Origin of the sequence: Clostridium sp. Marseille-P299 (genome assembly GCF_900078195.1) — a bacterium.
GTDB lineage: Bacteria > Bacillota > Clostridia > Lachnospirales > Lachnospiraceae > Lachnoclostridium.
The window spans coordinates 460,001-514,299 of sequence record NZ_FJVE01000005.1 but is presented as its reverse complement, the minus strand read 5'-3'; the positions used below and the strand labels follow the sequence as shown (position 1 = coordinate 514,299).

Annotated in this window: 42 protein-coding genes, 7 tRNA genes, 2 rRNA genes and 1 other annotated feature (1 of these 52 cut by a window edge); of the genes, 7 read left to right on the top strand and 44 right to left on the bottom strand. The window is 32.3% G+C overall.

Annotated elements, in window-relative coordinates; translation table 11 throughout:
* The 5 genes from BN4220_RS04105 to BN4220_RS04085 form a co-directional block, all read right to left on the bottom strand.
* Nucleotides 1-79 (bottom strand): 16S ribosomal RNA (locus tag BN4220_RS04105); the annotation flags it as partial.
* Nucleotides 80-691: 612 nt separating this feature from the next.
* Complete coding sequence (locus BN4220_RS04100; RefSeq protein ID WP_066713975.1) at nucleotides 692-1,651, bottom strand: bifunctional 4-hydroxy-2-oxoglutarate aldolase/2-dehydro-3-deoxy-phosphogluconate aldolase; 960 nt, start codon at nucleotides 1,649-1,651, stop codon at nucleotides 692-694.
* Between the two features lie 336 nt (nucleotides 1,652-1,987).
* Nucleotides 1,988-2,683, bottom strand: coding sequence for a CvpA family protein (locus BN4220_RS04095; RefSeq protein ID WP_066713972.1), 696 nt, complete (start codon nucleotides 2,681-2,683; stop codon nucleotides 1,988-1,990).
* 1 nt (nucleotide 2,684) lies between these two features.
* The gene (locus tag BN4220_RS04090; RefSeq protein ID WP_066713968.1) at nucleotides 2,685-3,878 is read right to left on the bottom strand and encodes a DUF5711 family protein; all 1,194 of its coding nucleotides are present in this window, start codon (nucleotides 3,876-3,878) and stop codon (nucleotides 2,685-2,687) included.
* A gap of 123 nt (nucleotides 3,879-4,001) precedes the next feature.
* Complete coding sequence (locus BN4220_RS04085) at nucleotides 4,002-5,450, bottom strand: LysM peptidoglycan-binding domain-containing protein (protein WP_066713961.1); 1,449 nt, start codon at nucleotides 5,448-5,450, stop codon at nucleotides 4,002-4,004.
* Nucleotides 5,451-5,800: 350 nt separating this feature from the next.
* Between BN4220_RS04085 and yyaC the strand changes: the two genes are divergently transcribed.
* Nucleotides 5,801-6,370 (top strand): spore protease YyaC, encoded by a 570-nt coding sequence (gene yyaC, locus BN4220_RS04080; RefSeq protein WP_066713958.1) that lies wholly within the window; start codon nucleotides 5,801-5,803, stop codon nucleotides 6,368-6,370.
* Nucleotides 6,371-6,632: 262 nt separating this feature from the next.
* On the opposite strand, the gene BN4220_RS04075 is transcribed toward yyaC, so the two are convergent.
* From BN4220_RS04075 to BN4220_RS03975, 21 genes are all read right to left on the bottom strand, one after another.
* Entirely contained in the window at nucleotides 6,633-7,745 is a 1,113-nt protein-coding gene (locus BN4220_RS04075; RefSeq protein ID WP_066713956.1) for a hypothetical protein, read from the bottom strand.
* A gap of 17 nt (nucleotides 7,746-7,762) precedes the next feature.
* Nucleotides 7,763-8,359 (bottom strand): recombination mediator RecR, encoded by a 597-nt coding sequence (recR, locus tag BN4220_RS04070; RefSeq protein ID WP_066713954.1) that lies wholly within the window; start codon nucleotides 8,357-8,359, stop codon nucleotides 7,763-7,765.
* Between the two features lie 281 nt (nucleotides 8,360-8,640).
* The gene (locus BN4220_RS04065) at nucleotides 8,641-8,997 is read right to left on the bottom strand and encodes a YbaB/EbfC family nucleoid-associated protein (RefSeq protein ID WP_066713952.1); all 357 of its coding nucleotides are present in this window, start codon (nucleotides 8,995-8,997) and stop codon (nucleotides 8,641-8,643) included.
* 24 nt (nucleotides 8,998-9,021) lie between these two features.
* Nucleotides 9,022-10,572, bottom strand: a complete 1,551-nt coding sequence (dnaX, locus tag BN4220_RS04060; RefSeq protein WP_066713949.1) for a DNA polymerase III subunit gamma/tau — start codon at nucleotides 10,570-10,572, stop codon at nucleotides 9,022-9,024.
* 117 nt (nucleotides 10,573-10,689) lie between these two features.
* Nucleotides 10,690-11,730, bottom strand: coding sequence for a M15 family metallopeptidase (locus tag BN4220_RS20410; RefSeq protein WP_242867733.1), 1,041 nt, complete (start codon nucleotides 11,728-11,730; stop codon nucleotides 10,690-10,692).
* Between the two features lie 239 nt (nucleotides 11,731-11,969).
* A complete protein-coding gene (locus BN4220_RS04050) occupies nucleotides 11,970-12,239 on the bottom strand; it encodes a hypothetical protein (protein WP_066713946.1) in 270 nt (89 codons plus the stop codon).
* A gap of 80 nt (nucleotides 12,240-12,319) precedes the next feature.
* Complete coding sequence (locus BN4220_RS04045) at nucleotides 12,320-13,324, bottom strand: SCP2 sterol-binding domain-containing protein (protein ID WP_066713943.1); 1,005 nt, start codon at nucleotides 13,322-13,324, stop codon at nucleotides 12,320-12,322.
* Nucleotides 13,325-14,464, bottom strand: coding sequence for a rhomboid family intramembrane serine protease (locus tag BN4220_RS20405; protein ID WP_066713940.1), 1,140 nt, complete (start codon nucleotides 14,462-14,464; stop codon nucleotides 13,325-13,327).
* A gap of 4 nt (nucleotides 14,465-14,468) precedes the next feature.
* Complete coding sequence (gene glpK, locus BN4220_RS04035; protein WP_066713937.1) at nucleotides 14,469-15,965, bottom strand: glycerol kinase GlpK; 1,497 nt, start codon at nucleotides 15,963-15,965, stop codon at nucleotides 14,469-14,471.
* A gap of 231 nt (nucleotides 15,966-16,196) precedes the next feature.
* Nucleotides 16,197-17,741, bottom strand: coding sequence for a DUF6382 domain-containing protein (locus tag BN4220_RS04030; protein ID WP_066713934.1), 1,545 nt, complete (start codon nucleotides 17,739-17,741; stop codon nucleotides 16,197-16,199).
* A gap of 32 nt (nucleotides 17,742-17,773) precedes the next feature.
* On the bottom strand, nucleotides 17,774-18,370 hold the full coding sequence (locus tag BN4220_RS04025; RefSeq protein ID WP_066713931.1) for a hypothetical protein: 597 nt from the start codon (nucleotides 18,368-18,370) through the stop codon (nucleotides 17,774-17,776).
* The gene (locus BN4220_RS04020; protein ID WP_066713929.1) at nucleotides 18,370-18,834 is read right to left on the bottom strand and encodes a prepilin peptidase; all 465 of its coding nucleotides are present in this window, start codon (nucleotides 18,832-18,834) and stop codon (nucleotides 18,370-18,372) included. Before BN4220_RS04020 ends, BN4220_RS04025 begins: the two co-directional genes overlap by 1 nt.
* Nucleotides 18,831-19,808, bottom strand: a complete 978-nt coding sequence (locus BN4220_RS04015) for a pilus assembly protein (protein ID WP_148401683.1) — start codon at nucleotides 19,806-19,808, stop codon at nucleotides 18,831-18,833. Before BN4220_RS04015 ends, BN4220_RS04020 begins: the two co-directional genes overlap by 4 nt.
* Nucleotides 19,809-19,962: 154 nt before the next feature.
* On the bottom strand, nucleotides 19,963-22,392 hold the full coding sequence (locus BN4220_RS04010) for a DUF5702 domain-containing protein (RefSeq protein WP_066713925.1): 2,430 nt from the start codon (nucleotides 22,390-22,392) through the stop codon (nucleotides 19,963-19,965).
* Between the two features lie 45 nt (nucleotides 22,393-22,437).
* A complete protein-coding gene (locus BN4220_RS04005; RefSeq protein ID WP_066713923.1) occupies nucleotides 22,438-22,617 on the bottom strand; it encodes a Flp1 family type IVb pilin in 180 nt (59 codons plus the stop codon).
* A gap of 83 nt (nucleotides 22,618-22,700) precedes the next feature.
* The gene (locus BN4220_RS04000) at nucleotides 22,701-24,110 is read right to left on the bottom strand and encodes a type II secretion system F family protein (protein WP_197467885.1); all 1,410 of its coding nucleotides are present in this window, start codon (nucleotides 24,108-24,110) and stop codon (nucleotides 22,701-22,703) included.
* 97 nt (nucleotides 24,111-24,207) lie between these two features.
* A complete protein-coding gene (locus tag BN4220_RS03995; RefSeq protein ID WP_066713917.1) occupies nucleotides 24,208-24,951 on the bottom strand; it encodes a type II secretion system F family protein in 744 nt (247 codons plus the stop codon).
* Between the two features lie 29 nt (nucleotides 24,952-24,980).
* Nucleotides 24,981-26,159 (bottom strand): CpaF family protein, encoded by a 1,179-nt coding sequence (locus BN4220_RS03990; RefSeq protein WP_066714041.1) that lies wholly within the window; start codon nucleotides 26,157-26,159, stop codon nucleotides 24,981-24,983.
* Between the two features lie 22 nt (nucleotides 26,160-26,181).
* A complete protein-coding gene (locus tag BN4220_RS03985; protein ID WP_066713914.1) occupies nucleotides 26,182-27,201 on the bottom strand; it encodes a hypothetical protein in 1,020 nt (339 codons plus the stop codon).
* Nucleotides 27,198-27,716: an A24 family peptidase gene (locus BN4220_RS03980; protein ID WP_066713911.1), complete on the bottom strand. Its 519-nt coding sequence runs from the start codon at nucleotides 27,714-27,716 to the stop codon at nucleotides 27,198-27,200. Before BN4220_RS03980 ends, BN4220_RS03985 begins: the two co-directional genes overlap by 4 nt.
* A gap of 784 nt (nucleotides 27,717-28,500) precedes the next feature.
* A complete protein-coding gene (locus tag BN4220_RS03975; protein ID WP_066713908.1) occupies nucleotides 28,501-28,770 on the bottom strand; it encodes a pro-sigmaK processing inhibitor BofA family protein in 270 nt (89 codons plus the stop codon).
* Nucleotides 28,771-29,019: 249 nt separating this feature from the next.
* On the opposite strand from BN4220_RS03975, the gene BN4220_RS03970 reads away from it, so the two are divergent.
* On the top strand, nucleotides 29,020-29,241 hold the full coding sequence (locus tag BN4220_RS03970; protein ID WP_066713905.1) for a YaaL family protein: 222 nt from the start codon (nucleotides 29,020-29,022) through the stop codon (nucleotides 29,239-29,241).
* 144 nt (nucleotides 29,242-29,385) lie between these two features.
* Here the strand turns inward: BN4220_RS03970 and BN4220_RS03965 are convergent, their stop codons facing one another.
* Nucleotides 29,386-31,728, bottom strand: coding sequence for a glycogen/starch/alpha-glucan phosphorylase (locus tag BN4220_RS03965; RefSeq protein ID WP_066713902.1), 2,343 nt, complete (start codon nucleotides 31,726-31,728; stop codon nucleotides 29,386-29,388).
* 260 nt (nucleotides 31,729-31,988) lie between these two features.
* On the opposite strand from BN4220_RS03965, the gene BN4220_RS03960 reads away from it, so the two are divergent.
* Complete coding sequence (locus BN4220_RS03960) at nucleotides 31,989-32,984, top strand: LacI family DNA-binding transcriptional regulator (RefSeq protein WP_066713898.1); 996 nt, start codon at nucleotides 31,989-31,991, stop codon at nucleotides 32,982-32,984.
* A gap of 269 nt (nucleotides 32,985-33,253) precedes the next feature.
* On the opposite strand, the gene metG is transcribed toward BN4220_RS03960, so the two are convergent.
* Both metG and BN4220_RS03950 read right to left on the bottom strand, forming a co-directional pair.
* Complete coding sequence (gene metG / locus BN4220_RS03955) at nucleotides 33,254-35,245, bottom strand: methionine--tRNA ligase (protein WP_066713895.1); 1,992 nt, start codon at nucleotides 35,243-35,245, stop codon at nucleotides 33,254-33,256.
* A 301-nt stretch (nucleotides 35,246-35,546) separates the two neighbouring features.
* Nucleotides 35,547-35,804 (bottom strand) — a binding site (T-box leader).
* Nucleotides 35,805-36,328: 524 nt separating this feature from the next.
* The gene (locus BN4220_RS03950; RefSeq protein WP_066713892.1) at nucleotides 36,329-37,630 is read right to left on the bottom strand and encodes a M18 family aminopeptidase; all 1,302 of its coding nucleotides are present in this window, start codon (nucleotides 37,628-37,630) and stop codon (nucleotides 36,329-36,331) included.
* A 205-nt stretch (nucleotides 37,631-37,835) separates the two neighbouring features.
* Between BN4220_RS03950 and BN4220_RS03945 the strand changes: the two genes are divergently transcribed.
* A complete protein-coding gene (locus tag BN4220_RS03945; protein WP_066713886.1) occupies nucleotides 37,836-38,576 on the top strand; it encodes a hypothetical protein in 741 nt (246 codons plus the stop codon).
* On the opposite strand, the gene BN4220_RS03940 is transcribed toward BN4220_RS03945, so the two are convergent.
* Entirely contained in the window at nucleotides 38,571-39,272 is a 702-nt protein-coding gene (locus BN4220_RS03940; RefSeq protein WP_066713883.1) for an NUDIX domain-containing protein, read from the bottom strand. The two genes, BN4220_RS03945 and BN4220_RS03940, sit on opposite strands and share 6 nt — an antisense overlap.
* A 209-nt stretch (nucleotides 39,273-39,481) precedes the next feature.
* Here BN4220_RS03940 and BN4220_RS03935 point away from each other — a divergent pair, with 209 nt between their 5' ends.
* The gene (locus BN4220_RS03935; protein WP_082812031.1) at nucleotides 39,482-40,432 is read left to right on the top strand and encodes a S1 RNA-binding domain-containing protein; all 951 of its coding nucleotides are present in this window, start codon (nucleotides 39,482-39,484) and stop codon (nucleotides 40,430-40,432) included.
* A 181-nt stretch (nucleotides 40,433-40,613) separates the two neighbouring features.
* Here the strand turns inward: BN4220_RS03935 and BN4220_RS20665 are convergent, their stop codons facing one another.
* Nucleotides 40,614-41,627 (bottom strand): GTP pyrophosphokinase family protein, encoded by a 1,014-nt coding sequence (locus BN4220_RS20665; RefSeq protein ID WP_082812028.1) that lies wholly within the window; start codon nucleotides 41,625-41,627, stop codon nucleotides 40,614-40,616.
* Between the two features lie 728 nt (nucleotides 41,628-42,355).
* On the opposite strand from BN4220_RS20665, the gene BN4220_RS03925 reads away from it, so the two are divergent.
* Together BN4220_RS03925 and BN4220_RS03920 are read left to right on the top strand one after the other, a co-directional pair.
* Nucleotides 42,356-44,110, top strand: a complete 1,755-nt coding sequence (locus BN4220_RS03925) for an ABC transporter ATP-binding protein (RefSeq protein ID WP_066713880.1) — start codon at nucleotides 42,356-42,358, stop codon at nucleotides 44,108-44,110.
* A 20-nt stretch (nucleotides 44,111-44,130) separates the two neighbouring features.
* A complete protein-coding gene (locus tag BN4220_RS03920; protein ID WP_066713878.1) occupies nucleotides 44,131-45,909 on the top strand; it encodes an ABC transporter ATP-binding protein in 1,779 nt (592 codons plus the stop codon).
* 275 nt (nucleotides 45,910-46,184) lie between these two features.
* On the opposite strand, the gene BN4220_RS03915 is transcribed toward BN4220_RS03920, so the two are convergent.
* The 13 genes from BN4220_RS03915 to BN4220_RS03855 form a co-directional block, all read right to left on the bottom strand.
* Complete coding sequence (locus tag BN4220_RS03915) at nucleotides 46,185-47,618, bottom strand: HAMP domain-containing sensor histidine kinase (protein ID WP_066713874.1); 1,434 nt, start codon at nucleotides 47,616-47,618, stop codon at nucleotides 46,185-46,187.
* Nucleotides 47,608-48,294, bottom strand: coding sequence for a response regulator transcription factor (locus BN4220_RS03910; RefSeq protein WP_066713871.1), 687 nt, complete (start codon nucleotides 48,292-48,294; stop codon nucleotides 47,608-47,610). The genes BN4220_RS03915 and BN4220_RS03910 overlap by 11 nt, the downstream gene beginning before the upstream one ends.
* A gap of 291 nt (nucleotides 48,295-48,585) precedes the next feature.
* Entirely contained in the window at nucleotides 48,586-50,568 is a 1,983-nt protein-coding gene (tkt, locus tag BN4220_RS03905) for a transketolase (RefSeq protein ID WP_066713868.1), read from the bottom strand.
* Nucleotides 50,569-50,836: 268 nt separating this feature from the next.
* Entirely contained in the window at nucleotides 50,837-51,490 is a 654-nt protein-coding gene (fsa, locus tag BN4220_RS03900; protein ID WP_066713866.1) for a fructose-6-phosphate aldolase, read from the bottom strand.
* A 283-nt stretch (nucleotides 51,491-51,773) separates the two neighbouring features.
* Nucleotides 51,774-52,484 (bottom strand): NAD-dependent protein deacylase, encoded by a 711-nt coding sequence (locus BN4220_RS03895; RefSeq protein WP_066713862.1) that lies wholly within the window; start codon nucleotides 52,482-52,484, stop codon nucleotides 51,774-51,776.
* 265 nt (nucleotides 52,485-52,749) lie between these two features.
* Nucleotides 52,750-52,822: transfer RNA gene (locus tag BN4220_RS03890), tRNA-Lys, on the bottom strand.
* A gap of 57 nt (nucleotides 52,823-52,879) precedes the next feature.
* Nucleotides 52,880-52,952 (bottom strand) — tRNA-Phe (locus BN4220_RS03885).
* A 29-nt stretch (nucleotides 52,953-52,981) separates the two neighbouring features.
* A tRNA-Met gene (locus BN4220_RS03880) sits at nucleotides 52,982-53,055 on the bottom strand.
* Between the two features lie 50 nt (nucleotides 53,056-53,105).
* Nucleotides 53,106-53,187 (bottom strand) — tRNA-Tyr (locus BN4220_RS03875).
* Nucleotides 53,188-53,196: 9 nt separating this feature from the next.
* Nucleotides 53,197-53,269: transfer RNA gene (locus tag BN4220_RS03870), tRNA-Thr, on the bottom strand.
* Nucleotides 53,270-53,328: 59 nt separating this feature from the next.
* Nucleotides 53,329-53,401: transfer RNA gene (locus BN4220_RS03865), tRNA-Val, on the bottom strand.
* A 38-nt stretch (nucleotides 53,402-53,439) separates the two neighbouring features.
* A tRNA-Asp gene (locus BN4220_RS03860) sits at nucleotides 53,440-53,513 on the bottom strand.
* A gap of 130 nt (nucleotides 53,514-53,643) precedes the next feature.
* Nucleotides 53,644-54,299, bottom strand: a 23S ribosomal RNA gene (locus BN4220_RS03855) (it continues 2,242 nt past the right edge of the window).

Here is a 54,299-nt window from a genome sequence, read left to right as displayed (position 1 = left end):
CTTAAGTGCTTCGTTCGACTTGCATGTGTTAAGCACGCCGCCAGCGTTCATCCTGAGCCAGGATCAAACTCTCAAAAAAAGTTTAATCTTTAATTCAGAACAAGGCTGACTTTTTTACTAAAAAGTTTAGCTTATCTTGTTTCCGTTACTGATTTTAGGGTTGTGTCAGATCTTACGATCTTTCACAGTTCTATACCAAACATTTCTGTCTGGATTTTTATTCTCAACGAATTTCAAGGTTGTTTCACTGTTCAGTTATCAATGTTCTTACATTACTAAAGCGCTTTATTTTAAACACTTTAGAACTCTTTGCTGTTGGGCTGTTTGTTTCAGTGCCGCATCAGCAAAATTGATTATAGCACTACTCAAAGAGTATGTCAACACTTTTTTTAAACTTTTTTATCATTTTTTTTAAATTCCATGCATATACGCTTAAATACTGCTTTTATAACACCCTGACAAGGCTAATTTTTTATAGTATTTGATAAAAAGATAAAATTATTTATGAACTGATTAATTTATCTTTTTTTACTCTAAAGATATAAATTATCTTCTGAGTAAAAAAAGGATAGAAACTATTTTAAAATAAAAAAGTGTAGGATGAAAATATCTTTGGAAATACCATTTCCAAGGATATTTTTATCCATACACCTTTTCATTATAACTCTACTACTCTATATAATTAAAATTCTTATTTCTGAACTAAATGTACAGCAAAACCGCCAATTTCACCTTTTAGGTAAATTGCAACCATCTTGCCATTCTTATATTTTGCAGTTTCTTTATCAAATTCAAAACCTTGAAGTTCCATATGGTAAACTGCTCTTTCAATATAGTTTGTTTGAATAGCAATATGACCATTAGCTCCAAGATATGGTTGTTTCATTACTTCAACTGCACTACCAGCAAAGATAGAGCTGTTTCCTACGTTTTTAGCAAAACCAAATAATTTTTCGAAAGATGTAGCTACACTATCTGCTTCATCTTCGCTCTTAGCATTGATTCCAACGTGTTTTAATTCGAATCCAAGCATTGTGTTAACTGCTTCTCTAGTTAATCTCTTAATTTCATCAAATTCACCAGCATTGATTAGGGCATCGCTTACCATCCAGCTACCACCACAAGCTAAAATTTTAGGGAAATCAAGGTAGGAAATTAAATTCTTTTGATTGATTCCACCTGTTGGCATAAACATCATGTTTACATATGGAGCTGCCATAGCTTTAATCTTAGCAAGACCACCAGATGCTTCTGCTGGGAAGAATTTTACTGCTTCTAATCCTAATTCGATTGCTTGTTCGATATCTGTTGGGCTAGATGTACCAGGTGTAATAGGAACCCCTTTTTCTACACAGTATTTAACAATTTTAGGATTTAAACCAGGACTAACGATGAATTTTGCTCCTGCTGCAACTGCTCTATCAACCTGCTCAGTTGTTAATACAGTACCTGCACCAACAAACATATCTGGGCATGCTTCTACCATTAAACGGATTGCTTCTTCTGCTGCTTCTGTACGGAATGTTACTTCAGCTACTGGAAGACCACCTTCGCATAATGCTTTTGCTAAAGGTGCTGCATCTTTTGCATTATCAATTTTTACTACTGGGATAATTCCTAATTTCTGAAAACGCTCTAAAACTTCGTTCATATCTATTACTCCTTTACGTTATGTTTATTCATGACAACAATCTTTATTGGATTGTTGCAGCAACCAGACCTCTCTACTTGCTTATTACATTCCTACTTTAAGGTTAATAAGAATGTAAGTGCTTACACGGCCAGTATACTCCAATCTTAAAAGAATTTCAAGTTTTAGTTAAATGCTTTTTTGTTAATCTTAGTAAAAGAATAAGATGTCCCAAATTAGCTTATATATAATATGGATTTTATGTTTCTTTGCAAATATTTGCAATAAAACAACTAAAATCACAAATTAAAAACACTCTCTTGAGACATCTTTAAAATTTTATATTCCTATTATTTATTAAAATAATACCTTAGATATATTGGTAATGAAGTTTAATATTATATTATTATTGTAAATATAAGACAAAAATGCACTTTCATTTATCATTGCAAAGGCTTTTTGACCAATCTCCGTACTTGTAAGTGCAGTTAATAATACAAACAGGATCCAAACAAGGATCATTCCATGTATAATTCCCACAAAAAGTCCTGATAATTTATTGATTTGATGCAATATTGGCAGCTTACTAATAATATCCAATACCATACAAATTACACGTAAAAGTATAGATATGATAAGATACGTAACTACAAAGGTAATTGCATTTATTATAATAGCTGCTATTGAATGACTAATATAAGATGAAAAATTATCTACTGCTAATGCAACATAAGTATCCGTATTATTATTTTCAATAATCGTTGTCTTTAATGATGCTGGTAAAGGTAAGTTATCAATAAAATTCATCTGATCACTAATTTTTGTACCTATTTCCTCAGTAGGAATTGCCTTTTCAACCTTTTGAGTAAAATAGTCAAATATTGCATCGTTGGATTGTACCATTTTACTTATCATTGGGCTTAGCCATAAAGTTAAAACCAATGCAATAATCATTGAAAAAATTGAGAAAACAGTCTTTATAAGTCCAGTCTTCATCCCTCTATAAGCACTAATAACCAGAATAATTAATACGATAGCCACTAATAAATTCATCTTACTCCTCCTTCGTCCCGTTTAATTTTATTCGCTCCATTGCTGTATCACTAACATACAGTAAATAGTTTGACTTATCCGTTGGAAAGATATAGTTTACATTTTTAGAAAATGTACTAGAAAACAAATGCTTTCCTTTTAAGTTATAAAGATCACTTGTTAATGGGCTATAAAATACGATTAAATCTTCCGTCATTGTAACTTTATCATAAGAGACTTGAATTTCTTGTTCTAACTGCTTTTTCCCTGAATAATCATATAGAACCAATTTTTTGCTATTATCAGACTCTGTTCCACGCACTACAAATCCTATAAAACTGCTATTTGTAAATGTACTCTCAATTTCCCCATTTATATCCTGAATATCAACTACTTCGGGTAATTCCTTCATTGAGTATAAAATAAAGCCATTATCCTTATAAATACAAATTAGATCATTTGTAAGGAATTTTATTTCCGGAATAATATTCTCAAATGAAACTGAACCAGCGGTATTATCCGATAAGTTTTCTCCATAATCTGTAAAGCTATAAAAAGTCACCCAATTTTTAATAGCATCTCCATCTGTAGCAATATAGGAGGTTATGAGTTTTGTACCATCCATAGATAATGCTATATCTACAGGAAATCCGTGTTTATTTGTATTCGTATTCATATTTACTAAACTACTTTGGCTATCAAAGCTATAAAGATCGATATAATTTTCCTGTGAGTCGCTCGTTAACACCGCTGTTACTCCTTGTAAAGCAACCTCAACTTGTTCTATGGAATACAATGTTGTAATTGTATTGGCTTCTCCATGCCCATTAATAATTATTAGGGTTGTCCCTCCACGGTCTGCAACTGCTACATAGTTTCCACATACGGCAGCAATAGGATCTTTCATATTGTAGCTAACATTCCATAATGCTTTACCTTCTGAATTCATTGCTTCTATGCCATCTCTTGATATTTTTACTACGCCCGTTTTATAGGATAAATAAGAGCTTCCTGTAGTATTACTAAGTTCTGTTGTACCTGCTACCTCATATCCACTATAGGATTTAAACTTGCTATTATAAACAACTATGCCCATTATTAAAACACATACAGCGATCAGAGCTATTACAACTGTAAGGCTAATTTTTTTTCTTTTTTGCTTCTTTTGCTTATTCAGCTCATCTGCTCTTAAATTTCCCCTCTTGATTTTTTCCATTGTAACCTCTCAATTTTGTTCTTTATGTTTATTTTCGATTATACTCTATTTTTCCAAAATAATCACTATTCTTTTTCTTAATTTACGTAATACTTAAGCTTTATAGAACAAATTGAATTTTTACTAAGGTATAAGTAATACTTGTCCCTCAAATATTTTATTCTCATCAACAAGCTGGTTTAACTCTTTAATTGTTTTCATATTTCCATAATCACCATAGAGTTTCATACAAATACCAGCAATTGTATCGCCTGATTTTACTGTATATTTTCTTAATTTAGATGGGTCCATTGCACTTGTTTCTGTGGATTCTTTCGAAGTTTCTGTAGATTCTTTGGCAGTTTCTGAATCTATAACTTCATCTGCTTTCTTATTTGGATCAGCAACCTCTTTATTATCATTTGAATCTACTTCTTCCTTGTTCGGTGCTTGTGTCACTTGTGTATTTGAACTAATATCCGATGGCGTTGGACTTATTTGTTGATTTTCATTATTGGTTGATGTGCCATTATCTGCATTACCATCTGGTTGATTATTTTCATCATTATCATTATTAGACTCCGTATCATCTAACGCTTTGGTTACTTTTGCTTGTGTATTATTATCATCTTGATTATTAGATGGGTTGTCCTCTTTATTCCCATTTGTATTAGACGCTGGGAGAGTCTCTTCTTCATCTATGTCAAATATATTTCCTACATCTTCATTGTTGTTGCTATTCTTATCATTATCTTGAGCTGTCAGCCGATTGCTTATTGTATCCAAGGCCTGTTCAAGGGTTTTCATTTTCTCGCTATTATTCATAATTGTAACTATCACAACAACTGCAACTACCATGATTAAAGTACCTGCAGCATAAGTAAGTCTTAGAACAGCTTTTTGATCTTTCTCATTCATAGGTAGTGGCTGCTTCTCTTGAATTTTTGTCCGAATTTCTTTTATTGCCCGATCCTCCACAAGCAATTCTTCTTGTTTTACCTTCTTATGATCCACCATATAGTTTTGCATTTCTTCATTTCTTTCGTAATATATGTAATAACCCGGTTGCAAAACCATGCTGCCATTCTCATATAAATAAAAATTATCTTCTCTCTCTAAAATATCATAAGTAAGTAGTACTTTATCTCCTCCGCCAAAGTTATCAATATGGACTTGTTGTAATCGCTTGGTTTCTTCTAGCCCAAAACTTGTCCCTCCAAAGTACCATCCTACAATTTCACCATCTGGAAAGTATTGTTTAATCACCTCATATATATTGGTCCAGACCCCTTCACTAAACTCAATTTTTTCATCTTTATAGGCATTGCTCGTCCCTATTGCGCCATAAATAAAGACATCCTTTATACCATCCATTACTCGATATTCCCCAATTAAAATTGCAATACACCTCTCAGAATAGTCACCTTCTGCAAGCTGCCTTGTATATGTTTTTACATAATCTTCAACATAAATTTGAAAGGAATCTCCGATTTTTCCAATTTGTCTAACATTCTTTGGTGTTTTAATTTTTGTGTTTGATTTTCCAGTATGCGAATTTTTTGTTGTATCGCCACTATATATATTTTCTATCATAGTAACACCATCCTCCTAGTTTGAGCTTTTATTCTATATTTAAATGCATCCTAACATAACAAATGTGCTGTTTTTGTCAAAATTAACTACCTATTTTGTAACAACTCTTCGTTTTGTTTCTATAGATTTCACCATACCTAAAAATTATTCTTACTATTTCTCTCTTTTTTTTATCGATTTACACTCTAATTTGTCAAAAATACGAATATTTCATCTTACTGTTTTATGTCTATTATCTCCATGGTTGGAAATACTTTGTAAAAGATATGAAATTTCTGACTGAAAATATTAAGAGTGTATAACTTTTTTTACTTACGCTTATATAAAAACCTAGGAAAGGTGGATTTAATTTGAAACAATATCTTGAAAAAGACAGAAAAATTTTTTATTTTAATTCCAAAGAACATCATTCTATATTTGAATTTAGTAGCACTTTACTTAATTTGTTAGAAAATAATTCTTACACAACTAAGACCCTTATTTTTTTATGTATCGGCTCTGACAGGGCAACTGGTGATTGTCTTGGCCCATTACTTGGTTACAAACTATCCGTTTTAAATTCAAAAAATTATATTGTTTATGGAACTTTAGAAAACCCAGTTCATGCAAAAAATTTAAAAGAAACCGTTGATAAAATAAACAAAGAACATAAAAATCCATTAATTATTGCCATTGATGCATCCCTTGGAAGAGCTTCTCATGTTGGTTATTTTACTTTGGGTGAAGGTCCTTTAAAACCTGGTGCAGGCGTGGATAAGGATCTTCCTTACGTGGGTGATTTATTTGTAACCGGAATTGTTAATTTATCTGGTTTATTTGATCAAATGCTCTTACAGACTACTAGATTAGGAATTGTTATGTCGTTAGTGGATAATATTTATCATGGCATTCGTCATTGCATGCGCCAACTTGAATTTTAATTAACTGTGTCCTTTCGCAGACACTTTTTGCTTTACCTACAACGGATTTCATAAATTTATTTACTCACATAAATAGAAAAAAGCTTCAATAAATGCATATGCATAATTTCTTACGCATACCAAATATTGAAGCTTTTTTATGATAATAATTTTTTATTTTTTCTTACATGCTTAAGGGACGTAGTAATAATATTGACTCTGTATTGTAATTATAATTCCAATCCGAAACAATCGATTCCTACATCGCTATGATAAATAGACTTTACTGATTTTCTGTTATATTATTTTCATTTTTGTTGACAGCTATTGCATCAGAAACCTTTGACACTTCTCCTGACTCAATTAATGCTATTAAACGCTCAATTTTTACAATAGACATATTTTCTTTTCCAACGAATGATTCATATTTTCTTGAAATGTCCAAAGAATACTTTGTCACTTTCTCTTCCGCATTACGTTGTTCTTCATATACCCTATCATAATTTCTTTTTAACTCTTCTAATTCAGCTTTTTGACGATTCTTAATTTCCTCTGCAATAATTAATTTTGTGTTCGTTTCAAAATTTACTAACGCAGCTTTTTTCTCTTCTGTGATACTAACTACCTCAGACTCTAATTGTTCGATCTCATTATTGTACTTGTCAAGTCCATACGCACTTTCGTCTTTGTCCTTACGTATAGCCTTCTCAACAGCCTTTATTCTTCGAGCATTTTCTACTAACTTTCTTCTACTACTTCGTAATTGTCTTGCTCCCTCTTGATGCTTTTCCTTTGTTACATGATTTATTCTAAAATATAACGCACCAAATACAATTACCGTTACAAAATACGTAATGACGATCCATAAAAAGCTTTGTGGTAAAAAGAAATGATAAATTCCAACTGGTATTAGTAAAAAGCAAACTAGAATTGTGATTAGTATTATGAATAAATCTTTTATTCCTTGTGGCATAAAAAGGGCATAAAAAAGGCGATTATTATACGCTCTGGAGATGTGATTTAATCGAAATATAGATTTTACCTCTTCGTTTAATTGCCTTCTTTCTTCTACTAAATCAGAAGTTTCAATTTTGATACGTTCCGAAATCTTAGAGTCTTTCAGCTTGTCCTTTTTAGATTTTACTTTCTTAAGTCGTGCCCTTGTCTTACTTATCTGTTCTTCAAAGGACTCTTCAATTTCATCTTTTCTTTTTTTAGTAACTTCCGCGATTTCTTCTGAAATTGCCTTTTCCTTTGCTAAGATGGCCTTCTCTAGTCGTTCTTCTTCTTTTGCTAATTCTAAACTTTTCTCTTTATAACCCTCAAGCTCAAGTAAATTTTCCTTCATAGTATAAAGAGTATCAATTCCACCGGCTAAAACATTTTCGTCTGCCATATTTGCCTCCTCTAAACCTATAGCTCCACTCTTCCATCTAGTGCTCTTAGTAAGGTCACTTCATCAATATACTCAAGGTCTCCGCCCACTGGTACTCCGCTTGCAATTCTACTTACCTTTATTCCTGCAGGTTTAACTAGTTTACTAATATACATTGCTGTTGCTTCTCCTTCTAAACTAGAATTCGTAGCAATAATAACTTCATCTACATCTCCTTGAAGTCTTAACATTAATTCCTTAAGCTTAATATCGGCTGGCCCAACTCCTAGCATTGGTGATATTGCCCCATGTAAAACATGATATACACCATCATATTTTCCTGTTTTTTCATAGGCCGCTAAGTCTCTTGTATTTTCTACAACCATAATTGTTTTATGGTTGCGCTTTTCACTGGCACATATTGGGCAAAGTTCTTTATCGGTTAGCGTTTGACATTCCTTGCAATAACGTACATTCATTTTTGCATCTACAATTGTCTGGGATAATCGTTTCACTTGATCCTCTGGCATATTAATTATGTGAAATGCCAATCGCTGTGCGGATTTTGATCCTATGCCTGGAAGCCGCCCTAATTCTTCTATTAGTTTACTGATTTGACTACTATAATAATTCACGCGATTACCTCTAATAATTTATTTCAACCTAATTCTCTTTCTTAATGATACTTTAAATACCTATAATTTTCAAGTGATACTTAGGTTCTGACTTTTGCTCTATTCAAAATATATAAACTAGATTAAAATGTATCTTACAATTCCACATAGTATTAAAACTAACAAGTGATGGAATAAAAATACTTTGATTATTCTCACCCTATTGTACCTAAAATATCAATTAAAAAAGAGCTATTGTAGTACATATCTACAACAGCCCAAAACGAACGAATATTTTTCTATTAGAATAAGCCTCCAAGGCCTCCGAAGTTTCCAAGACCTCCAGCTATACTATTCATTGCTTGAGATGATTCTTCATCCATCTTTCTTAATGCTTCATTTGTTGCCGCAACGATTAAATCTTCTAACATTTCAACATCATCTGGGTCAACTACTTCTTTTGAAAGTTTTACGGAAACAACTTCTTTTTTACCAGATACTTTAACAGTAACGGCACCACCACCAGCACTTGCTTCCCATTCTTTTTCTTCCATCTCTTTTGTCTTTTCTTCCATCTGTTTCTGCATCTTTTGCGCTTGCTTCATCAGATTATTCATGTTTCCAGGCATTCCTCCTGGAAATCCTCCTCTTTTTGCCATAAAAAAGCTCCTTCCTATCTCCAATTAATCCACATATTCAATTGGGATATTCTTTATTATTTTTGTTAGATCCGGAAAATCATCCATGGATTCTCCTTCACTTACTAGCTTCGTTTGTATTTCAACTTCTTTTCCAGTTACCTCAGCAATTGCCTTTTGTATATCTTTGATATGCTCATCTGCATCAATAATATCCTTATCTATTTCATTGTTAAATAGTAACATAAGTCTATTATCCTCAAGAGGTGTTGGCTTTGCACTAACTAATACTACCCTGACTAATGGGGGCATTTTCATTAAAATAGATTTCCATTCTTTCGCAATTGCCTTCAAATCTTCAGTTAATGCTTTTTGCAATACCACTGGTTTCTCTTCTGTTTTTACCTCTTCTGTTACAACTTTTGGAGGTCCAGTATAAACACCTTGCTCTAATTGTTCCTCAATCTTTTTTAAACGATTCACTATGGAGTCGTAATTTGTCTCCATTGCAGGCTTACATAACTTAATTAATGCAACTTCAATTAAAACTCTTTTTTGCGTCGCATATTTTATTTGATTTGATAATTCAGAAAAAATCCTGATAAACCTGATTAAGGTTTCTGCATCAACGCTATCCGCTTCTTGCTTTAAAAGCATCAGTTGGTCCGTTGATACTTCTAATATATCCTCCAAATCATCGGAAGTTTTAGCAAGTAATAAATTTCTTAAGTACCATGTAAAATCAACGGTAAACTGTGTTAACTCTCGCCCAGTAACTATTAATTCCTCTAACATAGCAATACAATCTGCTACTGAGCCCTTTCGTATATAACGAAGTAATGTTGCAAATACCTCAACGTCTACCGTTCCAAGTACTTCTAACACATTATCATATGTTAGGGTCTTACCTAAGTAAAAAGCGATACATTGATCTAATAAACTAAGTGCATCACGTAAAGAGCCGTCTGCTGCTCTTGCAACATATCGAATTGCTTTCTCTTCAGTTTTAACACCTTCTTTTTGGGTAAGCTCATTTAGACGTAAACTAATTTCATCTACCGATATTCTCTTAAAATCGTATCTTTGACAACGGGATAAGATTGTAATCGGTATTTTATGAACCTCCGTTGTTGCTAATATAAAGATAACATACGCAGGCGGCTCTTCTAACGTCTTAAGTAATGCATTAAATGCACCTGCAGAAAGCATATGAACCTCATCAATAATGTATACCTTAAATCTACCTTCCGTTGGGGAATATCTAACTTCCTCTACAATTTCTCTAATGTTATCAACACCATTATTGGAAGCAGCATCGATTTCTATTACATTCATTGATGTTTGCGATTTTATTGCTTTACACATAGCACATTCATTGCATGGATTACCATCTACTGGATGCTCACAATTTACTGCTTTTGCAAGTATTTTTGCAATCGTCGTTTTACCAGTACCTCTCGTACCGCAAAATAAGTACGCGTGCCCGATGCGATCGGCCTTTATTTGATTTTTCAATGTTGTTACTATATGATCCTGTCCCTTAACATCATTAAAATCATCAGGACGAAACTTTCTATAAAGTGCTGTGTATGACATAAGTTACACCATACCTTTCTTGGTGTTTATTACTTTAGAGAGCTTATATTATAGCATGTCATATGCTTTAAAAGCAACTAACAATACTTGTTGGTCTTTTAAGTATCCCTATTATCTTTATTCAAATACCTTTTGAAAATGATGATAATCTTTTGAGTTTTCCCATTCTCCACCCCAAGTAAATCCTCGTCTTGTAAATGCTTTATAACAAACATCATCTTTTTGTATATAATAAGGATTCTCTTGTGTACGATCTGCGTACTCTTCACTGCTTTCAGGGGAAATAACTTCCTTACCATCAATGGTACGAACATGTGGATTATATTTTGGATTTATATCAATTGCTAATCCATATGCATGCTTAGATAAAGTTGATGTTCCTTCAACAACACGATAATTAAAAGAAGACGTATTATTTGCTTCCATACTTAAATTATCATCTGCATCGTATTCGTCAACAAGGACCATCTGCTCAATTGGATATCCCTCATCAAATAATTCTTTAAATATTGCAACAATATCTTTCGCTATTAATTTATTAACAACCATTTCTCCAATGTAAATTTCACCATCAAAGCCAAAATGTAATACACGAACATACTGTAAATTATCAATTCCAATCGTGCATGCTTCGCTATAAGATTTATTTTCCATTCTTAAATAGGTTTCAGGTGAAATATCCTCATAATAAAAGCATGCGGCTAATGTAGCTGCATTTACGGAATTAAATTTCACTTTTGAAGCAGCTGGCATTGCCATTACAGAATCCACAATGGTTTGAAGTACTTTCTCATCTTTAGAAGGTTTTCTAATACTTCCAACACTATCTAAAAATACTTGTATTAAATCCTCAGCCTCACTAGTACTCTCGCTTGCAGTCTCAAGGTTCTGGGCTTCAACATCCCCATCATCTGTTTCCTCACTAAGAGACTCCTCATCCTTTTGTGAATATAAAATACTTAAGTCTTGTTTTTGTTCTTCTATTGCTTTTTCATCAATAGGAACTGAAGTTACATCTGGATCAATTGTCTTAACTACAAAATTCGATGCTGTATTCTCACCAGAATCGCTTGATTCCTTCCTACAGGCACCTAAAGTGAACATAAATAGCATCCCCAATACTATTAACTCACCTTGAAAAAATAAAGTTTTCTTCATGTAAAATTCCTTTCCCTTACAAAACAATAAACTGCTACATTTCCCCGATAATATAGCTTATCAGAAGTGATTTTTACTTCTGATAAAAGGTGCGCTTTTTGCACCGTCAATCTGATTATAGGAACATCTTTTGGTTCCTATAATATAGCTTATCAGAAGTTGCTTTTTAACTTCTGATAAAAGGTGCGCCCTTTGCACCGTCAATCTGATTATAGGAACATCTTTTGGTTCCTACCACATTAATCTTCCTCGATTACATGTATCTCTAAATAGTCGAATTCAATTGTATCAATAAAATTATCCCTTGTAAATCTTGTCTTATCATGTCTTTTAAAATCTGCTATTGTTGCATCCAACCATATCGGCTTTGAAAGATCAAACGTATAACAAATTTCGTCGATTGCAGCAAAAACTTTCTGCGTTCTTGTCATATCTTCTTTATCATTACAAACAACCATATCCCGTAGCATACGATTATCCTTAAAAATCTTAGCCCAAAGTCGAAACATTTTTTCTCCCATCTGTCAGTTATCCCATATGGCTTTAACTTATATTAAATCTACTAAAAAATTTTATACTCCGTTACCTTTTAAGATAATACATTAAATTGAAATAGTTGATCAAAGGTACGTAGGGTCTTAAAATTGCCTTTCGCACTTAATTCTCCGGACATAAATGCTCCTTGGAACGTTGTTCGTCCATTCACTAATTTATTCATAACCTCAATTGTAGTTTTTGCAGTAACCTGGGCATCTGCCTTTTCGCCATAGTAACAATTTAAATTGTTATTAATAACCTCAATAATTAAGGTTTTATTTAGATCTGTTATATCAATTGCAAAAGAAGCAGCAAAGTCATTCCCTTGTGGTTTATAATTATCCTTAAGGTTTTTAATGTACATATCTTTTGAATCTTCATTGTTATTATTCAACATTCCCTTAAACAATAACGCCAATTCTTCTATGTCTTCCTTTTGCTTTTTAACATAAGTATCATCCGAGACATACTTCGATAATTGTTCGCTCTCTTGTGGCGTTAATTTTAATGTGGATGTATTTTGTACTTTATTAATCATAGCATTGTTACTATTAGGTAATATCACTGCTTTTTGATTAATCATACGATATAAATTTTCAGCTTTACGTTCAATTACTTTTGCATATTCAGAATTTGTCTCAAACTCTGCTGGACTTTCTACATATGCACTGATTCCCTCACACGCAATTCCACCTAAAAGCTCCCATGATTTTTTAAGTGCATGCTCTGCTTCTTTTTCGCCAAAAGTATTCGCTATAACTAAAGGAAACATATATAAGCTCTTTATTTTTTCTTTATCACCATACAACCAACATGCATCAAGAAACTGTTGCATATATCCGCCAATTCCAAACCACTCTACATTAACTGCAAGCACCACTCCATCTGCATCTTTTAAAGAATTTGGCATCATTGCAATTCCATTCTTTTGTTCAAATAAATTAAACCTTGTTACCTCTACGCGAAGTTCCTCTAGTACTTCCGTTATTTTATTCATGACATAAATGGTTGAATCTTCTATTAAACCTCTGCCACCATAGTATATATGAATTTTCAATTATATTATCCCCCTCTTTTTTTGGAATAGATATAATACAGCCGATATTAATACTCCAGCTATTAATCCTCCAATATGAGCAGCATTATCAATACCTTGACTACTCAAACCACCATATAAACTTAATGCTACAAATATAAAAATCTGTCTTGTACTAATATCTTTTAGCCTTCCCTTATTGACGATAACTAAAAAAGCAACTGCACCAACGACACCAAAGATAGCTCCCGAAGCACCTACACTTTGCACAAGTGCACCTTTTCCCATATTATAACTCATAGAAACAAACCCTGCAATGATTCCAGAAGCAAAATATATGATTAAATACTTAATTTTTCCAACAGTTCTTTCTAAAGTATCACCAATAAACAAAAGAACTAACATATTGTTGAACAAATGATCCATTGAACCATGAATAAACATGCTGGTTAATAGACGATAATACTCATTAGCATATTCAATACTTGGCCAGTACAATGCTCCATAAGTATACACTTTATCTTCTAAATGAAATAAATCCATGCTTAAAAATATTACAACATTTATTGCAATTAAAATAAGCGTAGTTATTTCAAATGGCAGTTTTTTATTTCTTCTCAATGGGTGATTGCGAGATTTTTCCCACTCATGATTGCTTTCAAATCCCTGATAACCTTGATAATTACTATCGAAAGATTTACCACCCCTATTAGGATCAGTAGTATAGGAGCTTGTATTCCTTGAATCTGTATTATTTGAATTAAAAATATCCTTGCTTATTACTCTTTCTAGCTCTTTATACAGCGTTGAGAAATCATTTACTTGATTTTCATATCTAATAATTCGCCGATAATTTAGATCTATAATCCAAGTATCCATGCCCTCTTCACAAAACAAACGTACTTTGTTTATCTCAGGCGTAGCAATTAAACTAATCAAATGAATGCTTTGATACATCCCATTATTAAAACGAGAGTAAATCTGCCTTAATATATTTTGATATTGATCTTTTGTGAACTCTGATCCAGTTGACATATGAAGAAGAACAGCAACGTTTACTCCCTGCTCTTTGTTTAAATAATAAATATTAATATTTTCAATATTTACAGAAATGGATCGATATCCTTTTTCTAAGAAATAAGTTCTTATATCTTGAATCAAATTATCATCCTTCCTCAGCCCATGCAAGTGCACATTTAATTGCTCGTTTCCATCCCTTTAATAGTTCTTCTCTCTTTTCATCTACCATACTAGGTAAGAATTGCCCTCCCAATGTCCAATTCTCTTTAATTTCTTTTTTATCTTTCCAGTAACCAGTAGAAAGACCTGCAAGATATGCAGCACCTAATGCTGTTGTTTCAATGCATTTTGGTCTATGAACTTCTGAGTCTAGTATATCTGCTTGAAACTGTATTAAAAAGTTATTAGCACTTGCTCCTCCATCCACCTTTAATATTCTAAGAGCTAAATCTGAATCCTTTTCCATAGCCTTTAAAACATCATAGGTTTGGTAAGCTAAAGACTCTAATGTTGCGCGAATCAAATGTTCCTTATTAAACCCTCTTGTAATTCCAACAATAGTACCTCTTGTATACGGATTCCAATAAGGTGCACCAAGTCCAGTAAAAGCTGGCACAACATATGCCCCATTCGTATCCTCAACGTCAACTGCATACTCCTCAGATTGTTCGGCGTTCTTAATCATTCTTAACTCATCTCGAAGCCATTGTACTGCTGCCCCAGCAACAAAAACGCTACCTTCTAGTGCATATTCTACACTATTTTCGCAACTTGCTGCAATTGTAGTAAGTAACCCATGCTTTGATTCAATTGCATTTGTACCAGTATTCATTAGTAAAAAGCAGCCTGTCCCATAAGTATTTTTAACCTCTCCTGGCTCAAAACAACATTGACCAAATAATGCGGCTTGCTGGTCACCAGCAACTCCACCAATTTGAATTTCTCCACCTAGTAGTCCCGGTGCAGTGTAACCAAATAATGAACTTGATGCTTGTACTTTTGGAAGCATTGATTTTGGAATATCTAATATAGATAAGATTTCATCATCCCAACATAAATTTCTAATATCAAATAGCATTGTTCTTGATGCATTGGTATAGTCTGTTACATGCTCTTTTCCTTTTGTTAAGTTCCATATCAACCATGAGTCTACGGTTCCAAATAATAAATTACCTTTTAAAGCCTCTTCTCTTGCACCTTTTACATGATCTAGAATCCACTTAATCTTTGTTCCGGAAAAATAAGCATCAGGAATTAATCCTGTCTTTTTATGTATAATTTTGTCGTATCCTTGTTTCTTTAAATCCTCTATCATGTCTGCTGTTCTATGACATTGCCATACAATTGCATTGTAGATTGGCTCGCCTGTAATACGGTTCCATACAACTGTTGTCTCTCTTTGATTTGTAATTCCAATTGCATAAATATCCTCAGATTTTGCACCAATAGATGCCATTGCTTCTGCTGCAACGCTAATTTGAGATGACCATATTTCCATAGGATTATGCTCAACCCAACCCGTTTTAGGATATATTTGAGTTATCTCTTTTTGTGCTACTCCACAGACATTTCCTTGCTTGTCAAATAAGATACAACGTGAGCTTGTAGTTCCTTGATCTAATGCCATAATATATTTTTTCATTCGAAATCCTCCAACAAACATAATATCTTTTAAGCTCATCAATTAACGAATATTATACTATGCAGTGCTATATTTTACAACTTTCGTATAAAGACTCTTAATTTAATATGTTTTTTACCGAAAGTATTTGCATTCTTTTTTATTTTATCCATAGTTTTGGTTCTTTATAAATACAAAGGGACTTAATCAAAATAGTGTCTAAACTTAACCTATTTTGTAAAGTCCCTTTCTTTACATACAATTAAATATATAATTTATATTAGCAAAAGCAATTTCATTCCCATGTTCTATTTTTCTTTTTTCATTTCCCTTCACTATCTCTCCATTGACATATGTACCATTGGTTGAGTTTAAATCCGCTATAAAATAGTCACTATCTTCCTTAATAATTTTTGCATGAAATCTGCTAATAGTAGGACTTGGTATGTGAACATCTATATGAGTTTTTAATTTACCGACAAAGAAGGGAAACTCTTCAATCTGGATTACATCATATGTATCTTTATCAACAGGAATGAGTTTAACTAGACTTTGCATTGAAAAATTTGTTAGCATAACAGTTCTTTCTTCCTCATCCATCTCATCCTTTTGTTGTGGATCTTGATTCCATGAAGCATTAAGGGAATGTAAACGAAAAGGCTCAAGATTTGTAGACTTTTTTAAAACCGTACTGTCCTCTGTATTAACAATTGTAGTTAATGATGGTTGTAAATAATCAATTTTAGGTACCATTTTACTTACTTTATGTTTTTTATCAAATATCTTAATGGATACATATACGATAATAACAGCTAAAACAATTAATAAAGAAATACTTTTCACAGGATCAATACTTGGCCTTAATTCTTGGAAAATAAACCTCTTTTTATACGCTAGAATATAAAGAACAATTGCACCAACAATGCTTCCAACACATAAAACATAACAACTTAATGGATAGTATAAGATTTCTTCTTCACCTTCCACGCGTTCTGACACAAATGGAAGTTTATGAAACACATTATTTACTGAATGATTTACATTTAATCCGGATTCTTCTATCAGTCCTTTTTTAGAAGCTGTTTTAATCTCCTTTGGTTTTTTAAATTGATTAGAACCTTTTATATCAACTTGAGTATCTTGCTTATTAAAAACACTCAAAGATTTATTTTTTTCTTCATCAATAGATGACTCCTTATTAACTACATTCAGTTGGTTATTAAATGCCATAGCTTGTTGGTTTGTTGCATCAACATTTATATTTTCTTCTAAAATATCGATTAATTGTTGCATGGTACAAGCTTCATCTTTACTTTTCATATATAATTTATATATTAGCAAAACAGCTGCTTGATCGTTATAATTAACTTTATTCATAAAAAATTCAAACAAATTATGTAGTTGTATTCTTAGTTGACTTCCATACCCTGGGAAATAACATAGTTTAATCTGTGATTTTGATATTTCAAAAAAAATCATATTTGGTGAAAGAATATAATGATTCTCATTTAGTAAGAATTCTTTCCCAGCGTTGACTCCTTCGATAACTCCCTTAAAAATCCGCTTTAACTCCAAATATTGAACGGTATGTTTTTCAAAAACACTAGATAATACTTGTAAGCCATTAATCTCATAGTATGCATACTTTTTCTTGTCAAACATTCTACTCTCAAACTTAAGGTGCCCTGCAATTTCATTGTATTTTAGCACCTGCTCATGATAGTCACTAGAAATCAAATCTTCATCATGAATAACAAGATAATTATGATACATATCTCTTTTATATTCAGTAATCATCCTAATCCTCCAAGTTTTTTTAACAAGCACTTTTAACGAATTGCATTTAAAACTTCAACCACTTTATCAATTGCATTTCCAACGCCTTTTATACTTTCACCAGTCCTTAATGCAACATCTAGAATCCTTGTTGTCTCTTCTCTTGGAAATATTGGTGCTTTTACCTTAAATGGAACTTCTATCGTATCCAATGAAAACATACGAAAAACACTAAGAAGTGGAATCTTATAAGATAAAATCCCTTGATATGTAATATTAGTTAAACTTGTATCTACTGCTAGTTCTTCTAATTTGCCGATAAATAAGCCATGATTAAAGGTATTGGTAATCGTTGTTTTTAAATATTTTTTCTCTTCTGTTTTACTATCAAGAAAGAAATAAAAGATACTACGATTAAGCTCATTAACACTACCATCATTGGTAATACTATATTGAATTAGGTTTGACCCCTCCAGGGCCAAGTTATGCATTTGTGATTCAAACTTCACTCGATCGTGTAAATAAAAGTTAAAGTATATAATTAAAAATACAATCACAGATACCATTGGAACGATAATAGAGGCTTCCACAGTAAGGCTTGCAGGCAACTCTTTAAAAGAAGATTCCGATTTATTTCTTTTTTCATTCATTAAATGATTCCTCCAAGCAATATACAGCATATATATCCCAGAAATAAAAATGGAACAAAGGGAATTTTCCTTTTACGATTTCTAAAATTACGAATTAATAAAATGCTTGAATAAATTGCTGCAAATAGTAAGGCATAGCATAACATCTCAAGATTTCTCCATATACCAAGTCCTAATCCAGTCACACATAGTAAAAGACCATCACCCATACCTATTGCTCCACGTGTTACTTTACTAATTACAATAAATAAAACTCCGACTATCATTCCGGTTATGCATTGGATAATTCCAATATCAGTACGAATTAGTGTTCCTATAACAATCGGAATCATAAATATAATTAATTTTTTTAGATGAATCGTTTTTTTATGAATATCATCAACACTGCAGATTAGGAGCAATAAAAACACTAGACCATTGATAATTAGTGCAATTGCATTTATTTTCATATATTCTAGTATCAATTTTTACCTCCCGCTCTTGATGCACATTTGCTACATTTGTTTTTATTTCCTACCTCTGATAACTTTATCTGCTTTACACTACGCTTTATCTTACTACAACTTGTTGAGATGTGATACCGTGTACCATATTTGGTAATATAGACAGTTGCCTGTGTTTGTTCTAATTCTTCAGCTTTGGATTTCACACACCCCTCACACCCATAGTACTTCCCTCCACTATCGTTTTTCTTATTGGAAATATCATTTATACTCACTTGCTCTAGGTTTATTTTTATATGAGTGCAATCACTGTAAGTATGATAAACTGTGCCACTTTCAGTAACATAGACCATTTCTTCATCTGGGTCGACCTTTGATTCACCGCTTTTTTTAGATACTGCATAACCATTAAAACTATGCATACGAACACTTTGCACAACAGAAAAACTCGGTAATATTTCAGAAAAGACAGGAGTTTTTACTTTGTATGACATCTTAATTGTTACAAATTCATCTTCATCATATAAGTTCGATCCTAAAAATGAAATTCCGCTATACCCACCTTTAATAAATAGGCTTAAATTATTATTTATAGTCATATGTTTTTTTACATAAGACTTAATTAATGTAGCATCCGTTAAGCAGTAAAGTAAGGTTGCTAACTCGCTATCCTCAATCCCAGATACTAATTTTTCTTCATCTTCATCAGCATTCTTATTACTACTTTCCTTATCATCGTTATCCTGATCAGAATTTTGATTTTCTTTTTCTTTTAACTCTTCCCCCCTATTTTCAATATACCGAACAAGATAGCCATAAGAAGCTACGGTTTCACATGCTTTTGTTGATGCGTTATGTAAATTTTCTTGAATCCCAATTAAGTAAAAGAAAAATAAAAAAGCATAGCAAGTAAATATAAATATAGGAAGTACAATGGCAGCCTCTACCGTTAAGGATGCTGTTAATAACTCATTTTTATTTTTTAGCTTTTTCATACCATAAGCTCCTATCATAATACGGTAAGACCTCTGTTTTTTTCACACATGGTTTTTGCAAATGATTTCTTGGAGAGAGAAATAAAATTATTGTTATTGGTTAATTTGAACATATATTATGTAAAAAAACAGAGATCTTACCGTATTATATTTTTTAATAAGAAACAGCAGCATTTATATCATACTCATATCCGCGTACAGATTTCATATCTTGATCCGTAATAAAAGGCATAGATAAAAATACTTGAGGCATTTCAAACCTAACATTTACTTCATAATTTGTAATACATCTAGACAATAAAAAGTCACTATCGTATACGTATCTTAAGTTTTCCTGTATAAGGTCCATGGTTCTATAATTCTGCTTTGTTTTATTTTGTACTAATAAAAATAGGCGAATATAATCCTTATAGCCAAAATAAAGGCCATTTTTTACACTCTCATAATCTTTAGCCTTACTTATAATCTTTTCTTTGCTCATACTAAGCACTTCCGTAAACTCTAGTGTAAAGTTTTCTCTAGTTGTAAGTATTGGGACGTCTTTGCCTAACATAATTGATGCAGTTTCAACAAGTGCTGCTTCAAATGCCCAAACAAATAAAACAATATACTTTGTTACGCTTACTAAGAACGGCAATCCTGAAAATCCCACTAATGCAGTGGCAAACGATAGTGCTGTACTATTTTTTTGAGAATCTGTAAAGACATGCAATAAATTTACAATGGTACGTATTAGAACTATTCTCGTGGCCGTTGCCTCGGCATTTTCATTGTCTGTAGTATTTCCAAATAAAATATACTCAAGTTCATAATTTAAGACTTGTTCACCAGTTGTATCTTTTAACAAATAATCAGAACAATGATCCTCCAAGTATGCAATGTATAAAATATTCTCAAGTATTTTGTTTCCACCTTCTGCAAGGACACTGCCAATGGATATTCCTGCTTGGTCAAAGGTCCCTATCATTTCATTGTTATTCTTTTCTTTTGTCGCATTCGATAGCATTTCATCCATAGCTACATTTGAATTTTCTTTTCCTATACTCATTGAGGTAGAAATTAAACTTCCCTCTGGTAGCTTTGCTTTCGATAATTGATCCATGTCTTCTATTACTAATCCTGCAATACCTGAATTAATTAAGCTCTTAAATGTACTAAGTACTTTATTACTCTCTTTTTCTAATTTAAAACTACTATAGTCTATTGCTAGACCACTATGACTATATTGTTTAAACATCGAATCAATTGTTTGTAATTCATTTTTCCATGAGTTTAAGGATCCAACAAAAAACTGCGGAATACCTTTTTTATTTATATTATTTAATACTTCTTTATTACTTTGTAACGTTTCTTTCATTTGCGTAATGTTGTATATGATACTTATTTTTGATACCGTTTCATCGGTATATGCTTTCATCTCATCCGAACTTCTTAATAATTCTTCATAAAAGCTTTGCTCTAATTTATCTTTTGCTGCAGCTACACTATCTATTAGAGAGTCAACATAAGAGCTTGATTCTCTTCTTGAATCATTTATGGATTCAATACAACTTAAAGCACTCTCTATGGATCCTAAAGTACCTATAACAAGTGTTTCTAAATTGCTTTGTTTTGAATTTATATCCGTAATACAATCTTGATATGCATTTCTTGCACTTCGAATAGAACTTCTTAAACTCATAACCTTTGCAAGATAAACAGGATTTAAATAGTCATCCTCTTCTAATAACTCATCTAGCTCATCTTCATAATCCTCCCATTGTTCTTTTTTATCAACAGCTTCCTCTCCCTTTGATATTAAATCACGAATAATATTACTTGGACTTACATACTTCCCTTGGATTTCTGCATACAACGCTGAATTGTTAATTTGCACAGAATCCTGAGAAACTGAGAAATTAACTATTCTTTTAGCATAATTACTAACCGTTAATGGCTTACCTTTTTTACTTAGTTTAATACCATTCTCATCTACTTCAAAACCGTCAATATACTTAATTAACTCAAGCATCTTTTTATCAATTTCATATAGCTTTGTTTCCACTTCAAGCTTTTCATTTAGTAATTCATTAGATTCTTCTGTTGATGCTAAAAGATTAAACTTTTGCAAGAATTGAGTGAGTAAATCTGCTGCAGAATCATACTTTTGATACTGAATTGCTTGCTTCTTTAATATATCCCCATTCTTATCAATAATTGATCTACGCTCATTTAAAGTAACGGAATCTACAGTAAGATTACATATTAGAAAATTTTTATTTGCATTAAAATGTAAGTACAAAGGATTGATTTCTGGATGTAAGCTATCCTCCATCGTTTGCTTAATTCTATTTATTAATTCCGCCTCATTTTTGTTTACATCACCATATCCAATATCTAAGCCAAAAAGATGATATTTTTCATAAAGTGGTAAGTAATATTCACCTAGCGTAGATCTCATTGCTGTGTTTAATACCCGATTTGCATAAACTTTTGCAGTGGATACTCTTGCTGCTTCAACACTGGTAGTGATTATAGCTAATATCAAAAATAAGATTAATGTTAAATACGCAGTGATAGAACCTTCTTTTTGATTTCTGCACATAATATAACCTCCTACTTATAAGAATGGGTAGATATTATAAGCTTATTAATCATTATTAATTGTACCAACATCATCTAAAATATCATCAAATACGTCTTTCACTAACTGTGTAATACTTGTTCTAAATATTAAAACAAGTCCAATGAGCACTACTAAAATTAAAATAATTTCAACTACTCCTATACCATCTTCTTCTTTTAAAAATCTTTTTACTACGTTTATCATATCTTTCTTCCTCTCTTTTTTGTTATGATGTCTGTTTCTGTTATAATGACATTCCTTGAAAAATCATAATCCTATGTATATTACTAAAAACTAAAGTTCAAAAATGCAGGAACCAAAACAATCAATAAAACAATGAAAAGCATTCCAACCATAGGTCCAAGTAACTTAGTTCCAGCCTCCTCACCTAAACGTTTGGCGGTTTCTTTTCGTTCTGTAAACGCATCCAAGGCTTCTAATTCAAGCATTGGTACAATTCCTTTTGTACCTTTTTTCATATTTTGAACAATAATCGTACTAAATCTTAAATAACACATTAAAGAGCACCTTTGCCCATAAGCGTCATATACCATTGCCTCTGGTTTTCCAAGTTCTAACTCTCTTACGGCCACAACTAACTCTTCATAAGCATATCTCCCCACCTCCTTTTTCTTTTTCGGATTACTATCTTCTCTCCTCCTTTTCTTTAAATAATCTAAAGTTATTCTTTCAAACGCTGCACGAATGGTCATACCAGCATTTAATAGCAAGGTAAACTTACTTACGATTTCAGGATAATCAATTAACATTTGCAAATTTCTTAGCTTTTGTTTACTTTTTAGTGTTGATTCCATACCTAACATAATGCAAAAACTTGCTACGAGCCCAAGCAATAATAGATAGATAGATGAATTTTCATTCTTTAAGTTCCAAAATAAAGAATAGTTACCTACTTTCTCAGGTAATTTTAGTGAATCCTCTTTTCTTGTGGATTGATCAATTTCAATTAAAGCTTCATTTAACGCTTTATTAAATATTTCTATCTCAGAATATTCTTTCGGTAGAATCCGAATATACAGGCTATATAATATTTGATGCTCATAATATGATAACTCTGCTACTAGCTCTACTAACACGCCCTCTTTTGGTGACTCTTCATTCCGAAGAACTCCTTGTTCATTTATATATGTTGAATCACTTACACTCCATTTAATTTTTATACTTGTATTTGGTATTTTAGTTACTAGATTTAGGTTGGAAGTCACCTCATTGGTAGATTGATTACTACCTAACATTTCTCTATCGATATACAATTTAGCCTCTTCAAATAAAGCTTCTACTTTATCATCATTTATTTGCTTTTCACTAACTTTAACGTCAACGCTTCCTGCGATACCGTTTTTCGTTGCATATTCAACATTTATGGATTCCTCACCAACTCCCATAACTGGTCTAATAAGTTGATTTCCAAATATATATTGACTTTTGCTTTTTGCAGATAAATCTGCAAATATAGCAAGTAATAACGAAGCCATCCCTACCACAACCATAAGTGAGATTTTCCTATAAAAATATAGATTTTGCATTTCATTAGCTTTCCCTATATATAGCTCCTCAAATACGCGTTTGCGTTGTGTATGCTCCTTTGGTTTAATTATTTTAGAAATTTTAATCTTTATATAAAAAATCAAAGGATAGATAATTCGAAGTGGATCTTCATTTTTATCTAATTGCATAAAATACTCTTTATTGTAGTTTCTAGAAAGAAACATCATCAGAAAAAACAATAGAAAAACAACGAATCCAATAAGAGACACTAACTCCCCTCCTTTGCTATATTTCAATATTGGTTATGTTATTTGCCACTTTATTAATAAAAATATATAGGACTAAAATGATTGTCATAAAAACGATACCAAATAGATTATGATAAAGAGGATCTAGAAAGCCAGGTGAACCTAGCCATAGATATAATATAATTCCAAAGGGAATTACTTTTAGAATCGTTACTTCAAATTGCTTTGCAGTAATCATTGTTATAATTTCGCGCTTAACTTCTAATTTATCACTAATAGCATTGCTAGTGGTTCTTATTACTTTAACGATATCTCCGCCTGTTCGTTTCGCCGTTAGTAATACTTCTGCGAAGCTTTCAATATCTTCAATACCACTACGAAGTGCAAATTGCTCCATTGCTTCTTCAATAGTTACGTTGTTTTTTACTTGCCTTTGTATATGCAAGAATTCCTTAATGATTTCTGTTTCATCGTTATACATCAATTTTAAATCAGTAATTGCTTCACCCATGGCATTTTCCAATGAATACCCAGCTTCTAGGGCCGCTAATATACATCTTATACCATCTCGAAATCCAATACTTAACCTTTGTTTTCTTAATATCATATATTTATTTTTCTGTTCTTTGGTATAGAAATAAACATATGGTAAAAGTATTATTATTCCAAGTAAACTACGATAAAAAATAAATCCAACCACACAGCAAAGAATTACTCCTTTTGCAATAACAGTTAAAAGTTCTTTTTGTGTAAATTCATAATCTGAATAATTTGAAATCACTTTTCCTCCTGTTTATTATCCTTATCTTTTCAAACGGATAACCCTGCTTTTAATAATTTATGTTGATGAAACAGTGAATTTTCTGTTTTACTTAGCTTACCTAATACCAGTCCATCGGCAGTTTCACCTTCTTCTTCAAACTTATATAAACAATTCATACGGATTTCTCCGTTTACACAATCCAAAACTTCTGAGATTTCCATAACCCTCCTTGACTTATCTCTTAATCTCCCCAACTGAATTATGATATCGATTGCAGATGCTATTTGCTTTCTTACAGCTAAAAGTGGAATATCTGCTCCCAATAAAACCATGGTTTCTAACCTTGATAGCATATCCGTCGGAGAGTTGGCATGACCAGTACTCATTCCGCAGTGCCCAGTATTAAGTGCTTGCAACATATCAATACTAGATGCATCTCTTACCTCTCCTACCACAATTCGATCCGGCCGCATTCTAAGGCTAGACTTAATTAAATCACGTATACTAATCTCATTATCCCCTTCAACATTTGCGTTTCTAACTTCTAAACTAACTAAATTTGGTATGTTTTTAATTTGTAATTCAGCTGAATCTTCGATTGTTATAATGCGCTCATCACCTGGTATATAGTTAGATAAAGCATTTAAAAATGTTGTTTTACCTGTTCCCGTTCCACCACTTACAAAAATGTTATACCCCGAGATTACTAATTTTTTCAAAAATTCAGCTGCTTCTTCAGGTAATGATTTGATTTTTACAAGCTTGTCCATGGTCATCGTTTCTTCTGGAAACTTTCTGATTGTTACAATTGGTCCACATAAAGAAATTGGTGGAAGAACAATATTAACACGAGAGCCATCACTAAGTCTGGCGTCAACAATAGGGCTTGCCTCATTGATAATACGATTGGAGCCTGCAACAATATGCTGAATTACATCTTCTAATTTACGGTTAGACTCAAATTTTTTCTCCCATTTTGTGATTCTACCATTTCTCTCTATAAAAATATTACTTGCTCCATTAATCATTATTTCAGTAATTGATGAATCTTCCACAAGTTCTTGTAAAACATCCAGCCGACGTATAGAATTAAAAATTTCTTTTCGATACTGCTGCTTTTCCTTTATACTTAAGTAATAATCTCTGCTTTTGTTCTTTATAACTATATCTATCATATCTAAAAGCTCATTATCATCAATTTCTTTTGAAAGGTCTATTTTATCCATAACTCGTTCTTGAAGCTCTTTTTTATAGTCTCTCTCCGGTTCCAATTAATAGTCCCTCCCTTACAATCAATTCTTTTGCAAATTGATTAAATTTCCCTTCTTTTATAGACACCCATAAATCTATGTCTAGCTCTAAGTTTAATGATGCTATTTGAAATATCTTTTTTGCAAACAATTCATCTTTTTTTAGAATTACTTGCCTTCGAAATTCCCGATCCTTCTCCCGATGTAACTCCCCTTTATTCATAACCTGATATATGTAATCGCAATGTTCCATAAGAGCTAATGTAAAGTGATTAAAATTCCCCATATCTATAATAATAACATCATAACCTAGATTCGTTTTAATTTCATTTAATAACTTGTTTGTTTCCTCTTCCATCAATTCAAAAAGATCAATCCAATGAGAAACTCCCGCGATATAATCAAATGTTTCTTTTTTATCTACAATTGAATTAATTTTAAGGGATAGGTTATTATTTTTCTGTTTCATAAAATATATTAATTCAGAGATTCCTTGTATTTCTTCTCTTACACCTAATATTTTAGAGTTAAGAAATGGATCAAAACTTAACAAAAGTGTTTTTCTAGTTTTACCGTATTCATAGGCAAGGGATAAACTTATAAGGTTTGAGCTTGGTTCTTGTGCTGGAGAACAAACTCCTATAACGCATAAATCACTATTTACAGTCTCCCTAATATGAATTTTGTGAGTTCCCTCATAACACTTTAGAATTTCTTTTATAATAATTTCAACGGACTGGTATTTAAAAATACTTTTCTTATTCTCATCATCGGATGTAATCATGGTTTCAACTAAAGCAATTTTTTGTTTCGCGCTACTTTGTTCCATAACAATATCATGATAATCATTTTGATATAGTAAAATAGCAACACTATTTTCCGCCTCATACTCTAAATATGCACTCTCATCTGTAAATGCAACGATAGTAAAATTAAATCCTTCTTTTAGCTTTATATAATGGATAAGTTGTTCTAGATATTCTTTTTCTTTATCTAAAATTGCAAGAATTTCACTCATTTAGCACCTCCTAATAAAATAAGTTGTACGCAAAGTGCCGCGAATATAGGAATTGAAAAGTGGATCGCATTTTTGTAATTGTCCCCTTTTGCATCATAATATTCTAATTCCCTGCAATAACTAACACCTTTTATATACTGAATAAAATAATTTGCCCTTTGCTTTATATTGCGGTTTTTAAATAATTTAAAACAAGACAATGCAGCACCAAGAAAAAATGAAACCACGATAACTTTTAAAACCATCTGTGGACCTAAAAACAATCCGATCACTGAAAATAATTTAATATCACCGGCACCAAACATACGAAGTATGAATAGGGGCATAAGTATTAGAATTGGTAAACCCATTCCACATAGATACATTAAGATAGTCTGTAGGTCTTTCTCAAAAATTAAGAATAATCCCCCCATCAATAGCCCTACTATGATTGTTATATTTTTTATTTTATATGTTTTAATGTCTTGAATTAAGGCAATAAAAACAATGATTGATAAACATACGATTTTAAGCAAATCATTCACTCCCTTCCATTTAATTTTTTCAACCCCTCTATATAACGGAAAATAAGTATAGAAAACTAGAATCAAATAGTTTGAATTAATTTAGGATTTAAAAGATGTAGTTCTATAGATATGATGTAATTCCTATAGATTTTAAGAACTATATATTGAAATATTTAATATAATATCTTACAAGTATTTTTTAATTATATATATAATTTTCATTATAATTATTTGGATTTAATCTCATAAGAGTTCTTGAAATAGCTCATGTTAAGAATTTAATATAATTAGATTAATTTAGATATGAAAAAAAGACATTGATTTAATTAGATTTTTAGCACAGATAAAATCATAGATGCTTTGCTATTAGAATAGTAAAATAGATACTCTGTTTAAAAAAGATTATATAAGTAGGGAATATAATTATTTTTAGAAATAGATATAATGTTTATTTGGATTTTTAAAATTCATATATTCATTCAAATTCTAAAAATCATTTATACAACAATACAGAATTTTCAGTAGATAAACCGAGTTTATAGAATCATTAATACTTTATATTTAACTGATAAATCTATGATACTTCAATAAAAAAAGTCTGTCAATTCTTTCTTCCAGACTTTTATTTCTTCTACTTAATGCATATATTTTCATTGATTTTTTATGCAAACTATTTTCTAACTTACCCATGTCTACCTATGAATTTGTAGTTATCAACAATAGTTGTCCTATTTTCTGTAATTATTCACGATATGCATGTTTTATCCACATGCATATCCCAATTATAGTTTTACTATTTTCTCAAAATGAATGTACCGCCATATAATAAAAGAATTCCTGGGATACCAAGCAAACCTACTGCTGCTATGGATAATACATTAATACCTACCATTGTCATTATTTCTACTTGCTCAAATACAAAATTAAGTAGATATACACATGTGATACCAAATATAGTACGGAGCAATAAGTTAAAAACAAAGTTTGCATGATGTTTACACAAATAAATAACTAGAAAAATAGCTAGCACAAGAACTACGCCTATTACAATATATGTAGTCATAAGAATGTATCACCTTTCATTTAGGGTTGTCTTTCTATATATATATTCGTCATTTAATTGTATAGACCTGTATTCAATTTTTTTATAAAAATATCCGTGGCAGGTATAATGTTACCATTTTCTGACTATACTATATAAATAATTGGACTGGTACCAATTACATACAGACAAAATTAAATCATTTTAGCAATTATACATTGTTAAAAGCCCATTGGGAATATTTTAAAATATTAGAAAGGTAGTGTTTACGTGAGTTTATTTAAAAAGAAATATAATAATCCTAACGAATCCTTACTACGAGAGATAGCAAGTACACAGCGTGCGTTAGAAGCCGCTTACTCGAATTTTGAAAATGTAATTGACCCAGACTTAATTGATTCTTACATTTATGAAGTAAATGCAATACAACATCGTTATAAATTTCTATTAAAACAAGCAAAACACGCAGAGCAAACAATCTCAGCTGTTTGATAAAATATTCGAACCTTTCTTCCAAAAGAGGCTGTTGCAAAACATATTAACTATGTATTGCAACAGCCTCTCCTTTATTTTATAAACTGCAACCAAACGTCATTTCCTACAAAATACATTTTAAATTTCAATAAAAACTATCTTTTATGCATGCCATATATCATCTGTATAGTCTTTAATCGTTCTATCACTTGAGAATTTTCCTGCATTACATGTATTTATAAAACATTTTCTTCTAAACTTATACATATCCTTGTAATCTTCATTCACTCGAAGTTTAGCTTCAATATAAGGAATAAGATCAAGTAATAAATAATAATGATCTGGCTGATGCCAACTAGCCCCTTCAAGAATTGATGTGTATAATTCTTTAAACATTCCCGTATTACCATCATCAAACGTACCATCTACTAAAGTGTCAACAACTTTCTTAATTCTAGGATTCTCTTCATAAAGTTTTCTAGAATTATATGTGTGCTTAATCGCCCCTATTTCTTCCACTTTTGCACCAAAGATATAATTATTATCCTCACCCGCTTCAGCAACAATCTCTACATTTGCACCGTCATAAGTTCCTAGCGTTACTGCACCATTTAACATAAACTTCATATTACCAGTTCCAGATGCCTCTGTACCAGCTGTTGAAATTTGCTCCGAAACATCTGCCGCTGGAAAGATTTTTTCTCCATAAGATACATTATAATTTTGAACGAAAACTACTTGTAATTTATCTTTAACATCCACATCATTATTCACCAATTTAGCTATTTCATTGATATATTTAATAATACCTTTTGCTCTAAAATATCCTGGAGCTGCTTTAGCACCAAAAATAAATACTGTTGGATAAAACTCTTTTATTCGTCCTTCTTTTATTCCATAGTAAATATCTAAAATCGAAAAAGCATTCAGAAGTTGTCGTTTATATTCATGCAATCTCTTCACTTGGATATCAAACATAAAATCTGGTGATATTGTAATCCCTTCATTCTGCTTAATAAATTCAGCAAGTTGTGTTTTTTTAATCTGCTTGATATCATTAAATTGCTTAATTACATTCGTATCATCTTTAAAAGCTTCCAACTTTTTAAGGTTAGTTAAGTCAGTAATCCATGCGTTTCCGATTTTATCTGAAATAAATCCCGAAAGTTCCATGTTTGATAGCGCTAGCCATCTTCTTTGCGTAATCCCGTTTGTTTTATTATTAAATCGTTCTGGATATAAAGCATACCATTCTTTTAATGCATCATTCTTTAAAATATCAGTATGAATTCTTGCAACGCCATTGGTTGAGTGACTTGAGAAAATCGCCAACCTAGCCATATGTATACGCTCTTCATCTATAATATAGTATTGCTTCTTATCCTCTTCTTTTACTTTAAATGTTGTAAGTTCCTTAAGAAGAGCTTTTTGAATCATTACCACATATTTATAAACATCTGGTATTATGGATTTAAATAGTTTTATACCCCACTTTTCTAAAGCTTCTGCCATAATCGTATGATTGGTATAGGCAAACGTTTCTTTTGCAATTTTAAATGCCTTAGCAAACGTTAAACCTTCTTTCTCCATTAATAAGCGAAGTAATTCTGGTATTGCAACAACAGGATGTGTGTCATTTAACTGAATTGCATACTCCTCTGAAAAATGTGCAAAATTATCCTTATATTTTCTCTTATAAGATCGAATAATATCCTGAAGAGTCGCACTTGCAAAGAAGTATTGTTGTCTTAAGCGAAGTTTTTTTCCGGCATCCAATGTGTCATTTGGATATAAAACGCTACAGATTGCTTCGGCTTCCACACGATCTTTTGCCGCTTTCTCATACTTTTGATCATTAAACAAATCAAAATGAAAATTTACAATAGGTTCTGCCTGCCATAAACGCAAAAGGTTAATCTTTTTCTTTCCATATCCAATTACCGGCATATCATAAGGAATTGCTAATACTGAAAAGTCCTTATAATCAACCCTTACACTCTCCTCTTCATTACGTATAGACCATGGATCTCCTACCTTTGTCCAATCATCGGCTGTTTCCTTTTGAAAACCATCTTCAAAATATTGCTTAAATAATCCATATTTATAACGTATACCGTATCCGTTCAAACGTATTCCATTGGTTGCCCCTGAATCTAGAAAACATGCTGCTAATCTCCCAAGTCCCCCATTGCCAAGTGCAGCATCTTCAATCTCTTCAAACATTCGGATGTCCCTACCTGATTCTGACATTAACTCTGAAAATTGATGAAAAAGACCAAGATTTAATAAATTATTATATACCATCCTACCAATTAAAAACTCCGCTGACAAATAGCACACCTTTTTTTCATTTCCACTTGTCGCCTCATTAGAAAATTCTTTACCTATAGATAACATAGCTGCCCTAGACACTGCATGATATAATTCAACAGTACTTGCCTGCTTCATATCTGTTTCATAATCTAATCTTAGAATTTCAACAACGTTTTCTTTAAATGAAGTCATTTTTTTGTCCTCCCTTGTTATAAAATAATAATTAAGCAAATATTTTCGATATTTTTCGAAACTTAATTATATAGTAGCACCACTTCCAATTTTAGTCAATTGTATTTTTAATTTTTTAATCATCCTAATTTACTAGTAAGAAACTTTTCTCATGTAAATCACCTGATTTTAGAATTAAATCCATACAAAGATTGAAAAAGCATATCAATCGGTTTATACTGTACATAGTAAACTTAAATACAATATTTGGAGGGCTTATTATGGCCACTATAAAGGACATTGCTGACAAACTAGGTATTGCAGTTAGTACCGTTTCAAAAGGACTAAATGGAGCAAGTGATATTAGTGCAGAAACAAGACAGCTTGTACTAGAAACCGCTGTTGAAATGGGATATTCCTCTAAAAAAATGCGTGCAAAAGGTAACAAAAAAGTCTGCATTATGATAGAGAATATGGACTATGAAAATATTGAGCAATTTGGTTACGAAATCATTATGGGCTTTAAATTATCTGCTGCCAAAAGAAATTGGGATGTAACTGTAATTCCTACGAATCTTAATATGCAATCAGCAGAAAAATATGATACGTATATGCTCAAAAATGGATTCTGCGGTGCTTTTTTACTTGGATTTACCTTACATGATGACTGGATTAAGCAACTATCCAAAACAACCGTTCCTACGGTTCTTCTTGATAACTATATTTCAGAAAATAATCATGTTGGTTATGTTGGAACAGATAGTTTTGAGGGAATTTCACAAGCAGTGACCCATTTAAAAAATCTTGGGCATAAAAAGATTGCATTTTTAAACGGTACGAAAAACTCAATGGTCTCAAATCAACGCCATCAAGCTTTTATACAAAGCATGGAAGAGAATAGTTTAGTTGCTGAAGAAGGATTGATTGATTTTGGATATTATGTTCCTGATTGTGCGAAATGGCATGTTCCAAAATTTATTGAACAAGGTGCAACGGCTATAATTTGCGCAAGTGATTTAATTGCATCAGGAGTCATCGCAGAAGTGAAAAAACACGGGCTTTCAGTTCCTGAGGATATCAGTGTTATCGGTTATGATGACCTACCAATTGCAAATCAGCTGACACCACCCCTTACTACCATTCGTCAAGACCGAATAGATTTAGGCAAAAGTGCGTTTTTATTACTAGATGGACTCATTCATGATGTTACGATTAGCAAACTCTTACTCCGTGCTAAATTTATTGAACGTGGTTCAACCTCTATTGTTAAGCAATAACTAAAGTAACATACTTATAACTCTTATCTTAAGATAATTTTTTACCTTAAGATTATACCTACAAATGATTTGATATTGGATATTGAGATTATATGATTTATCTTTTAAATCATTTGAATACTAAAAAACAGGAAAAAAGATACATATACTTTGAATTATTTAAGTATGTTTCTTCTTCCCTGTTTTATTTATTTTATCGTTTATTTATTTTACTTTTTATTTTATGATTGCTAATATCTTATCATTACCAATACTTATTATTACGGATACTAACAGATTTCAGCACCACTTGGCATGGTCTTTTCTGGTACCATTAATGCTAATTCTCCATTCTCGTTTTCAGCACATAAAAGCATACCTTCAGAAACTACTCCGGCTAATGTTGCTGGTTTTAAGTTTACAAGAACCATAACTCTTTTTCCTACCATTTCTTCTGCGGAATAATGAGCTTTAATACCAGAAACGATTTGTTTTACTTGATTTCCAATCTTAACTTGAGAGCAAAGAAGTTTCTTAGATTTTTTCACCTCTTCACAAGCAATAATTTCTCCTACTTGGAATTGTAATTTAGAAAAATCATCATAAGTAATTTCATCTTTTAATGGAATATCGATCACTGTTTCATTCTCCTTTGTCTCGTTGCTTTCATTTGAAACTTGTTTTTGCGCTTCTTTTTCCGCTACCTTTTCAAGTACTTCTTTTAAATCAAGTCTTGCAAATAGAATCTCAGGTGCATCTGTAACCTTTGTTCCAGACTTATATAAACCAAATTTATCTAAGTCTTCATAGGTTCTAGCCGCTGTATTTAATTGCTTAAAGATTTTTTCAGATGTTTCAGGCATAAAGGAATGTAAAAGATTTGCTCCTATTAAAATTCCTTCAACTAGGTTATAAAGAACAGTTTCAAGGCGGCCTTTCTTCTCCTCATCTTTTGCAAGAACCCAAGGCATAGTTTCATCAATATATTTATTACAACGTTTGAAAATCGTAAAGATTTCTGTGATAGCATCTGCTACACGTAGTTGTTCCATTTTTGCAGAAACTTTCTTAACTGCGGATACACAAACTGCTTTTAATTCCTCATCTACAGCTTCGGATACCTGCGCATTATTTACTACTCCACCAAAGTACTTATTGGACATGGAAATTGTACGATTTACTAAGTTACCTAAAGTGTTTGCTAAATCGGAGTTTAATCTTTCAACAATAAGCTCCCAACTAATAACACCATCATTTTCAAATGGCATTTCATGTAATACAAAGTAACGAACAGCATCTACGCCAAATAATTCAACTAATTCATCGGCATATAGTACGTTACCTCTGGACTTACTCATCTTAACCCCTTCGCCATCTTTTGCGCTATTATCTTGTTGTAATAACCAAGGATGACCAAATACCTGTTTAGGAAGAGGTAAATCAAGAGCCATTAACATAATTGGCCAATATATTGTATGGAAACGTAAGATATCCTTTCCAATTAAGTGTAGATCCGCTGGCCATAATTTATTAAATTGATCAGTGCTATTACCATCACAATCATATCCGATACCTGTAATGTAGTTACTAAGTGCATCGAGCCAAACATAAACCACATGTTTGTCATCAAAATCTACTGGAATTCCCCATTTAAAAGAGGTTCTTGATACACATAAATCTTGTAATCCAGGCAATAAGAAATTGTTCATCATTTCATTTTTTCTGGATTCTGGTTGAATAAATTCTGGATGTGTATTGATATGATCAATTAATCTTTGTGTATAATTGCTTAATTTAAGGAAATAAGCCTCCTCTTTTGCTGGTTGAACTTCTCTACCACAATCAGGACATTTTCCATCTACAAGCTGACTTGAAGTAAAAAATGATTCACAAGGAGTACAATACATTCCTTCATAATATCCCTTATAAATATCCCCTTGATCATACAACTTTTTGAAAATCTTTTGTACTTGCTTTTCATGGTCTTCATCGGTTGTACGAATAAACTTATCATAAGAAGTATTCATTAAATCCCAAATCGTCTTAATTTCTCCAGCCACACCATCTACAAATTCTTTTGGTGAAATTCCAGCTTCTGCTGCCTTTTGTTCAATTTTTTGACCATGCTCATCTGTTCCTGTTTGGAAAAATACATCATATCCTTCCAATCGTTTGTATCTAGCAATGCTATCTGCTAATACAATCTCATATGTGTTACCGATATGAGGCTTACCAGAAGTATAGGCAATGGCTGTAGTCATATAAAATTTTTCTTTACTCATAATATTTATTACCTCCTTTTAAAAATTACATTAACCTTATTTTAAAGATTTGTAATTATAAATTCCATAGTACGTATACCAACGATTAACGTTGTATTTATATAAACTAAAGAATGTACTTAGCTTTTCTTACCGTAAATACGGATACATATTTTAAATACCTATAAAGATTTGGATGCTAAAAACACTTATGCATTGACATCGAAGCAGTAATCTTTTGACTTTATACAAATAGCAACTTCCATAAAGTTGACAGAGCTTTTGACACCCAAATACTATAAATAAAAAAACTCCCGTCTTATTTAAAGACGAGAGTTATATCCCGTGGTACCACTTTAATTCACTTTTGCCTCATGACAAAAGCCTTATCTGCTGCAATCACAGCATAGCACAATAACGGTTGCTACCGTTGTAATCTAAATATACATCTCGATTACAAAGCTCCAAGACCATATTCAATATGTTCTTCTGCTCCTTGTTCTCAGCAAATAAAAATTCTTTTATTACAAGGTTCTCTGTTAACAGTTCCCATATCTACTCTTCTCTTCATCGCATTCTCATATGAAACTTTTTAGATTATATCATGCCTGCATATATTTGTCAAAGTCTTAATGCCTTATAACATCATATTTGCGCTATCATATAGTCTCTACAATATAGTCATGTTTATACCAAAATAGAATTAAAATGATGCTTAATATAATATACTATTTTCTTATAGACGAAAACGTTAAACATCTATATATAAAATAATATATGCCTTTATCTTCCTTTGGATTCGCATATAAAATTAAAATAAGATTGCTATTACATATACTTTATACTGATACATTCCATAAAATCACGCACTGTTTTTATGTATCTAGCAAGCTGTCCCGAAACAGCTCATATATGATTCTAACAATCTTATTTTGATGCATATGCCCTCAAAACGTTCCCCAACGCTTCATCCTCCGGACAATACCTTCTCGATATCGACCGCTTTTAGAATAACAAATTTTGTAATATTTGTCAAGAGAATTATTGTTTTCAAACATTTTTTTGTGACATTTCTATATATAGTGGTTTGTTTAAATTATATTTCTATCCCTGGATTTTAAAAAATGCTGTTACTAGACGCTCTAAGTGAAGTTGGTCTTCTATCCCCATAAGTTCTCTAGCTGAATGCATTGCAAGAAGAGGAATTCCTAAATCCACTGTTTTCATTGGTAACCAAGAAGAAATCATTGGTCCTAAGGTTCCTCCACCAACTAAATCGGAATGATTTACATATTTTTTATATTTAACATCTTCTTTTTCACAAAGCTGCTGTAAAATAGCAACGGCTTCGGTATCGAAGGTATATCTTTGATTGCTATTAATTTTAATTGTAATACCCTCGTTTAATCTTGAATAGTTCTTCTCATCATACTTTTCCATACGGTTTGGATGAAGTGCATGAGCCACATCTACAGATAATAAAAAGCTTCTTAATACAGATTCTTGTAATGAAATTTCATCAAAGCCTAGTGAAGCATATATTTTTGATAACAGCATACTAAGAAGTGCTGAATCTGCACCTTGTTTTGTTAGACTACCAATTTCTTCATTGTCATATAATGCAATTACATTAATTCCATCTTCTCTTTGCTCAGATATCATTGCTTTTGTTAAAGCAAAACAGGATGTAAGGTTATCAAGACGTGGGCAAGAGATAAACTCTTCGTTCATTCCAATGATGGAACCCTCTTCACAACAATAGATGTATAAGTCAAAATCAAGAATATTTTCTTTTTCAACATTTAACTCTTTTGCTAAAAATTCCAAGAAGTAGGAATCTGCATTTAACTCATCATTAATCATTCCCAATAAAGGAATCATATCATTTTGTTTTGTTAACTCAACACCTTTATTAACTTCACGGTTCATATGGATTGCAAGATTAGGTATGGTTAATACTGGTCGTTTGATATCAATATACTCAAGTTTAGGTTCAAATACATTCTCGCCCTTTAAAGCCACTACACCAGCGATGGAAAGACTACGATCTAACCACGTATTTAAAATTGGGCCTCCGTAGATTTCTGTATTAACTCTAAGGTATCCTTTTCTCTCCAATTCAGCAACTGGCTTAATATGAAGACAAGGGTGGTCTGTATGAGCTGCAGCTATATGAAAATTCTGGTCTTTTGAAACTTCCTTACCTATGCTAAATGCAAAAACACTAGTTTTATAAGGTGTAACATAATACTTACCACCTTTTTCAATGTTCCAAGGTCTTCTCATATCAAGCTCTGTAAAACCAGCTTCTTTTAACATATTTACACTTTCTAATACTACATGGAAAGGTGAACTTGCATTCTTTATATAATTTATCAGATCTTTTGCTGTTTGTTTACTATTCATTGTTTCCTCCTTAAGATTCACTTTTATTAGTTTAGCACCTCAAAAAGTTACTTTTTTAATTAGTATAGTCTGCTAATATCACTAAGTCAATGAACGATTCTAAATTCATACATCATATCTATTATTACTAAGTTATCTTGCATTCATTCATACGATGTTGTATCCTAACAACAGGTATATTTATTAGAAAGGAATAAGGCATATCATGGATGATAAGTTATTTTCTCTATCCCTGGATAAGGTTTTAAATGAAGCAAAAGCACAAAATGGCATTGGTACGCTTTCAGAAAAAACCATTCATGCTGTACTTAAAAATTATTATTCCACCAAAGAATCTCAACAGGAACAAAAGGTAAATTCTTATGTTGCAGACATCTTGATGGGTTCACATATTATAGAAATTCAAACAAGAAATTTTAACACATTACGACGTAAATTAGATGCATTTTTACCAAATTACGAAGTAACTATTGTTTACCCAATTGCCCACACAAAATGGCTTCGTTGGCTTAATGAAGATACAGGGGAGATTAGCCCAAAACGTAAGTCACCAAAGACAGGCACCAAGTACCAAGTTTTTAAAGAACTCTATAAAATTAAGCCTTATTTATCCGATCCAAATTTACATATACGAATTGTTTTACTTGATGTTGAAGAATACCGTTTGTTAAACGGATGGAGTAAAGATAAAAAAAAGGGATCCACTCGTAATGATGGAATCCCTGTTGCTTTTAATGAGGAAATTAATATACTCACTTGGAAAGACTATAAAGAATTTCTCCCATCTGATTTACCAGATACATTTACTGTAGCTGATTATAAAAAGAAAACCAAACTTTCAACCAGTGAAGCAGGTACTGCACTAAACATATTAAAACATTTAAATGTAATTAACCATATTGGTAAACAAGGCCGTGCTTTTTTGTATGAAAGAAACATCTTATAATTGAGACTCTATAAACAATAATGCCTGTGCAATAAAGGCAGGATGGTCAAATGCAATTTGATTCGTGTGAAGAACAAGAAACTGGGGATCTTTTAGAATTCCCTCAACTTTTTCTGAATATTCTATGCTTGCACTTAGCTCAATGTTTCTTTCCTTGTTTTTCAATTTTAAATCATATTTTTGTATTTTACGGTCCTCAGTAAACACTGCTTCACCAGATTTTGAAAAACATACATCAAACCACAGTGCCTCGGCAGCATCATCTCCTGCTTTTACTGCTAAATCATTTTCAACTAAGGCTAGATAGGAAACGGTAATAATACGAGTTCTTGGATCTCGATTTACTTCTCCAAAGCAATGCATCTGCTGCACCGGTACTTGATTTAGCCCCGTTTCTTCATAAAGTTCTCTCTTAGCTGCAGCATCAATATCTTCTCTAATATCTACAAATCCTCCTGGAAGCGCCCAAAAACCGATGCTTGGGTGATTCCTTCTTTGAATCATGAGAAGTTTTAGTCCCGAATTAACATTAGTAACCCCCTTACTGTATTGAAATACCAACACATCTGCGGTTACACTAGGGTTTGGATACTTATTTGGGTCATATTCTTCTAAAAAGTGTTCTAGGTCCTGTCCTTGTTCATTCTTACTACCCGTTCCATAAAAAGGTGCAATGTCCTTTAAAAATGCTGACATGAAATTTCCTCCTTCAATAAAATACTTTTTATTTTTCAATTTAGCTTTTTATTCGCTATTTATCATCTAACTTATATACGTTTCCTAAAAAAGGAATCATCCCTATTATACGTTTGCTCCTTCAAATATTCAAGATTTCCCTTTCTCTTATTACTAAAAAATGCTATACTAAAAGAATAAAGCAACAAGAATGGAGGTCAAGATACTAGATGAACGATCAATCAATCAATACTGAAAATACTACCACTGAAAAAGAATATATTCCTTCTATGGATGAATTTAAAGAACAAATCGATAATTCCTTTAAGAAGTTAGAAGAAGGTGATATCGTAAAAGGTACGGTTATTGGTATTTCTGATACAGAGCTTACCGTTGATTTAGGTTATTATGCAGAAGGTATTGTTAAACTTGAGGAATTAAGTAATAATCCACAGTTTTCTATTAAAGCTGATGTAACTATTGGCGAAGAAATTTCTGCAGTTGTCTTAAGAGAAGATAAAGAGGGTAATATCTTATTATCTCGTAAAAAAGCAGATGATATTCTTGCTTGGGATGCACTTAATGAAATGCTCAAAAATAAAACAGTAGCGACTGTTAAAGTTTCACAAGCTGTTAATGCTGGGGTTGTCACATATTTAAATGGTATACGTGCCTTTATTCCTGCTTCAAAACTAAGTTTGGAATATACTGAGGATTTAGACTCTTATGTAGGAAAAACCCTTGAAGTTATAGTAATAACTGCAGACAAAGAAGCTAATAAATTAGTCCTTTCAGCAAAAGATGTATTAAGAGAACGTGCCATCAATGATAAAAACAGCCGAATTTCTAAATTACAAATTGGACTAGTTACTACAGGAACAGTAGAAAAGATTATGCCATTTGGAGCATTTGTAAACATTGGAGATGATTTATCAGGACTTGTTCATATTTCACAGATTTGCGGAAAACATCTTAAATCTCCAAGCGAAGTATTAAAAGTAGGCGACCAAGTTAATGTTAAAATCCTTGATGTAAAAGAGGGTAAAATTAGCTTAAGTATAAAAGCTGTTGAAGAAAAAGAAGAAGTCCTTGAAGACGCATCTGAAGCACCAGTAGAATACTCCACAGGAGAGTCTGCTACAACAGATTTAAGTAGCCTATTAAAAGGATTAAAGTTCTAATTAATAACCAAATCTAATTACTTAAAAAATCAATACCACCGGCTTATGAAGTAAACCCCCTTTCATTAGATTTCTATCTAACAAAAGGACTTCACTTTGTAGCCGGTGTTTTATTTTCATTATATTTAAAAAACTTGCATTCATGTAGAATACTACGTAAATGCAAGTTGATTTATTTTCACTAATTTGCTGCTTTTGCTTTTATATCTTGTTTCTTTTGTTTGTTGCGCCCAAAGATACTTGCTGTAAAAGGTATCTTATTGGTTTCCTTAGAAGAATTTTTCTCCTTCGTCGCCTCTTTCCCCTCCTTCTTATCCTCAGAAACTTCTAATATTTTTTCAGTGGATTCTTTCATAACTTTTTGTTGCATAGCACTTAGCATATCGTCTGCTTGTGCATCGATAATAAAAGGCTGTATTTCTTTATGGTATTCTACAACTTTATCGTTCTCATTATTATTTTCAATTGTAAGTACTTCATTCTCTTCATCTACCACAGTACCATAGGATTCCTTAATACTATCTTGAAACATATCCGACATCAGTTCTTTATATGAAATCATTGGATCATTACTAAATTTTTTAATTTCCTCATTTAAGGCTAACATTTTCTTATCTAAGAAACCTACAATATCAGCACACTCTCTTAGTTCTCTTCGTATATGTTCTGGAGCATTTCCTTCAAATTTATAATACATTTTATGTTCTAAACTTGCCCAAAAATCCATTGCAATAGTACGGATTTGAATTTCAACCTTTGTCTCAATCATAGTATCTGATAAAAATATAGGAACAGAAATAATCATATGATAGCTTGTATATCCGTTTTCTTTCGGATTCATAATATAGTCTTTTACTTTTAACACTTTTACATCGTTTTGCTTACGTATTAAATCCGCAATACGATAAATATCGGATGTAAATGAGCAAATAATACGAATACCCGCAACGTCATTTATATATTTAACAATATTTTCAACGGTTAATTCTCTTTGATTATGTCGCATCTTTTTTGCTATACTTTGTGGCGTTTTTATTCTTGATATGACATGTTCTATTGGATTATATTGATGCGCCAATTTAAACTCACTATTTAAAATTTCTATCTTTGTACTAACCTCTTTAAGAGCCGCTTCATAAACTAATAGCGTACGATTCCACTCTTCAACTTCATCATAAAAAATTGGTAAATCCATTGTAACCACACCTTTTCCCTTTTATCCTATTTTTTAATATAAACGCCCCAAAATCATTTATATTATTCATTTTATTCACTCTGTCAATCAATATATACGGTTCTTTTCCCCGCTAGTTACATTTATTTTAGTCTGTCATGTATCATTATTTAACAGCTGTATTATAGCATAAAATTGTGAACAAACCATTAATAACTTCAATCTTAACCAAAGTTTAATATTTACTTAATAAACTTAATTACTCGAAATTTTGGATAAATTTATTAAAATATTTCTAAATTTTCTATTGACAAATTTTTCTTAATGGAATATAATTCAAACAGAAAATCAAAGAAAGAGAGGTAAAAGCAATGAAAAATTTAATTATGTTTAGTGGAATGAAATTTAATTTTAATTGGAATAATTCTTGCGAGATTACCTCAAGTATGCATCGTTAATTTCATATGTCTATACATATGTTCTAAATTATCATGCCGTGGTGTCTTGCCACGGCATTTTTTTGTTTTTAATTCTATACTCTTCTTATGTCTTAACCTGTGATTTTACATAAGTAAGGCCCTAATGTCGTGTGCAACACAGATTCCTTAATAGATCAGCACTATCTAGAAATCCACCATAACTTGAGATTTATCTTGTATTCCAATCCATTTCACAAAATATAAAAACATCAAATGTAACTATAAACCAAACTCTTAGAATTATGATCTATATAGGAGGATTACTTTAATATGTTTAAAATATCAAAATATATTGCAAAATATTGGTATTTGTACTTATTTGCTATCATTTGCATGATATTACAAGTTAGTCTAGATATGCTAACTCCACAAATAACAAAAAGAATCATCGATGACGTAATCGGTAAAGGAAATATCAATATATTAAATAAACTATTATTCACTATTTTTATTATTGGCTTAGGCCGCTGTGTTTTTGGGTATCTAAAAGAATATACCTTTGACTCAGTAAGTTCTAAAATAGCCTTAAATTTACGTAAACATCTTTTTAAGCACATTCAAGGACTTTCTGTAAACTTTTTTGACAAAACCAACACTGGAGAAATAATGTCAAGAGTAAAAGATGATGTAGATAAAATCTGGAACTCTCTTGGATACGTTGGTATGTTAATCATTGAAGTTATTATCCATACAAGTATAGTGCTTTATTGTATGTACCATTTAAGCTTTAAATTATTCTTAATTCCTGTTATTGCTATGCCTATGGTTGCATTACTTGCCATCGTAATGGAAAAGAAGTTGGATAAAGTTTATGAAGAGATTAGTGAAGAAAATGCTGTTTTAAACACGGTAGCACAAGAAAATTTAGCAGGTGTTCGTACAGTAAAAGCTTTTGCCAGAGAGAAATTTGAAATCAAAAAATTCTTATCTCACAACAATCGCTATTATGAACTTAATATGCGCCAATCCAAAGCATTAATTAAATATTATCCATTATTTCAAATGATTACGAAGCTGCTGCCTATTATCGTAATTGTATATGGTGGTTATCTAGTAATTGAAGGTGAAATAACACTGGGTACATTAGGCGCATTTGCAGAGTATAGTACGAATATTGTTTGGCCAATGGAAATGTTAGGCTGGCTTACAAATGACTTTGCTTCCGCAATTGCATCACGTAAAAAAATCAAGAAAATATATGAAGAGAAAACAAGTATTATTGAAAAAGAAAACCCTGTTAAGCTTGATAATGTAAAGGGAAATATTCGTTTTAATCATGTCTGTCTAACACTTGATAATAAAGAAATACTAAAAGATATTTCATTTCAATTAAAGGAAGGGCAAACTCTTGGAATTATGGGATCCACAGGTACTGGTAAAAGCTCAATTATTAATTTACTACAACGTTTTTATGATGTAACCAGTGGAAGTATCACTCTAGATGGTGTTGATATTAGAGATTTATCTTTAGATAATCTTAGAAAGAATATATCCCTTGTTATGCAAGATGTATTCCTATTTTCCGATACAATTAATGAGAATGTAAAGTTAGGAAAGCGTGATTATATTAAAAATGATACCATTCAAAATGCCTTAGCAGATGCCCAGGCAAAAGACTTTATTGAAAAAATGGATGAACAATATGAAACAATCATTGGTGAACGAGGTGTAGGTCTTTCTGGTGGTCAAAAGCAACGTATTAGTATTGCACGTGCTTTTGCAAAAAAAGCGCCAATTTTAGTCTTAGACGATTCCACATCAGCCCTTGATATGGAAACTGAGTATCAAATACAAGAGACTCTAAATACCTTTAAAAATACTACTAAAATAATTATTGCCCATCGTATTTCCGCCGTTCGAAATGCAAATGAAATTATATTTTTAGATAATGGTAGAATTGCAGAACGAGGTACCCACTACGAACTATTAAATAAAAAGGGATTGTATTATCAAACATACATGGCTCAATATGGTGAGTACCTAACTGAAAACGGTGAGAATGATTTTGTATTTTCTTCACTATAATAAGAAAAGGAAGTGAGACAATGTCTTTCAATTCTGTAAAAGAAGATGAAAATGTAATCAAAACTAGTAAGAAACTAACCTTAATACGGTTATTTCAATACTTACTTACGTATAAAAAGAAAATTGCTTTTGTTATATTCATTATGATAATAACTGTCGCTATTACTCTTGTTAATCCATTAATAGTAGAACGTGCAATTGATGTATATATTAAAAATAAAGACTATAAAGGATTATTCACCTTAGGAATCATCGGTGTAATATTAAACATTATTCTTGTTCTATTAATTAAGTTAAGAATGTATATCATGGCTAAGATGTCCAATGATGTCCTCTTAACAATTCGCCAAGAGTTATATACCCATATACAAAGTCTAAGTTTTAATTTCTTTGACTCTAGACCAACGGGTAAAATTCTTGCTCGTATTATAGGCGACGTTAATAGTTTAAAAGACGTTCTTTCCAACAGTGTTACTACATTAATACCATCTTTTATAACTATTTGCGCTGTAGTTGTTATAATGTTTATTAAAAACTATAGATTAGCGTTTGCAGCCATGATTAGCTTACCTTTAATGATTATTGGTGTTTGGTTCGTCCAAACAAGAGCTCATAAAAGATGGCAAATACATCGTAAGAAAAGCTCCAATTTAAATGCTTTTATCCATGAAGATGTATCTGGTATGAGAATAATTCAAAGCTTTAGAGCTGAGAATGAAACCGAAGAAACCTTTGATGAGTTGTTAAAAGAACATCGTGACTCCTTTATGGATGCAGTCACATTTGCAGATGCCTTTGGACCGATCGTTGATTTTTGTTGGGGACTTGGAACCTTATCCCTTTATTATGTTGGTGTAAAACTCATCGGTAGTGATGCCGTGCCAGTTGGTACTTTACTGGCTTTTGCTACTTATATTTCAATGTTTTGGAATCCACTCCTTAATTTAAGTAACTTTTATAATCAATTAATAACCAATATTGCAGGTGCAGAAAGAATTTTTGAAATCTTAGATGCCAAACCAGAAATTACAGAAGCAAGTGATGTTATCTCCTTACCAACGGTAAAAGGAGATGTCAAATTCAAACAAGTATCTTTTTCCTATGATGAAGATACTCCTGTATTAGAAAATGTAAACTTTCATGTAAAGCCTGGTGAAACAATTGCATTAGTTGGTCCAACAGGTGCTGGAAAAACTACTATCGTTAATTTAATAAGTCGTTTCTACGATATACAAAAAGGCTCAATTCAAATTGATGGCTACGATGTAAAAAAGGTTTCCATTGAAAGCCTTAGAGAGCAAATGGGAATTATGACTCAAGATAACTTTTTATTCTCAGGCACCATTAAAGAAAATATCCGATATGGAAAACTTGATGCAACCGATGAGGAAATCATTGAGGCTGCGAAAGCAGTAAATGCACATGATTTTATTATGAAAATGGAAAAAGGATATGATACAGAACTAAAAGAACGTGGAGCCGGTTTATCCATCGGGCAAAAGCAGTTACTTGCATTTGCTAGAACTATGGTATCAAAGCCAAGAATTCTAATTTTGGATGAAGCAACTTCTAGTATTGATACTCATACGGAATTACTCGTTCAAGAAGGAATTGAAGCATTATTAAAGGGTCGTACCTCTTTTGTTATTGCACATAGATTATCTACGATCCAAAAGGCTGATAGGATCTTTTATATCGACCAAGGTGGTATCTTAGAAGAAGGTAATGCAAAAGAATTGCTTGAGAAAAAAGGCGCTTACTACGATCTTTATATGGCACAATTTAAAAATATTGCGTAAAGTATTAAGTGATTTTTATTTTAATAACATTCGAAATATATCATTTTAAAGCTATATAAAGGGGCCGAATTAATGATTCTTTATCGAAAAGCAATAAGTAGCCATATTGATTTGCTTTCATTTGGCGTTATTCCATACAAATAACAAATAATGTATGAAATGCATTTAAATTTTAGTAATAGCATTTATGCTTTTATTACTATAAGTTTTAAAAAAAGAAGTCGAATATAGCTGTTATCATTCTCATGTGCTAATTGGCTATTCTCGACTTCTTTTTAATATCTAATTCTAGGTATTGTTATGGTAAAACTTGTACCTTTGGTATATTGAGAACGAATCTTTATTTTACCGGTATGAGCCATAATAATTAACTTTGCAATTGAAAGCCCAAGCCCATGCCCTTCAATTTTTCGATCTCTAACATGATCCGAACGATAAAATCGCTGAAATATATTATCGATATCCTTTCTCGTCATTCCTATTCCAGTATCCTCAATGGTAATTACGCAGTTGCCTCTAACATTTTGACAAGAAATTATTATCTTCTCTCCATCCTTCGTGTATTTAATTGCGTTATCAATAAATACACGCATAGCTTGCTTTAAGGATTGTTTATCACCATATATGTCAACATCTTCTAAATAAGGACATTCTACAATACGATTTACTGCTACCAATTTCGTTTCTTTTACCATCTCTTCAACCACTGGTCGCATATTAAAATGCTTCTTCTCTAATTTTAACGTCTTTTTATCATGTCTTGAGAGGAATAATAACTTTTCTACTAAATCTTGCATTGCCTTTGCTTCATTTTGGATTGCTTCAATGGATTCTTCAAGAATTTCCTCATCTTTGGAACCCCATCGATTTAACATATTCGCATACCCTTGAATTACAGCAATTGGTGTTCGAAGTTCATGAGAAGCATCCGAAACAAATTGTTTCTGGCTATCATATGAAGTTTCCAAACGATCTAACATATCATTAAACACAACTGCCAAATCTTTTAACTCATTTTTCATACCTTCCACATTTAAGCGTTCACTATGAAGATTGTTTACTGTTAATCGATTTACCGTTGCTGACATTGCATGAATTGGTTCTAGCATTTTAACATTATTCTTCTTAGCTTCTTTAATAATAAAAAAGGTTAATATTAAATAAATCAATCCTAAGTTCATAAACAAACGCCACATATCATTATAGCTAGATGTCATATTATAAAAAAATACTGCTGTGTAATCACGACCATTGTGAAGTACCGGCATTTGCTCTTCAAGCACGAGCTTATAATCTTCACTTTCTTTGTTATAGTGAATGGATTTTAAAATTCCCACATAACTATTCATTTGGTAGGTAACATCGTTATATACTTCATTCTTTGTATCTGTTTCATATAATATAAAACTGACTCCTCGGTCAGCAAATGGATTAATATTTCCTTCAATCTGCTCCGTATTTGCTTCTAAATTAATTACTATTTCCTCAGCCAAATCCGTATAAGATGACTTTTCATTACTTATATATAAAATCTGAAATATAAAGAAAAATAAAACACCATTAATCAACATTAATTTAAAATAATTAAGGGCAATGCGATTGGTTATGGATAAACGAATGTTACCAAAAAAATCATCTTTCTTTTTTTTAAGTGGCACAAAGGTTTTTAATAAAATAGTTCTTATGCCACTTAGTATTTTATTTTTCATCTTTTATAATATACCCCACTCCTCGCACGGTATTAATTAAACGAATACCAAATTTATCATCAATTTTTTGTCTCAAATACCTGATGTAAACATCAACGACATTGGTATCTCCAAAGTACTCATAATCCCAAACATTATTTAATAACTGCTCTCTAGTAAGTGCAATGTTCTTATTTTTCATTAGGTATTCAAGTAACTCATATTCTTTTTTGGTTAATGTTAGTTCTTCATTTCCATAAAAGGCACTATGACTTAACAAGTTTAATTTCAAATCACCATGGACTAAAATATCTTGTTTTCCTTCAGACATAACCTTACTTTGGCGATTTAATGCTACACGGATTCGCGCTAACAACTCTTCAATGGCAAAAGGTTTTGTCATATAGTCATCTGCTCCCATATCAAGTCCTGCTACTTTATCTGTAACATCATCTTTTGCTGTTAACATGATAATAGGTATCTGTGACTCCATTCTTATTCTTCTACAAACTTCAATACCACTCAATTCTGGAAGCATGATATCAAGTAAAACTAAATCCACATTGGCATGCAATGCTTTTTCTAATCCAGTTCTCCCATCATTTGCAATTTCAACTTCATATCCTTCATACTTTAACTCTAATTCAACAAATCTGGCAATCTTTGCTTCATCTTCTACTACTAAAATTTTAGCCATCCTTATAACTCCTCATACCTTTCTCATATAGAAAACTCTATAGATTCCATACTAGTTTAATTTATTTACTTTTCACTTGAAACATTTTACCATATATCCCTATTTTAATAATTCTACTAAAAGATTGCAAGTTAGATAGATTAGATTTTTATTAGAAACAATATAGAAAAAAGCATGTGAAAAACGCTTTTTGATTAAGTCCACTTTTTAAGTGAGGGCCTAAAACAAAATTAGTATTTTCACATGCTTTTTTTAATCAATATAATTTATTAATAAAACCTATAAAAATAATTACAATACAGATTTAACAGCTTTTACAACATTCTCAGTTGTAAATCCGAATTTCTCAAATAATGTAGCTGCAGGAGCTGATGCACCAAAACTAGTCATAGTTACTGTTGCTCCATCAAGACCAACATATTTACCCCAACCATAGTCAATTAGGGCTTCTACTGCAACTCTAGCACGTACATTCTTTGGTAATACAGATTCCTTATACTCTGCAGATTGTTCTTCAAATACATCCATACATGGCATACTAACAACACGTACATCAATACCATCTTTAGCAAGAACTTCCTTCGCTTCTACTGCAAGAGATACTTCAGATCCTGTTGCAATAATAATAGCATCTGGTGTTTCTTTCTTAGAATCTTCTAAAATGTAAGCACCTTTTAATGCCTCTTTTGAGGAGTTTGCTAATTGTGGTAAGTTCTGTCTTGTTAATACAAGAGCTGTAGGAGTTTCTTTTGAAGTTGCTGCACTATACCAAGCTGCAATTGTTTCTGTTGCATCCGCTGGACGGAATACATGGAAATTTGGCATAGCTCTTAACATAGCAAGCTGTTCAATTGGCTCATGTGTTGGACCATCTTCACCAACACCGATACTATCATGAGTTAACACATATGTTGTTGGTATTCTCATTAAAGAGGATAAACGAGCCATAGGCTTCACATAATCACTAAATACAAAGAAAGTGGATACATATGCGCGCATACCATGTAATGTCATACCGTTACCAATTGCTGCCATTGCTAACTCACGAACACCGAAATGAATGTTTCTTCCAAGACGATTTTCTTTTGAAAAATCTCCTTCATCTTTCATATAAGTTTTTGTAGAAGGAGAAAGATCTGCTGCTCCACCAATTAAGTTAGGAACATAATCTTTCAAACGGTTGATTACCATACCAGATAAATTTCTAGTAGCCTCTGGTTTGTCCTCATACTTCCAAAAATCTTCATTATCAATTAAATCCTTAGCAATATCTAAGTCAAACTCTTTCTCCCAAGCTTCCTTCATTTCAGGATACTTAGCACAGTACTCTGCAAACATTGCATTCCATGCTTCTTCATCTTTTGCTTTTTCATCAGCGATTGCTTTGTAGTTTGCATATACTTCATCTGGAACATAGAATGGCTCTTTAGAAGGCCATCCAAGGTTATCTTTTAATGCATCTACATTTTCCTGTCCAAGAGGCTCACCATGAGCACTAGCTTTACCTTGTTTTGCAGGGCAGCCATAACCAATTTGTGTTTTTACAATAATTAATGATGGATGATCTTTATCTGCTTTCGCAGCTTTGATTGCATTACCAATTTCCTCAAGATTGTTTCCATCCTCTACTACAAGTGTTTGGAAGTGGAATGCTTCAAAACGTTTCTTAACATCCTCAGTAAATGCAATATCTGTATCTCCCTCAATGGAAATCTTGTTTGAATCATAAAATACAATCAGTTTATTTAATCCTAGTGTTCCTGCTAGTGACATTGCTTCAGAGGAAATCCCCTCCATCATACAACCATCGCCACCAAGTACATAGGTATAATGGTCAACGACTGGATAGTTTCCTTTGTTGAATTTAGCCGCTAAATGCTCTTCTGCCATTGCCATACCTACAGCCATTGCCATACCAGCACCTAAAGGTCCTGTAGTAGCTTCTACGCCCTTGGTATGTCTATATTCAGGGTGTCCTGGTGTTAAAGAATCCCACTGTCTAAATTGTGCCAAATCTTCTTTAGTTAACCCATAACCAAATAAGTGGAGTAATGAATACAATAATGTAGAACCATGTCCACCAGATAAAATGAAACGATCACGGTTTGCCCAATCTGGGTTTGCTGGATTATGTTTCATTTCCTTTGACCATAATTCATAAGCAATTGCAGCACAACCAAGTGGAAGACCAGGATGTCCAGACTTTGCTTTTTGTACAGCATCTGCTGCTAAAACTCGGATAGCATTGACTGACATTGTATCAATGTTGTTCATGAAATTTCCTCCTAAAATATAATACAAAGTACTTGCGATACATCTGCAATTACTTTGAAATCAACAATTAATTATAATTGCTAAGTCTTCTTTTATAAAAGTCCCTATAAATTCTATCCAATCATTCGCACAAGGTAACAATTTTCAATTCATTATAGTGAACTTCTATAAAAGATACTTTAGCAATTTTCATTCACATAAAAGCTACTATTGCAGCTTGAACACTTAACTAAACATAATATATGAAAGGAATCAAATCCTCCAATAATTATTCTCCAAAAACAGCTTTATAATCAGCCTTGAATTTTTCAATTCCCTGATCTGTTAATGGATGTTTTGTACATTGTTCAATTACACTATATGGAACGGTTGCAATATCTGCTCCTGCCAAAGCACAATCAGTAATATGAATTGGATTACGAACACTAGCTGCTATTATTTCTGTTTCAATACCATAGATATCAAATATTTCAGCAATAGTACGAATCAAATCAATTCCAGGCGTTGAAATATCATCTAAACGTCCAAGGAAAGGAGATACATAAGTAGCACCAGCTCTTGCAGCAAGTAATGCCTGATTTGCTGAAAAAATTAATGTTACATTTGTTTTAATCCCTTCACTGGATAAAACTTTAGTAGCTTTTAATCCTTCTATAGTCATTGGAATTTTAACAACCATATTTGGATGAATTGCTGCTATTTCTCTACCTTCTTTGATCATGCTTTCTGCATCTTCAGTTGTTGCTTTAACTTCACCACTAATAGGTCCATCAACAATAGAAGCGATTTCCTTAATAACCTCTTTAAAATCTCTACCTTCTTTTGCAATTAAAGATGGATTCGTAGTAACACCACAAATAACACCCATACTATTTGCTTTTTTAATATCTTCTACATTTGCTGTATCAACAAAAAATTTCATTGTTAGCCTCCTAATTATTCAAATTTAATTGCTTTGAATTTCCATTTCATTTTAATATCAAATCTCAATTACTATTATAATTAGTTCAGTTCTAAACATCTTTTCTGTTAATTTAAAATTAGTAATAGCGCTATTTGTACTACTAAAATTTAACTCAACATTGACATATTAACACGCTAAGTAGCTGAATACAATAGTATTTTTATATCTTTCCATATATTTTTTATTCTTTTAACCTAAAAATACGTTTACTTATAAGAAGTAACTATTATACAAATTTAGACTATATTCTATTAAAAACCTCTCCCAAGGATTCTTGTATCAATAAGTCTGCATTTCTATCAAAGTCAGTAGTTGACTTATTTATTAATACTAAATTACTTCCCCTAAAATAACGTATCAGCCCAGCCGCAGGATACACGGATAGAGATGTTCCGCCAATAATTAAAACATCTGCATTTGATATATACTCTATTGCTGCCTCTAATACACCCTCATCTAATCCCTCTTCATATAACACGACATCAGGTTTTATTATTCCTCCACAAGTACATCTAGGTATATCCTCTGCATTTAAAATATCATAAACACTATATGATTTATGACAGCTCATACAATAATTACGATAAATAGATCCGTGAAGTTCAATAACTTCCTTACTTCCACCCATCTGATGAAGTCCATCTATATTTTGTGTTATAATAGCCTTTAACTTAGTTTCTTGCTCCAATCGTGCTAATATTTTATGTGTAATATTAGGTTTTGCATCTAGACATATCATTTTTTCTTTATAAAATCGATAGAATTCTTTTGTATGGTCTAAAAAAAATGAGTGGCTTAGTATCTTTTCTGGAGGATACTGATACCTTTGATTATATAGACCATCTACACTACGAAAATCTGGTATCCCACTCTCTGTAGATACACCCGCTCCGCCAAAGAATACTATGTTATTACTCTTGTCTATGATTTGCTTTAGTTTTTCTACGCTCATTAAATCATCTCCTTTATATGCTCTAATGGTATGAATACTCCATATTGATGATATTCACTCATTACATCGAACATAATTACAATATCTATCGCTATTATACCATAGTTTTATGGAAATCATTATGAATTTAACTTAAAGGTTTAACAACAATAAGATATAGCATTCAGATAAACAAAAAACCACAGGATATTATTTATCCTGTGGTTTTTATATTCATAGAAAATCTTACTTTAATTTAAGCATTATCTTCTATCCCGTTTTATGATGAGACATCCGGGATTCGAACCCGGGACACCTTGATTAAAAGTCAAGTGCTCTACCGACTGAGCTAATGTCCCACAACTATTTTAGTTTTCATCCATTCTACAGAAGTAGTTGACTTTTCGCAGAATGAATGCCCAGAACCGGAATCGAACCAGTGACACGAGGATTTTCAGTCCTCTGCTCTACCGACTGAGCTATCTGGGCATGATTTTTAACAAATATTTTGTTAAGAGTTGCGGGGATAGGATTTGAACCTATGACCTTCGGGTTATGAGCCCGACGAGCTTCCAGACTGCTCCACCCCGCGATATATTATTATTTAGTTAGTTATTCCCACTGTAAACTCAGAACAACCAGTGGATGGAGAAGGATTCGAACCTTCGAAAGCGTCGCTAACAGATTTACAGTCTGCCCCCTTTGGCCACTCGGGAACCCATCCATATAACTAAGCCGACGATCGGACTCGAACCGATAACCTGCTGATTACAAGTCAGCTGCTCTGCCAATTGAGCCACGTCGGCATATTTTATTTTAAGTGTGCCGGCTTCTAAAAAGCTGTTAGGCAATAAAGGATATCCAATGGGACCTATAGGACTCGAACCTATGACCCTCTGCTTGTAAGGCAGATGCTCTCCCAGCTGAGCTAAGATCCCATAGAAATATTTAATTCTTACTTCATTTTTGAAGTAAACGACCCAGATGGGACTCGAACCCACGACCTCCGCCGTGACAGGGCGGCGCTCTAACCAACTGAGCCACTGGGCCATCTTTTACTGTTGCTTTACTAAGCAAGAAGTATTATACCACATAATAACTTGATTAGCAAGTGAAACTTACCAATCAAATCATTATTCAACTAACATTGAATAACAACCATTTCCAAAACAAACTTTTTAAGGTTAAGCCCTCGACCTATTAGTATTAGTCAGCTGCACACGTTACCGTGCTTCCACCTCTAACCTATCTACCTAATCGTCTTTTAGGGGTCTTACTAGCTTTTGCTATGGGATATCTTATCTTGAGGGGGGCTTCACGCTTAGATGCCTTCAGCGTTTATCCCGTCCCGACTTGGCTACTCGGCCATGCTCTTGGTAGAACAACCGATACACCAGAGGTCAGTCCATCCCGGTCCTCTCGTACTAAGGACAGCTCCTCTCAAATATCCTACGCCTACGCCGGATAGGGACCGAACTGTCTCACGACGTTCTGAACCCAGCTCGCGTACCGCTTTAATGGGCGAACAGCCCAACCCTTGGGACCTACTACAGCCCCAGGATGCGATGAGCCGACATCGAGGTGCCAAACCACTCCGTCGATGTGAACTCTTGGGAGTGATAAGCCTGTTATCCCCAGGGTAGCTTTTATCCGTTGAGCGATGGCAATCCCACTTTATACCACCGGATCACTAAGTCCTACTTTCGTACCTGCTCCACCCGTCGGTGTCACAGTCAAGCTCTCTTATGCCTTTGCACTCTACGAATGGTTTCCAACCATTCTGAGAGAACCTTTGAGCGCCTCCGATACCCTTTCGGAGGCGACCGCCCCAGTCAA

Bases quoted from the DNA above. Each gene is read 5' to 3' on its own strand.
- BN4220_RS03935 (WP_082812031.1), top strand. From the start codon at position 39,482: ATGAACGATCAATCAATCAATACTGAAAATACTACCACTGAAAAAGAA.
- tkt (WP_066713868.1), bottom strand. From the start codon at position 50,568: ATGAACAACATTGATACAATGTCAGTCAATGCTATCCGAGTTTTAGCA.
- BN4220_RS03945 (WP_066713886.1), top strand. From the start codon at position 37,836: ATGGATGATAAGTTATTTTCTCTATCCCTGGATAAGGTTTTAAATGAA.
- BN4220_RS03960 (WP_066713898.1), top strand. From the start codon at position 31,989: ATGGCCACTATAAAGGACATTGCTGACAAACTAGGTATTGCAGTTAGT.
- BN4220_RS04085 (WP_066713961.1), bottom strand. From the start codon at position 5,450: ATGATAGAAAATATATATAGTGGCGATACAACAAAAAATTCGCATACT.
- BN4220_RS03990 (WP_066714041.1), bottom strand. From the start codon at position 26,159: ATGGATAAAATAGACCTTTCAAAAGAAATTGATGATAATGAGCTTTTA.
- BN4220_RS04095 (WP_066713972.1), bottom strand. From the start codon at position 2,683: ATGAATTTATTAGTGGCTATCGTATTAATTATTCTGGTTATTAGTGCT.
- BN4220_RS04025 (WP_066713931.1), bottom strand. From the start codon at position 18,370: ATGAATGAAAAAAGAAATAAATCGGAATCTTCTTTTAAAGAGTTGCCT.
- glpK (WP_066713937.1), bottom strand. From the start codon at position 15,965: ATGAAAAAATATATTATGGCATTAGATCAAGGAACTACAAGCTCACGT.
- BN4220_RS04000 (WP_197467885.1), bottom strand. From the start codon at position 24,110: ATGCAATTAGATAAAAATGAAGATCCACTTCGAATTATCTATCCTTTG.
- BN4220_RS03915 (WP_066713874.1), bottom strand. From the start codon at position 47,618: ATGAAAAATAAAATACTAAGTGGCATAAGAACTATTTTATTAAAAACC.
- BN4220_RS20665 (WP_082812028.1), bottom strand. From the start codon at position 41,627: ATGGATTTACCAATTTTTTATGATGAAGTTGAAGAGTGGAATCGTACG.
- BN4220_RS04030 (WP_066713934.1), bottom strand. From the start codon at position 17,741: ATGATTACTGAATATAAAAGAGATATGTATCATAATTATCTTGTTATT.
- BN4220_RS03895 (WP_066713862.1), bottom strand. From the start codon at position 52,484: ATGAGCGTAGAAAAACTAAAGCAAATCATAGACAAGAGTAATAACATA.
- BN4220_RS03940 (WP_066713883.1), bottom strand. From the start codon at position 39,272: ATGTCAGCATTTTTAAAGGACATTGCACCTTTTTATGGAACGGGTAGT.
- BN4220_RS04050 (WP_066713946.1), bottom strand. From the start codon at position 12,239: ATGTTTCGACTTTGGGCTAAGATTTTTAAGGATAATCGTATGCTACGG.
- BN4220_RS03920 (WP_066713878.1), top strand. From the start codon at position 44,131: ATGTCTTTCAATTCTGTAAAAGAAGATGAAAATGTAATCAAAACTAGT.
- BN4220_RS03925 (WP_066713880.1), top strand. From the start codon at position 42,356: ATGTTTAAAATATCAAAATATATTGCAAAATATTGGTATTTGTACTTA.
- BN4220_RS20410 (WP_242867733.1), bottom strand. From the start codon at position 11,730: ATGAAGAAAACTTTATTTTTTCAAGGTGAGTTAATAGTATTGGGGATG.
- BN4220_RS03910 (WP_066713871.1), bottom strand. From the start codon at position 48,294: ATGGCTAAAATTTTAGTAGTAGAAGATGAAGCAAAGATTGCCAGATTT.
- BN4220_RS04010 (WP_066713925.1), bottom strand. From the start codon at position 22,392: ATGTGCAGAAATCAAAAAGAAGGTTCTATCACTGCGTATTTAACATTA.
- BN4220_RS04090 (WP_066713968.1), bottom strand. From the start codon at position 3,878: ATGGAAAAAATCAAGAGGGGAAATTTAAGAGCAGATGAGCTGAATAAG.
- metG (WP_066713895.1), bottom strand. From the start codon at position 35,245: ATGAGTAAAGAAAAATTTTATATGACTACAGCCATTGCCTATACTTCT.
- dnaX (WP_066713949.1), bottom strand. From the start codon at position 10,572: ATGTCATACACAGCACTTTATAGAAAGTTTCGTCCTGATGATTTTAAT.
- BN4220_RS03950 (WP_066713892.1), bottom strand. From the start codon at position 37,630: ATGAATAGTAAACAAACAGCAAAAGATCTGATAAATTATATAAAGAAT.
- BN4220_RS04075 (WP_066713956.1), bottom strand. From the start codon at position 7,745: ATGGCAGACGAAAATGTTTTAGCCGGTGGAATTGATACTCTTTATACT.
- BN4220_RS04015 (WP_148401683.1), bottom strand. From the start codon at position 19,808: ATGAAAAAGCTAAAAAATAAAAATGAGTTATTAACAGCATCCTTAACG.
- BN4220_RS03985 (WP_066713914.1), bottom strand. From the start codon at position 27,201: ATGAGTGAAATTCTTGCAATTTTAGATAAAGAAAAAGAATATCTAGAA.
- fsa (WP_066713866.1), bottom strand. From the start codon at position 51,490: ATGAAATTTTTTGTTGATACAGCAAATGTAGAAGATATTAAAAAAGCA.
- BN4220_RS03965 (WP_066713902.1), bottom strand. From the start codon at position 31,728: ATGACTTCATTTAAAGAAAACGTTGTTGAAATTCTAAGATTAGATTAT.
- BN4220_RS04005 (WP_066713923.1), bottom strand. From the start codon at position 22,617: ATGATAAACGTAGTAAAAAGATTTTTAAAAGAAGAAGATGGTATAGGA.
- BN4220_RS04065 (WP_066713952.1), bottom strand. From the start codon at position 8,997: ATGGCAAAAAGAGGAGGATTTCCAGGAGGAATGCCTGGAAACATGAAT.
- BN4220_RS04100 (WP_066713975.1), bottom strand. From the start codon at position 1,651: ATGAACGAAGTTTTAGAGCGTTTTCAGAAATTAGGAATTATCCCAGTA.
- BN4220_RS03975 (WP_066713908.1), bottom strand. From the start codon at position 28,770: ATGACTACATATATTGTAATAGGCGTAGTTCTTGTGCTAGCTATTTTT.